Origin of the sequence: Undibacterium sp. RTI2.2 (assembly GCF_035018705.1) — a bacterium.
Taxonomy (GTDB): Bacteria; Pseudomonadota; Gammaproteobacteria; order Burkholderiales; family Burkholderiaceae_D; genus Undibacterium.
On the sequence record NZ_JASJXN010000032.1, the window covers coordinates 1 to 52,323 of the forward strand.

Annotated in this window: 48 protein-coding genes, 1 other RNA gene and 2 pseudogenes; 27 read left to right on the plus strand and 24 right to left on the minus strand. The window is 47.4% G+C overall.

Annotated elements, in window-relative coordinates; genetic code table 11:
* Nucleotides 1–186, plus strand: a 186-nt coding sequence (locus tag QN395_RS15725; protein WP_323492745.1) for an ExbD/TolR family protein, incomplete at its 5' end; no start/stop codon positions are given.
* A 159-nt stretch (nucleotides 187–345) separates the two neighbouring features.
* Complete coding sequence (locus QN395_RS15730) at nucleotides 346–1,599, plus strand: hypothetical protein (RefSeq protein WP_322118048.1); 1,254 nt, start codon at nucleotides 346–348, stop codon at nucleotides 1,597–1,599.
* A 151-nt stretch (nucleotides 1,600–1,750) separates the two neighbouring features.
* Here the strand turns inward: QN395_RS15730 and QN395_RS15735 are convergent, their stop codons facing one another.
* The 3 genes from QN395_RS15735 to QN395_RS15745 form a co-directional block, all read right to left on the minus strand.
* A complete protein-coding gene (locus QN395_RS15735; RefSeq protein WP_322118049.1) occupies nucleotides 1,751–3,331 on the minus strand; it encodes a transglycosylase SLT domain-containing protein in 1,581 nt (526 codons plus the stop codon).
* Between the two features lie 246 nt (nucleotides 3,332–3,577).
* Complete coding sequence (locus QN395_RS15740) at nucleotides 3,578–5,371, minus strand: ABC transporter transmembrane domain-containing protein (protein WP_322118050.1); 1,794 nt, start codon at nucleotides 5,369–5,371, stop codon at nucleotides 3,578–3,580.
* A gap of 194 nt (nucleotides 5,372–5,565) precedes the next feature.
* On the minus strand, nucleotides 5,566–5,832 hold the full coding sequence (locus tag QN395_RS15745) for a type B 50S ribosomal protein L31 (RefSeq protein ID WP_262835590.1): 267 nt from the start codon (nucleotides 5,830–5,832) through the stop codon (nucleotides 5,566–5,568).
* A 211-nt stretch (nucleotides 5,833–6,043) separates the two neighbouring features.
* Here QN395_RS15745 and QN395_RS15750 point away from each other — a divergent pair, with 211 nt between their 5' ends.
* On the plus strand, nucleotides 6,044–6,652 hold the full coding sequence (locus tag QN395_RS15750) for a trimeric intracellular cation channel family protein (protein WP_322121521.1): 609 nt from the start codon (nucleotides 6,044–6,046) through the stop codon (nucleotides 6,650–6,652).
* 45 nt (nucleotides 6,653–6,697) lie between these two features.
* On the opposite strand, the gene QN395_RS15755 is transcribed toward QN395_RS15750, so the two are convergent.
* Nucleotides 6,698–7,327: a TetR family transcriptional regulator gene (locus QN395_RS15755; RefSeq protein WP_322118051.1), complete on the minus strand. Its 630-nt coding sequence runs from the start codon at nucleotides 7,325–7,327 to the stop codon at nucleotides 6,698–6,700.
* A gap of 149 nt (nucleotides 7,328–7,476) precedes the next feature.
* On the opposite strand from QN395_RS15755, the gene QN395_RS15760 reads away from it, so the two are divergent.
* From QN395_RS15760 to QN395_RS15770, 3 genes are read left to right on the plus strand one after another with little or no spacing between them, the layout of a single operon-like run.
* The gene (locus QN395_RS15760) at nucleotides 7,477–8,829 is read left to right on the plus strand and encodes an efflux RND transporter periplasmic adaptor subunit (RefSeq protein ID WP_322118052.1); all 1,353 of its coding nucleotides are present in this window, start codon (nucleotides 7,477–7,479) and stop codon (nucleotides 8,827–8,829) included.
* A 33-nt stretch (nucleotides 8,830–8,862) separates the two neighbouring features.
* Entirely contained in the window at nucleotides 8,863–12,018 is a 3,156-nt protein-coding gene (locus QN395_RS15765; RefSeq protein WP_322118053.1) for a multidrug efflux RND transporter permease subunit, read from the plus strand.
* A 12-nt stretch (nucleotides 12,019–12,030) separates the two neighbouring features.
* The gene (locus QN395_RS15770) at nucleotides 12,031–13,536 is read left to right on the plus strand and encodes an efflux transporter outer membrane subunit (protein WP_322118054.1); all 1,506 of its coding nucleotides are present in this window, start codon (nucleotides 12,031–12,033) and stop codon (nucleotides 13,534–13,536) included.
* Between the two features lie 383 nt (nucleotides 13,537–13,919).
* On the opposite strand, the pseudogene QN395_RS15775 reads toward QN395_RS15770, so the two are convergent.
* From QN395_RS15775 to QN395_RS15785, 3 genes and pseudogenes are all read right to left on the minus strand, one after another.
* Nucleotides 13,920–14,274 (minus strand): annotated as a pseudogene (locus QN395_RS15775) (IS6 family transposase); the annotation flags it as partial.
* 144 nt (nucleotides 14,275–14,418) lie between these two features.
* Entirely contained in the window at nucleotides 14,419–14,649 is a 231-nt protein-coding gene (locus QN395_RS21640) for a hypothetical protein (protein ID WP_416352060.1), read from the minus strand.
* A 265-nt stretch (nucleotides 14,650–14,914) separates the two neighbouring features.
* Nucleotides 14,915–16,072, minus strand: coding sequence for a serine hydrolase domain-containing protein (locus QN395_RS15785; protein ID WP_322118055.1), 1,158 nt, complete (start codon nucleotides 16,070–16,072; stop codon nucleotides 14,915–14,917).
* Nucleotides 16,073–16,330: 258 nt separating this feature from the next.
* On the opposite strand from QN395_RS15785, the pseudogene QN395_RS21645 reads away from it, so the two are divergent.
* The 3 genes and pseudogenes from QN395_RS21645 to QN395_RS15795 all read left to right on the plus strand — a co-directional run.
* Nucleotides 16,331–16,465, plus strand: a pseudogene (locus QN395_RS21645) (TolC family protein); the annotation flags it as partial.
* Between the two features lie 86 nt (nucleotides 16,466–16,551).
* Entirely contained in the window at nucleotides 16,552–16,725 is a 174-nt protein-coding gene (locus tag QN395_RS21650) for a hypothetical protein (protein ID WP_416200092.1), read from the plus strand.
* Nucleotides 16,726–16,728: 3 nt separating this feature from the next.
* Nucleotides 16,729–16,902 carry a hypothetical protein gene (locus QN395_RS15795; protein ID WP_322118057.1) on the plus strand — a complete coding sequence of 58 codons (174 nt, stop codon included), beginning with the start codon at nucleotides 16,729–16,731 and terminating at the stop codon, nucleotides 16,900–16,902.
* Nucleotides 16,903–17,351: 449 nt separating this feature from the next.
* Here the strand turns inward: QN395_RS15795 and rho are convergent, their stop codons facing one another.
* Nucleotides 17,352–18,614, minus strand: coding sequence for a transcription termination factor Rho (gene rho, locus QN395_RS15800; protein ID WP_322118058.1), 1,263 nt, complete (start codon nucleotides 18,612–18,614; stop codon nucleotides 17,352–17,354).
* A gap of 280 nt (nucleotides 18,615–18,894) precedes the next feature.
* The gene (gene trxA, locus QN395_RS15805; protein WP_322118059.1) at nucleotides 18,895–19,221 is read right to left on the minus strand and encodes a thioredoxin TrxA; all 327 of its coding nucleotides are present in this window, start codon (nucleotides 19,219–19,221) and stop codon (nucleotides 18,895–18,897) included.
* Between the two features lie 327 nt (nucleotides 19,222–19,548).
* Between trxA and QN395_RS15810 the strand changes: the two genes are divergently transcribed.
* The 6 genes from QN395_RS15810 (at nucleotide 19,549) to QN395_RS15835 (ending at nucleotide 27,475) form a co-directional block, all read left to right on the plus strand.
* Nucleotides 19,549–22,305: a PD-(D/E)XK nuclease family protein gene (locus QN395_RS15810; RefSeq protein ID WP_322118060.1), complete on the plus strand. Its 2,757-nt coding sequence runs from the start codon at nucleotides 19,549–19,551 to the stop codon at nucleotides 22,303–22,305.
* Nucleotides 22,302–25,730: a UvrD-helicase domain-containing protein gene (locus tag QN395_RS15815; protein ID WP_323492851.1), complete on the plus strand. Its 3,429-nt coding sequence runs from the start codon at nucleotides 22,302–22,304 to the stop codon at nucleotides 25,728–25,730. Before QN395_RS15810 ends, QN395_RS15815 begins: the two co-directional genes overlap by 4 nt.
* A gap of 89 nt (nucleotides 25,731–25,819) precedes the next feature.
* Nucleotides 25,820–26,038 (plus strand): DUF904 domain-containing protein, encoded by a 219-nt coding sequence (locus QN395_RS15820; protein ID WP_322118062.1) that lies wholly within the window; start codon nucleotides 25,820–25,822, stop codon nucleotides 26,036–26,038.
* 8 nt (nucleotides 26,039–26,046) lie between these two features.
* Nucleotides 26,047–26,358: a cell division protein ZapA gene (locus QN395_RS15825; RefSeq protein WP_322121523.1), complete on the plus strand. Its 312-nt coding sequence runs from the start codon at nucleotides 26,047–26,049 to the stop codon at nucleotides 26,356–26,358.
* 76 nt (nucleotides 26,359–26,434) lie between these two features.
* Nucleotides 26,435–26,613, plus strand: a non-coding RNA gene (gene ssrS, locus QN395_RS15830) — 6S RNA.
* Between the two features lie 409 nt (nucleotides 26,614–27,022).
* The gene (locus QN395_RS15835) at nucleotides 27,023–27,475 is read left to right on the plus strand and encodes an EVE domain-containing protein (RefSeq protein ID WP_322118063.1); all 453 of its coding nucleotides are present in this window, start codon (nucleotides 27,023–27,025) and stop codon (nucleotides 27,473–27,475) included.
* A gap of 66 nt (nucleotides 27,476–27,541) precedes the next feature.
* Here QN395_RS15835 and lgt read toward each other — a convergent pair whose 3' ends face one another.
* The 3 genes from lgt to QN395_RS15850 all read right to left on the minus strand — a co-directional run bounded on the left by lgt (nucleotide 27,542) and on the right by QN395_RS15850 (nucleotide 30,004).
* Nucleotides 27,542–28,339, minus strand: coding sequence for a prolipoprotein diacylglyceryl transferase (gene lgt, locus QN395_RS15840; protein ID WP_322118064.1), 798 nt, complete (start codon nucleotides 28,337–28,339; stop codon nucleotides 27,542–27,544).
* Between the two features lie 196 nt (nucleotides 28,340–28,535).
* Entirely contained in the window at nucleotides 28,536–29,420 is an 885-nt protein-coding gene (locus tag QN395_RS15845) for a LysR family transcriptional regulator (RefSeq protein WP_322121524.1), read from the minus strand.
* Between the two features lie 359 nt (nucleotides 29,421–29,779).
* Nucleotides 29,780–30,004 carry a TIGR04438 family Trp-rich protein gene (locus QN395_RS15850; RefSeq protein WP_322118065.1) on the minus strand — a complete coding sequence of 75 codons (225 nt, stop codon included), beginning with the start codon at nucleotides 30,002–30,004 and terminating at the stop codon, nucleotides 29,780–29,782.
* 185 nt (nucleotides 30,005–30,189) lie between these two features.
* Here QN395_RS15850 and QN395_RS15855 point away from each other — a divergent pair, with 185 nt between their 5' ends.
* On the plus strand, nucleotides 30,190–30,462 hold the full coding sequence (locus QN395_RS15855) for a c-type cytochrome (RefSeq protein WP_416200144.1): 273 nt from the start codon (nucleotides 30,190–30,192) through the stop codon (nucleotides 30,460–30,462).
* Between the two features lie 217 nt (nucleotides 30,463–30,679).
* Here QN395_RS15855 and QN395_RS15860 read toward each other — a convergent pair whose 3' ends face one another.
* On the minus strand, nucleotides 30,680–31,825 hold the full coding sequence (locus tag QN395_RS15860; protein WP_322118066.1) for a branched-chain amino acid ABC transporter substrate-binding protein: 1,146 nt from the start codon (nucleotides 31,823–31,825) through the stop codon (nucleotides 30,680–30,682).
* Nucleotides 31,826–31,972: 147 nt separating this feature from the next.
* Between QN395_RS15860 and QN395_RS15865 the strand changes: the two genes are divergently transcribed.
* Together QN395_RS15865 and QN395_RS15870 are read left to right on the plus strand one after the other, a co-directional pair.
* Entirely contained in the window at nucleotides 31,973–32,482 is a 510-nt protein-coding gene (locus tag QN395_RS15865; protein ID WP_322118067.1) for an Lrp/AsnC family transcriptional regulator, read from the plus strand.
* Between the two features lie 116 nt (nucleotides 32,483–32,598).
* Nucleotides 32,599–33,216, plus strand: coding sequence for a transporter (locus tag QN395_RS15870; RefSeq protein ID WP_323492716.1), 618 nt, complete (start codon nucleotides 32,599–32,601; stop codon nucleotides 33,214–33,216).
* Between the two features lie 204 nt (nucleotides 33,217–33,420).
* Here the strand turns inward: QN395_RS15870 and QN395_RS15875 are convergent, their stop codons facing one another.
* Together QN395_RS15875 and QN395_RS15880 are read right to left on the minus strand one after the other, a co-directional pair.
* Nucleotides 33,421–33,897, minus strand: a complete 477-nt coding sequence (locus QN395_RS15875; protein WP_322118068.1) for a peptidylprolyl isomerase — start codon at nucleotides 33,895–33,897, stop codon at nucleotides 33,421–33,423.
* A 128-nt stretch (nucleotides 33,898–34,025) separates the two neighbouring features.
* Nucleotides 34,026–35,033, minus strand: a complete 1,008-nt coding sequence (locus QN395_RS15880) for an alpha/beta hydrolase family esterase (protein WP_322118069.1) — start codon at nucleotides 35,031–35,033, stop codon at nucleotides 34,026–34,028.
* Nucleotides 35,034–35,323: 290 nt separating this feature from the next.
* Here QN395_RS15880 and QN395_RS15885 point away from each other — a divergent pair, with 290 nt between their 5' ends.
* The 3 genes from QN395_RS15885 to QN395_RS15895 all read left to right on the plus strand — a co-directional run bounded on the left by QN395_RS15885 (nucleotide 35,324) and on the right by QN395_RS15895 (nucleotide 37,038).
* Complete coding sequence (locus QN395_RS15885; protein ID WP_322118070.1) at nucleotides 35,324–35,914, plus strand: helix-turn-helix domain-containing protein; 591 nt, start codon at nucleotides 35,324–35,326, stop codon at nucleotides 35,912–35,914.
* Between the two features lie 95 nt (nucleotides 35,915–36,009).
* The gene (locus QN395_RS15890; protein WP_322118071.1) at nucleotides 36,010–36,567 is read left to right on the plus strand and encodes a GNAT family N-acetyltransferase; all 558 of its coding nucleotides are present in this window, start codon (nucleotides 36,010–36,012) and stop codon (nucleotides 36,565–36,567) included.
* 21 nt (nucleotides 36,568–36,588) lie between these two features.
* Nucleotides 36,589–37,038, plus strand: coding sequence for a GNAT family N-acetyltransferase (locus QN395_RS15895; RefSeq protein ID WP_322121527.1), 450 nt, complete (start codon nucleotides 36,589–36,591; stop codon nucleotides 37,036–37,038).
* 117 nt (nucleotides 37,039–37,155) lie between these two features.
* On the opposite strand, the gene QN395_RS15900 is transcribed toward QN395_RS15895, so the two are convergent.
* The 4 genes from QN395_RS15900 to cysS form a co-directional block, all read right to left on the minus strand.
* Nucleotides 37,156–38,340, minus strand: coding sequence for a patatin-like phospholipase family protein (locus QN395_RS15900; RefSeq protein ID WP_323492717.1), 1,185 nt, complete (start codon nucleotides 38,338–38,340; stop codon nucleotides 37,156–37,158).
* Between the two features lie 221 nt (nucleotides 38,341–38,561).
* The gene (gene htpG / locus QN395_RS15905; RefSeq protein ID WP_322118073.1) at nucleotides 38,562–40,481 is read right to left on the minus strand and encodes a molecular chaperone HtpG; all 1,920 of its coding nucleotides are present in this window, start codon (nucleotides 40,479–40,481) and stop codon (nucleotides 38,562–38,564) included.
* A gap of 372 nt (nucleotides 40,482–40,853) precedes the next feature.
* A complete protein-coding gene (locus QN395_RS15910) occupies nucleotides 40,854–41,342 on the minus strand; it encodes a hypothetical protein (RefSeq protein ID WP_322118074.1) in 489 nt (162 codons plus the stop codon).
* 100 nt (nucleotides 41,343–41,442) lie between these two features.
* Nucleotides 41,443–42,825: a cysteine--tRNA ligase gene (gene cysS, locus QN395_RS15915; protein ID WP_322118075.1), complete on the minus strand. Its 1,383-nt coding sequence runs from the start codon at nucleotides 42,823–42,825 to the stop codon at nucleotides 41,443–41,445.
* Between the two features lie 117 nt (nucleotides 42,826–42,942).
* Between cysS and QN395_RS15920 the strand changes: the two genes are divergently transcribed.
* Nucleotides 42,943–43,074, plus strand: coding sequence for a hypothetical protein (locus QN395_RS15920; protein WP_322118076.1), 132 nt, complete (start codon nucleotides 42,943–42,945; stop codon nucleotides 43,072–43,074).
* A 127-nt stretch (nucleotides 43,075–43,201) separates the two neighbouring features.
* Here QN395_RS15920 and QN395_RS15925 read toward each other — a convergent pair whose 3' ends face one another.
* Complete coding sequence (locus QN395_RS15925) at nucleotides 43,202–43,813, minus strand: TetR/AcrR family transcriptional regulator (protein WP_322118077.1); 612 nt, start codon at nucleotides 43,811–43,813, stop codon at nucleotides 43,202–43,204.
* A 277-nt stretch (nucleotides 43,814–44,090) separates the two neighbouring features.
* Here QN395_RS15925 and QN395_RS15930 point away from each other — a divergent pair, with 277 nt between their 5' ends.
* A complete protein-coding gene (locus QN395_RS15930; protein ID WP_322121528.1) occupies nucleotides 44,091–45,095 on the plus strand; it encodes an MBL fold metallo-hydrolase in 1,005 nt (334 codons plus the stop codon).
* A gap of 6 nt (nucleotides 45,096–45,101) precedes the next feature.
* Here the strand turns inward: QN395_RS15930 and QN395_RS15935 are convergent, their stop codons facing one another.
* Nucleotides 45,102–46,610 carry a PLP-dependent aminotransferase family protein gene (locus QN395_RS15935; protein WP_416200093.1) on the minus strand — a complete coding sequence of 503 codons (1,509 nt, stop codon included), beginning with the start codon at nucleotides 46,608–46,610 and terminating at the stop codon, nucleotides 45,102–45,104.
* Nucleotides 46,611–46,748: 138 nt separating this feature from the next.
* Here QN395_RS15935 and QN395_RS15940 point away from each other — a divergent pair, with 138 nt between their 5' ends.
* From QN395_RS15940 to QN395_RS15955, 4 genes are all read left to right on the plus strand, one after another.
* Nucleotides 46,749–47,123, plus strand: coding sequence for a DUF2917 domain-containing protein (locus tag QN395_RS15940; protein ID WP_322118079.1), 375 nt, complete (start codon nucleotides 46,749–46,751; stop codon nucleotides 47,121–47,123).
* A gap of 193 nt (nucleotides 47,124–47,316) precedes the next feature.
* Entirely contained in the window at nucleotides 47,317–47,928 is a 612-nt protein-coding gene (locus QN395_RS15945) for a LysE family translocator (RefSeq protein WP_322118080.1), read from the plus strand.
* A gap of 397 nt (nucleotides 47,929–48,325) precedes the next feature.
* Nucleotides 48,326–48,784, plus strand: coding sequence for a RidA family protein (locus tag QN395_RS15950; RefSeq protein WP_322118081.1), 459 nt, complete (start codon nucleotides 48,326–48,328; stop codon nucleotides 48,782–48,784).
* 112 nt (nucleotides 48,785–48,896) lie between these two features.
* Complete coding sequence (locus QN395_RS15955) at nucleotides 48,897–50,090, plus strand: PLP-dependent aminotransferase family protein (RefSeq protein WP_322118082.1); 1,194 nt, start codon at nucleotides 48,897–48,899, stop codon at nucleotides 50,088–50,090.
* A gap of 105 nt (nucleotides 50,091–50,195) precedes the next feature.
* Here the strand turns inward: QN395_RS15955 and ureG are convergent, their stop codons facing one another.
* From ureG to ureE, 3 genes are all read right to left on the minus strand, one after another.
* On the minus strand, nucleotides 50,196–50,816 hold the full coding sequence (ureG, locus tag QN395_RS15960; protein ID WP_322121529.1) for an urease accessory protein UreG: 621 nt from the start codon (nucleotides 50,814–50,816) through the stop codon (nucleotides 50,196–50,198).
* Nucleotides 50,817–50,919: 103 nt separating this feature from the next.
* Nucleotides 50,920–51,612, minus strand: a complete 693-nt coding sequence (locus QN395_RS15965; protein ID WP_322121530.1) for an urease accessory protein UreF — start codon at nucleotides 51,610–51,612, stop codon at nucleotides 50,920–50,922.
* A gap of 15 nt (nucleotides 51,613–51,627) precedes the next feature.
* Nucleotides 51,628–52,140, minus strand: coding sequence for an urease accessory protein UreE (gene ureE / locus QN395_RS15970; RefSeq protein ID WP_322121531.1), 513 nt, complete (start codon nucleotides 52,138–52,140; stop codon nucleotides 51,628–51,630).
* Nucleotides 52,141–52,323: the final 183 nt, after the last annotated feature.

Below are 52,323 nucleotides of genomic sequence, written 5' to 3' on the forward strand. Positions count from 1 at the left end.
ATTCAGAACAATGCCGAGTTGGAATCCAAACTGACGGCAGTGGCGGCCACGCCGAATCAACCGGAAGTGCACTTACGTCCGAACAAGCTGGTACCGTACAAAGCGGTGGCACATGTGATGGCCGAGGCGCAACGATTGGGTGTCAATAAGATCGGTATGGTTGGTAATGAGCAGTTCTTGAAGTGAGTTAGATCAGTGAAATTCAGTATTTACTCCGCTTCTCACTGCGTGAACCAGAAAATCTAAGGTATTATTCAAAATTGGCAGGGTTACTCCTGCCTTTTTTCATTTTGGTAAAGCTGCAATTTTAAAATTCATTAAATTTATTGATTGAGAGATCAAAACATGAAGCAACTTCGATTGTCACGCCTCGCTGTTTTACTTGCTGCGATTGGTTTTTGTGCTGTTCCAGAGCTGACTAATATTGCCGGTAACGTAGCCTATGCTCAAGAGGCCATGCGCCCTGAAATCGGCAAAGCAGTACAAGCTGCTGGTGATTTGTTTAAGGCCAAGAAATACAAAGAAGCACTCGCTAAACTTCACGATACGGATAGCGTAAGCGGTAAAACGATGAATGAAAGTTTTACGATTGAGCGTATGCGTGCTGCGATTGCAAGTGCTGCCGGTGATAATGACACCGTGATTCGCTCTTACGAAACAATTATCGCTGCGAATAAATTACCTGCTGGCGAACAAATTAAATACATACAAGGTCTCGCATCTGCTTATTACAAAGCAGGGAATTATGCTAAGACCGTGCAATGGGTTACTCGTTATTTTTCCGATGGTGGTAACGATCCGGCAATGCGTCCATTCCTGATCCAGTCTCTATACATGAGCGGTGATTATGCCCGCACTATGAAAGAGGTTAAGGCTGATCTTGCATCCGAAGAAAAATCAGGTCGTACTCCAAGTGAAACTAGTCTGCAACTTTATGCTAATGCTGCTTTGAAGCAGAACGACAAAGCCACTTATGTTGCTGCGATTGAAAAGTTATTGGTTTTCTACCCGAAGAAAGATTACTGGCTTGATTTGCTCGGCCGTATTCAAAGTAAGCCTGGTTATTCTGAGCGCTTATCCTTGGATTTAGATCGCTTGAAACTAGCTTTGGGACAAATTACTCGTACCAGTGATTTTATGGAAATGTCTCAATTATCTTTGCAAGCAGGTTATCCGGCAGAAGCGATCAAGATTATTGATCAGGGCTACAAGGCAGGCGCGCTTGGCACAGGTACTGATGCCGCACGTCATCAACGTCTGCGTGATCTGGCCAACAAAAATCTAGCAGAAAGCAAAGCAAATGCCGCAGCGAATGAAGCTGAAGCCAATCAAAGTAAGGATGGTAATGCATCGGTTACGCTTGGTTATGCATACGTCACTGCAGGCCAGTTTGATAAAGGCTTAAGCTTGATCGATCAGGGTATGACTAAAGGTAGTTTGAAGCGTCCTGATGACGCCAAACTCTTGCAAGGTATATCTCTACTGCAAGCTGGTAAAAAAGCGAATGCGATCAAGGTTTTGAAGACAGTGCAAGGTACTGACGGCACTGCTGATCTGGCGCGTTACTGGATTATCTACGCCAATCAATCTGGTAAGTAATTGATTGAACCGACCTGGTAAAATATTAAGGAATTTTCATCTAGTGATTTAGATTCCTTGGTATAAAAAAAGCCCCGAGTTAAACCGGGGTTTTTTTATTTTGAACGATGTATTTTGACTGAGGTATTTTGAGCAATATCGCCAGTGAAAATTAGCTATGCTTTTTACCTGACTTTGCATGCGCAAGTATCGTTTTGGCAGCGCGTGGAGCGACTGTCCTTGCGGTTCTGCTGTTGGTTTTAGTGTTGCGATTATTATGTGCTGATGCTACGTGGTTTGATTTTGTTCTCGCTTGCAGAACTGGCACTTGTATTTGTAGTGTCTGACCGGCACTGACGCTATCCCGCTTCAAATTGTTCCAGCTCTTGATGTCTGCCACACTAACTTTATAGCGCTTAGCAATTGAGTTCAGATTATCTGTTTTACCGACTTTAAAATGCATCTGCCTGGTCGACGGAGTCTTTTCAATGATCAACTGCGCCTTTTCAGCAATCTCCATAGAGATATCCTGATCCGGTGTTTTGCTTGATCTCGGAATGAGCAAAGTTGATCCTGCTTTGACTAACATTTTTGGTGGAATGAAATTAACTTCACGCAGTGTTTCAGCTTTCATCCCCAAACGATTAGCCAAAGATTCTACTCGTTCAGTTTTTCCTACAGTATGAGTAGCCCAGGTAGATAGCGGACCATTCCACTTACTTAAATTTTCTCTGAACAACATCGCATTGTCAGTCGGGAGCAGAATTTTAGTTTTGCTATCGCCAGTAATGACAGGGCGATTGAATTGCGGATTTAACGCTGTAAAATCAACTACAGACATCTCTGCTAATTGCGCGGCTACCCGTACATCAATATCACGAGTTTTTTCTACTGTAACGAAGTAGGGTTGATTTTCTAACTTGGGTAGTTCTATGCCAAATTGTTCTGGATGCCCGATGATATTTTTAACTGCCTGCAATTTTGGCAGATAGTTTTTTGTCTCATTCGGCATCAACGCAGACAAACTTTCAAAGTCAATTGGCAAGCCCATTGCCTGCTGTTTTTTGATCGCCCGTTGAACCGAACCTTCGCCCCAGTTATACGCGGCCAAGGCTAATTGCCAGTCACCAAACATACCGTATAAGCGTTCCAGATACGTTAGGGCAGCGTCAGTAGAATCCAGTACGCCGCGTCGGTCATCCTTAAACATGCTCTGTTTTAGATTGAAATCACGGCCAGTTGCCGCCATAAATTGCCACATACCAGATGCTTTGGCAGTAGAAATTGCCTGAGGATTAAAGGCGGATTCAATAAATGGAAGTAATGCTAGTTCAGTTGGCATACCGCGCTTTTCCAGCTCCTCTACAACGTGATACAAGTAGCGTGAACCGCGCTGCACGGTTCGCTGTATGTATTCAGTACGAGTGCTGTACCAATTAAGCTGATTACTAACTAATTGATTATCCAGATCCGGGATTGCATAACCATTGCGAATCCGATTCCATAAATTGGCTTCTGGCGCTGTCAGTTCAACAGGATTCTCTGCTGCAATTTTATCGGCACTATCTTCTATCGCAACATTAATTGTCGGTGCCACTTCATTGGTACGCAAGACGCCAATCGGCTGAGTGCTTGACTCAGGTACGCTAGTTAATGCGAGTAAATCATTTTCTGTGGCGGAGCTTGGGGACGTAAAGCAAAGCAAGATTGCTGAAGCGAGAATAGGAGAGATGCTGTGTCGGAAACGTTTCATAGGCGGTGTATTGTCTAATCGATCATGATCGACGATGTTGATGGGATCGGGAGAGTGTACGCAAGTGCCAATTCCGACGTCAAGAAAAATGTCACTCTTGTTACAAGATAATTCTGCGATAAAAGGCTTACTTTGTAGTCAGTTGCAGTTACTTAACGCAACTGATTTATGCAGTGACTAACGATAGCTTCTTGAGCCTTAACCAAGCTCATAAAAGCTATTTGAACTTAATAATAAAGCCAATATTTAAGTCGATGTATTGAATTGTAAAGACGCCAGATTGGCGTAAATGCCGCCTTGCGCTACCAAGCTATTATGGGTGCCAGTTTCAACAATATGTCCGTGCTCCATGACGATAATCCGATCAGCTCTTTGTACGGTTGCTAAGCGATGCGCGATGATCAGGGTCGTGCGACCTTGCATCGCTGCTTCCAATGCACCTTGAACCAGGCGCTCTGATTCTGCATCAAGCGCGCTAGTGGCCTCATCCAACAAGAGCAACGGTGGATTTTTAAGTAGCGCCCGTGCAATCGCGATGCGTTGACGTTGACCACCAGACAGGCGCACACCACGCTCACCAAGGAAGGAGTTATAGCCTTCTGGCAGACGTTCAATAAACTCATGCGCCGCCGCCATTTTAGCCGCAGCGATCACTTCTGCATCGCTGGCATCCGCTTTGCCATAGCGTATATTTTCTAATGCATTGGCAGAAAAAATCACCGTATCTTGTGGCACGATACCGATTGCATTGCGTAAATCATGTAAATCTAACTGCCGTATATCCACGCCATCTAATGTGATCTTGCCTTGTTGCGGGTCATAAAAACGCAGCAACAACTGAAATAAAGTAGTTTTGCCTGCGCCAGACGAGCCGACCACGGCGACTGTTTCACCCGGTTTGATATCTAAGGACATATGTCCTATCGACGCCATATTGGGCCGTGACGGATAATGAAACACGATGTCAGTCAACGATAAAGCAGCCCCATTGGCAGCGCGCGGAGGCAGCTTTAATGGATTCGGTGCAGATTGGATTGGTGATTGTGCTGCCATAAGCTCTAGCAAGCGTTCGGTAGCACCGGCGGCGCGTTGTGCTTCGCCCATTACTTCAGACAAAGCGCCGACTGCGCCAGCAACGATGGATGCATACAAGATAAATTGCCCTAGCATGCCACCACTCATTTCACCCCGCATTACGGAGTGCGCTCCCAGCCACAGGACAAATACGATGGCACCGAAGATCAATAAAATTGCGACCATCGTCAGTAACGAACGGGCACGTATTCGACGCATTGCTGTACTAAAAGCATCTTCTACCGAGCTGGAGAAACGCCGCGCCTCAATGGGTTCGTGTGTGAATGCTTGTACAGTCGGCATCGCATTTAAAATTTCACCCGCGACAGCAGAGGCATCCGCAATCCGATCTTGAGAATCGCGGGATAATTTGCGTACTCGCCGGCCAAACAGCACGATCGGGAGCACCGTCGCTGCCAGTGTGACGATGATAATGGATGACAGTTTTGGGCTAGTAATAAACAACATTACCAGACCACCCATAAACAATAATGCATTGCGCAATGCCATAGAAATACTGGTGCCAACAACTGCCTGAATCAATGTCGTGTCGGTCGTCAGGCGGGATAAAACTTCACCTGTCTGCGTTGTCTCAAAAAACTCGGGACTTTGCGTAACTACATGCGAATACACCGCATTGCGGATGTCAGCGGTAACCCGCTCCCCCAACCAGGACACCATATAAAATCGTGCTGCGGTAGCTACACCCAAGACGCAGGCGACCCCAAACAGCGCCAGAAAAGTCGCGTCCACATGTTGGATGCCACGCGTGCCAGTACCGCCAAATCCCAGATCGATCATTTGCCGGAAGGCATAAGGTATCGCCAACGTTGCACAAGCGGCAATGATTAAAGCAATACCCGCCAAAAAAAATTGACGACGATAAGGAGTTAAAAATGGCACTAAGCCTTTGAGTGTCGCAAGACTACTTTTGGATGCGGCGTCGGTATTGGAGGGGATGGTCATAAGAGTTTTATAGTAGCGAAGTGGTGGATTTCGTTAGCTTTCAAGCTTTACACGGGAATGCACCAAGATCAATACTTGTTATATGGAGCTGATAGACATAGATACAAGATTACTACGCTACACCAAATTATCATTAGACATGAAAAAAGGCAGCTTGAGCTGCCTTTTTTATCGATACAACGGATGCAAAAAAATTAGTTTGCAACCGAAGTTTTGGAGCCAACAGTACCGAATTTTTTACGGAATTTGTCAACTCGACCAGCTGTATCAACAATTTTGTGTTTGCCAGTGTAAAAAGGGTGGGATTCTGCAGAAACCTCGATCTTCACCAGTGGATATTCTTTGCCTTCGAATTCCATTTTGTCACGAGTCTGGATAGTAGAACGTGTGACGAATTTGAAATCGTTAGATACATCGTGAAACAAAACTTCACGATAATTTGGATGGATGCCGTCTTTCATGCTTGCCTCAAAAAGTTTTGGTAGCCAATCCCCACTTCGTCGGTCGCCTTGCTTCTTGACCCGATTGTTGATCACTTGCCTGATTTAAAAATACTGATGGCCTAATGCCAGCCCAAGATTATACAATAAAATCATATGTTTGCATCATTCTGTGCAGAGCTTGTATGCATAGATAACAGGAGATATTTTGGCAACATCCATCCATTTGGGCATGAGTACACTACTACATGCGGTAGAGGTCGCTGGCATTGTCGCTTTTGCCGCTTCTGGCTTTGTTGAAGCGAGAAAAAAGAAAATGGATCCGGTAGGAGTTTTCACGGTCGCGTTTATTACCGCTTTCGGCGGAGGAACCTTGCGTGATTTACTACTTGACCGACGTCCCTTGTTTTGGGTCGATCATCAGGAATACGTATTGTTGATTTTTGTGATGAGCTTGATCGCTTTGCCGTTCGGCAGGCATTTGCGACATGCCGTGACGGATAAAGTTATTTTGTATGCCGATGCATTTGGGCTTGGCTTGTTCAGCTTAGGTGGTGCGTCATTGGCGCTAGAAGCAAACATGCCCTTATTTATTTGCACCATGATGGGTGTAATTACCGGCATTTTTGGCGGTGTTCTGAGGGACATCATTTGTAATGAAATACCGATGGTATTCCGGCGCGGACAATTGTATGCCACCTGCGCATTTGCTGGCTGCTGGGTTTATCTACTTCTGACCAATTGGCAGGTCATAGAGACAGTGGCGGTGCTGTCAGGCATTCTGGTCACCTCAATGCTGCGCCTGCTGGCAGTTCGCTACGACTGGAAGTTGCCGAGCTAATTCAGTTTTTTGTGCAAACGGGCACTTAATAAATAATCGTTTAGCTCAGTTTTTTAGCGGTGGTTTAGCTAAGATGCCAGCCAGCATGACGTCAATCATATATTCTGCATGTTTTGCAAGATCATAGGCTTTGGTATCTACTAGCCATTCGTAAATTAATCCGATTGAATAAGAGTGAATCATTTGTACTGCGATCCAGGTGTCGGTTTCTGCCGGTAATTTTTTTTGTGCAATGGCGACTTTAAAAATATCTTCCATTTTGGAAATACATTCGTTACGCGGTTCCTTCTCATGCGCGTAAGAACTCATTTCTGTTCCTTTCTCGCAGCGATGAAATATGATGTTGAACACATTGGTCTGCCTTGGTGAGCTGGCAACCTCTTTTAGCATGTGAACATATAGCTGGCGCAGTGCAGCAAAAGGGTCTTCCGGCGGGGTGCTCGTGATTTCGTTGAGTAATGTTTCTATTGGCAAAAATGCACGATCACACATTGCTTCAAATAAAGCATTTTTATCTTTAAAATGCCAATAAATCGCACCGCGTGTCATACCTGCTTCTTTGGCAACCTCATTGAGCGTCGTATTCGTAACACCTTTTACGCAAAAAACTTGCTCAGCTGCATCGAGCAAAGCATTGCAGGTTTCTTGTGCTTCTTCTTTGGTTTTCCTAGCCATGATGCGTCTCCAGTAGTATTTCCAGGCCTTTAATTCAGCCTTTCCGATAATTTTTTATTACTCGCAGAAAATAATATTTAAAAATATATACAAACATTCGTGAATGTATATAATAGCACACCGCCTTTTCCGTTAATAGAGAAAAATTCATGAGCCCTCCAAATTTACACCTCCCCAAATTCAGTAACGAATTATTAGCAACGCCACCAGCCTGGTCTGGTCGTCTTACACCCTTGTTGCGCATTGCCGCAATTAGCGCACCTTTGTTGGTGTTGGCTGCTTGTGGCAAGACCGGTGGTGGTGGCGCCGGTGGTCCAGGTGGTTCCGGTGGTATGCCACCACCCGAGGTCAGTGTGGTTACAGTACAGCCGACAAATCTGCCGATGGATTTTGAATATGTCGGACAAACAGCAGGCTCGCGCGAAACTGAAGTACGTGCACGAATTTCTGGCATTTTAGAAAACCGTTTATACGAAGAAGGCTCACGCGTCAAAGCGGGCACGGTTCTGTTTCAAATTGATCCGGGTACTTATAAAACGCAACTCGCTTCTGCAGAAGCAGCGGCAGGCGTCAATGAAGCTAAATTGAATCAAGCCAAACGTGAATTTGCGCGCTTAACACCCTTGGCTGCTGAAAAAGCGATTAGTCAAAAAGAATTTGATGATGCGAAATCTTCATTAGAGACTGCCGAAGCCAGCTACAAGCAATCCATGGCGCAGGTGAACGAAGCCAAACTCAATCTGGGCTATACCCGGGTTGTTGCGCCAATTGATGGTGCTACCGGTATCGCCAGCAAATCCAACGGTAGTTTAGTTACGGCCTCCGACAGTTTGCTGACCACGATTGTCCAGACCAATCCGGTCTACGTTAATTTCAGCATCACTGAGGCCGACTACTTAAAACTGAGTCAGGAAGTCAGTGGCGGCAAAATTGCATTGCCTGGCAAACGCGCTACTAACGGTAGTCTGGCGTTTGACGTCAAGGTCAAATTGGCAGACGGATCGATTTTTCCGACGGTAGGCAAGATGAATTTCGCCAGCGAAAAAGTCAATCCAGCGACTGGTGGTTTTGATGCTCGTGCACAAATCCCTAATCCTGACGGTACTTTGCGTCCAGGCCAGTTTGTTCGCGTGATTTTGAACGGCGCCACTCGTACTGCGGCACTCTCAGTACCACAACGTGCGGTGATCGATAGCCCTATGGGCAAAATCGTTTTCACAGTAACGCCAGACAATAAGTTAGCACCACGTCCGGTTGAGCTAGATGGTTGGTCCAACGGTCAGTGGATAGTGACAAAAGGACTGAAGGGTGGCGATCGCGTGTTGGTCGATGGTTTTATCAAAGCCCATGAGCCTGGTATGACCGTTACACCGGTGCCGCTGGCTGCAAAACCCTCTGGAAGCGCAGGATCATCAGCGCCGACGTTAGCACCAACGTCAGCACCAGCCCAAGTTAATACCAAGCCCGCTGCAGAAACTGCCAGTGCTAAAGCTGCTCAATAAGTAGCACCACAAATTTAGGCGCAAGGATTACTCATGTTTTCAAAATTTTTTATTAACCGGCCAATTTTCGCGACGGTATTGTCGTTGATTATTGTGCTGGCTGGCCTGGCCGCGTTGCGGGTCTTGCCAATTTCTCGTTACCCGGAAATTTCTCCGCCGGTAGTCAACGTTACTGCCAATTATCCAGGTGCCTCTGCTGAAGTAGTAGAGCGCACCGTCGCTGCACCGATCGAAGAGCAAATCAACGGCGTAGAGCACATGTTGTACATGAGCTCTACCTCTTCCGCCGACGGTCGTGTTTCTATCGATGTGACTTTTGAAGTCGGTACGGATCTGGATATTGCCGCAGTTAACGTCAACAACCGGGTACGTCAAGCGGACGCTAAGTTGCCGCAAGAAGTACGTCGTCAAGGTGTCACCGTGTCTAAGAGCTCGTCTAACTTCTTAGTGGTTGCAGCTTTGTATTCACCAGACAACCGCTATGACTCTTTGTACTTGTCCAACTACGCAACACAAAACGTTTTAGATGCGTTGAAACGTGTTCCAGGTACCACTAATATTCAAATTTTTGGTGCCAAAGATTATGCGATGCGGATCTGGATGCGTCCTGATCGTATGGCGCAATTAGGCGTTACCGTCAGCGATATTTCTAATGCCGTTGGTGAGCAAAATGCCCAATATGCTGCGGGTAAAGTCGGCGCACCGCCAAACAATACTGAAGAACTGACCATGACAGTAACCGCTAAAGGGCGATTACTGGAGCCGGCTGAGTTTGCCAATATCATCGTTAAAACCGATAAAAGTGGTGCCTCTGTCCGCATCAAAGACGTAGCACGGGTTGAATTAGGCTCCAAAGATTACAACTTAAATGGTCGTGTGAATGGTCATCCATCAGCCAACATTGGTGTCTTTTTGCAGACTGGTGCAAACGCATTGGATACACGCAAAGCTATCGAAGCAACCCTGCAAGATTTGAAGTCTAAATTCCCAGAAGGTATGGAATATGCAACGCCGTATGACACCACACCGTTTGTGACCGAATCCATCGCTGAAGTGTTAAAAACTTTGGGCGAAGCCATGGTACTGGTCTTCATCGTGGTGTATTTGTTCTTGCAAAGCTGGCGTGCAACGATCATTCCAACTCTGGCAGTACCAGTGTCATTAATCGGTACGATGGCAGGTTTGCACTTGCTGGGTTACAGCATCAATACCCTGACTTTGTTCGGTATGGTGCTGGCGATCGGTATCGTTGTCGACGATGCGATTGTGGTGCTGGAGAATGTCGAACGTTTAATGAACGAAGAAGGCATGACACCAAAAGATGCAGCGATTGAAGCGATGCATGAAGTCACTGGTCCAGTTATTGCGATTGTTCTGGTATTGGTTGCAGCGTTTGGTCCGATTGCTTTCCTCGGTGGTTTAGCAGGCGAGTTGTATCGTCAGTTCTCCGTCACGATTTCCATCGCTGTGGTGTTGTCCGGTATTGTTGCCTTGACCTTGACGCCAGCACTCTGCGCGATCTTGTTGAAGCCAGGTGCGGAACAACATAATCGCTTTTTCACCTGGTTTAACGGCGCGTTTTTACGTCTGACTAAGCGCTATACCAACGGTGTTACTTTCTTCTTGCGTCGCTCGGTCTTAGGTGTGATGGTCTTCGGTGGCATGCTGGTTGTGACGGGCGTATTGTGGAAAACCGTACCCGGCGGATTGGTACCGGATGAAGATCAAGGTTACTTTATCGGTGCTGCCATCATGCCTGAAGGTACGTCTTTAGCTCGTACGGATGCCATGGTCAAGCAAGTAGAAGAAATCATGAAAACCAATAAGAACATCGATACCACCTTCGCTTTGGTTGGTCTGGATTTCTTAGGTGGTGGCGGTTTGAAATCTTCTGCGGCAACCATGTTCTTCCCGTTAAAACCTTGGGATGAACGTACTCAGTCGGCACAGCAAATGGTCGGTGAAAGTTTTATGAAAACAGGCCGTATCAAAGAAGGTTTACCACTGTTCTTCAGCCCGCCAGCGATTCAAGGTCTGGGACAAACTGGTGGTTTTGAGTTCTATATGCAAAACAAAGGTGAGGGCGGTGTAGAGCGTCTGGCCAAGCTGTTACCAGCGTTGCTGGCAGAAGCCAATAAGCAGCCTGAACTGGCTGGCGTACAAACTCTGTGGCAAGCTAATTCACCGCAGCTATATGTGGATGTGGATAACGATAAAGCACGCTCGATGGGAGTTGCTCTCTCAGATGTTTACAATACTTTAGCCGCGACCATGGGTAGTTACTATGTCAATGACTTCAACAAAAATGGTCGTACCTACACCGTTCAGTTGCAGGCAGAAGGCCAGTTCCGCGCCAAGCCAGATGATATCGGCAGTATGTATGTGCGCTCTGCTACCGGACAAATGATTCCTGTCCGCGCTTTTACGACCATACGTTTTACGACAGGACCCGATTCGGTACAGCGCTTTAACGCTTTACCATCGATCAAAATCTTGGGTGGTGCTAAGCCAGGCTATAGCTCAGGACAAGCGATTGCTGCGATGGAGCGTGCTGCTAAAACGGTGTTGCCAGTGGATGTTTCCTACGATTGGGGCGGCGCCTCCTTCCAAGAGAAGCGTACTAGCAATGCTGCTGGCATCGCGATTGGTGCCGGTGTCTTGATGATCTTCTTGATTCTGGCCGCGCAATACGAAAAATGGTCACTGCCTTTCTCCGTTTTATTGGCGATGCCGTTTGGTATCTTCGGTGCACTGTTAGCGGTTTATTTGCGTAATTTTAACAACGACGTGTACTTCCAGATTGGTCTGGTGACCTTGCTTGGCTTATCTGCGAAAAATGCGATTTTGATTGTTGAATTTGCAGTGATGAAAGTGCATGAGGGCTATGCCCCGGTTGCTGCGGTATTGGAATCGGCACGCTTACGTTTCCGTCCTATTTTGATGACATCGTTAGCGTTTATCTTGGGCGTGGTACCACTGGCGTTTTCCCACGGTGCTGGTGCGGCGGCGCGTATGTCGCTCGGCACGGGTGTATTGGGCGGCATGCTGGCAGCGACTTTCCTGGCGATCTTCTTTGTACCTTTATTCTTTAAACTGATTAACGATAAGCGGTTTAAAACGACAGAGGAAGATTTCGAGCATCCGGTTCATATTTTGCACAATGCGCCACCTGCTGAACTGAAGAATTAAGAGGAACATGTGATGACATCAACTGTATTTAGATCCACACTCCGATCATCAAGATCAACACCAGCGCCTGCTTTATTGTCTAGCTTACGGCTTTCCGTGATTGCAGCGAGTCTGCTGCTAGCAGGCTGCAGCGCGATCGGACCTGATTATCAGCGGCCAGCATTTGATACGCCAGCAAAGCTCACGAGCGGTGTTACAAGCACTGGAAAAACTAGTGCAACGACCGATTGGCTGAGCTGGTGGAAGTCTTTCCAAGACCCTGTTTTAAACAGTATGCTGGATGAGGCAACTGCCAATAACCAGGATATTTTGCTGGCAGCAGGGCGGGTGGAAGAAGCACGTGCGACCGCAGCCTCAGCCAACTCCAATCGTTATCCTACGGTGGACGCGAATTTATCCGGCACAAAAAGTCGTACCAGTGTCAACTCCGGCAAATTGGTGCCCGGTGCCAATCCGATTGGTACCGATTATCAGATCGGTTTAAGCGCGTCTTATGAGGTGGATTTCTGGGGTAAGCTCAGTCGCGCCGATGAGGCTGCACGTGCCCGTTTGTTATCGCAAGAAGCCAATCGCGGCATGGTGATTAACACCTTGTATTCCAACCTGGCGCAAAATTACTTTGCCTTGCGGGCTTACGATGCACAAGTAGAACTGGCCGAATCGACACTCAAAACTCGTCAGGAAAATCTACGTTTGCAACAAAAACGTTTTTCTTCCGGCTCGATCGGTGAGCTAGATTTACATCAGGCAGAATCTGATACCGCCGCGACAGAGATTAGCTTGCTGCAAGCGAAGCAATCGCTGGCAGTCACAGAGTCTGCCATTGCCGTCTTGTTAGGACGTTCGCCCTCTGCAATTGCCAATCCGGTGATTGCACGAGGCAGTAGCATTGATAGCCTGTATCAGCAAGCGACAGTGCCAGCCGACTTACCATCGGATCTGCTTAACCGCAGGCCAGACATCATCGCTGCTGAACAAACACTGGTTGCTGCCAACGCTGATATCGGTCAAGCCAAGGCGCAGTATTTCCCAAGCCTGAAGCTGACCACTGGCTATGGCGACGAGTCGCGTGGCTTTAAGGATTTATTTAATCCAGCTTCTTTGCTGTGGAATATTGGAGCGAATATTGCACAACCAATCTTCCGCGCCGGCGCGATTGGCGCGCTGGTGTTCGGTGCCGAAGCGCGCAAAACGCAAGTCTTGGCGCAATATGTACAAAGTGTGCAAGGGGCGTTCCGCGATGTGCATGATGCGTTGGTCAACACGGCTGCCAATGAGCAAATTTACGCAGCTGGCAATCGTCGCGTCACCGCTTTAAAAGATTCATTGCGTCTGGCCGACTTGCGCTACAAAAACGGTTACAGCAGCTATCTTGATGTGCTCAGTGCTCAACGCGATTTGTTGCAAGCGCAATCGACTTTGATCGACACCCAGCGGGCTCATCTGGCTGCTGTTGTCAGTATCTATAAAGCTGTCGGTGGTGGTTGGGATAAGTCAGAGAAAATCGCAGCTAAGTAAATACGTAATTGGTAAAAAATGGGGGGTATATGGTAAAAATACCCTTCATGTCCATATATTTATTGGACATTAAAATATACAGTAGTGAGTATATTTTATGTTATCAAGCTTTCCCTTGGAGATGTGAGGTGTTGTTTGGAGCCCATTCAGACGACGCTCCATCTCTTTTTTTGTTTTTACGCTGGGATAGATTTTTCCGGTATTGCCAACTTGCTGAACGGAGACGGGGAGTTGTACAATTTCAGGCGAACTTGCATTTGCCTGGGTAACACGGTGTCACGGATTAGTTTTTTTTGCTACGTTGGTGACCTCATTCCATACAGAAAATGCCTGCCTACGCATGTGTCGGTACTGCTCCGCTGTCATACGGTTTCGCTGACACCGGAAGACATTGTTGATCGGGCCATGAGCCGATAAAAAGCGCTGAGCATGGCCCGATGATGTGAAGCGCCGCATCTGTCGTTCTCGTTGCCGCGTAGGTTGGTGCGAGAGTTCTGCACGGTTATTGAGGCCTTTGTGCTGGCGATGCTCGACACCCGGCATGATGTGCGTCTTCGCCGCGACATAACTCTTGAGCTTGTCGGTGATTAGCACTCGTGGTGGGTAACGTAAGCCCTTGAGAAGCTTGCAGAAAAAACGTTTTGCCGCTTGTCGGTTGCGCCGACTCTGCAACAAAATATCGAGCACATGTCCGGTCTGATCGACCGCACGCCACAGGTAATGGTGCTTGCCCTTAATCCCAGATTTTCCATTAGACCGCTACCACTTCGCAGAAACGCAGACGGCGTGCGGTCTTCAGAGGTATAGCACGACCGCGATTTGAGTGCGAGCGCTACAGCGACAATTACACCTTTGGCGAACTGCTTGGCGTTGTTGCTCCTCCTAGCAAGATGCAGCTTGCGTCGTCGTCGCGTCTAGCCAGTCAGTCCGACAAAGGCACACTTGTCTCTGTTCCAATGGAAAATCTGGGTTAATTGTTAGCACCACCTCGTCGAGATGCCATTTGTCTCCACGTTGCGGTTGACGCCGGCGAAGCTCATTGGCATAGCATTGGCCGAACATCGTCCATTGGCGGATCGTCTCATACGTGACGATGATGCCACGGCTGGCCATTAGTTCTTCTATGTCGCGAAAACTCAGCGCGAACCGGAAGTAGAGCCACACGACATGGCTGATGATTTCTGCTGGGTAGCAGAAGCCGCAATAGAGCAAAGATTTTTTCATCTCGCCACCTTACAATATCGCCCCGCCGCCCGTAAGTTGACAGTATCTACAAAATATATGAAGAATGAACGCTCGTAAAATAGACGAACCGCCTGCGAGATTGCAAGAAGTTTCGTTCTTGATTTGTCGTTCAAATGGTGCGTTGTAACGCACCCTACTCAAGCCCCACCACATTCTCCAGTACCGCCGCAATTCGCCCTGCCAGCGGCAACACACCGGGTTCATAATTTGACAGCACGACCACGGTATAACCAGCATCGAGATACATATCAAGATTACTGGAAATGCCGGGGAACTGCCCGCTGTGGCCCACGATTTTACCCAGCTTGCCCGAGCGTAATTCGAAGCCATATCCATAGCTGCCCTTGTCTGCACGGCCTGCGGTCTGGTCTTGCCAGAATAACTGGCGCGTTGCTGGCTTGAGCAACTTGCCAGTCTGAAGTGCATCCGCAAAGCGCAGCAGGTCTGGTGCGTTTGAGTAGCCTATGCCATAAGGGCCGCCGCGTACTGGTATCAGGACGGTGTTTTCTTTCCTGCTGGCTGTCGCACCTCGCGTGCTGATGTAGCCGGTGGCGAGGTTTTCTGTTCCCTCATCCCTGATATAGTTATCGGTACTATTCATGCCTGTCGCCAGAAACACATGCTGGCGTACATAGTCAAAATAATCTTGTCCCGAGACTTTTTCTATGATGACACCGAGGAAAAACATACCCATATTGCTGTACAAATAATTGCTGCCGGGCGCAAACTCCAGTGCCGCATCGCGTATAAATGGCTTGTAGTCAGCCAAGTTTCGCATGGCGGCCATCTGCATATACGGACCGTTGGTAAACTTGTTGGTAAAAATATTTCCCAGCCCAGATGTGTGCGACAGCAACTGGCCGATGGTGATTTTTTTCGCCACCTCAGGTGACAACCAGCTGGCATCCACATATTTGCTGACCGGGTCTGCATAGGACAAACGCCCCGCATCCGCTAGCTGGCCTATGGCAACCGCCGTAAACATCTTGCCGACCGAGGCGACATTGAAGATGGTATCCATCGTATTCGCCACATGATAACGCTTGCTGGCTTCACCACATGCTGCTTCGCTGATGACATGATTGCCCCTGGCGACGACATACACACCTGAAAATTCATCCTTGCTACAGACTGTGCTGAATAAGGCTTGCAACTTGTCTTTCAGTGCAGCTTCCACAGCGGGCGACAGAGCCGTGTTTTTATCTGTAATTGCATACGCAGCGGTTTGTCCGGCAACCTGGGATGACAATATCAAACTCAGTATGGCTGGCAGTGCATGGTATGGACGCATTAGTTTTCTTTTCGGGTGCATGGATGAGAAGCGGTAAAAATTTTGTTGACAGCTTTTGTTGACTGTAATTCATGACGTTGTCGATTTTATATGAGTATGCGGTATTGTCAACTTACGGGCGGTGGAGAAATTTTGTAAAGTAGCGTGATGAAAAAATCTTTGCTCTATTGCGGCTTCCGCTATCCGGCAGAAATCATTAGTCATGTCGTGTGGCTCTACTTCCGGTTCGCGCTGAGTTTTCGCGACATAGAAGAACTAATGGCCAGCCGTGGCATCATCGCCGCTGAACAAACGCTGGCCGCTGCCAATGCTGACATCGGTCAGGCCAAGGCGCAGTATTTTCCAAGCCTGAAGCTGACTACCGGTTATGGCGATGAGTCGCGTAGTTTTAAGGACTTGTTTGATCCGGCGTCTTTATTGTGGATGTGGGCGCTGGCATTACACAACCAATCTTCCGCGCCCTCGCGATTGGCGCGCTGGTGTCCGGTGCCAAAGCGCGCAAAACGCAAGCCTTGGCACAATATGTACAAAGTGTGCAAGGCGCGTTCCGCGACGTGCATGATGCGCTGGTCAACACGGCTGCTAATGAGCAAATTTATGCGGCAGGTAGTCGTCGTGTCACAGCGTTAAAAAGACTCACTGCGTATAGCTGACTTGTGTTACAAAAACGGTACAGCAGCTATCTCTATGTACTCAGCGCGCAGCTTGATTTACAGCAAGCCCAATCGACTTTGACTGATACTCAGCGGGCACATCTGGCTGCTGTTGTCAGCATCTACAAAGCCGTCGGCGGTGGTTGGGATAAGTCAGAGAAACTCGCTGCTAAGTAACCGTTTAATTAAAATAAGGGGGGTATACGCCGAAAATACCCTTAATGTCCATAGGTTATTTGGACGTTAAAATATACTGTAGTGAGTATATTTAACCCAGAATTTCCATTGGTACAGCGACAAGTGTGCCTTTGGCGGATTGAATGGCTAGACGCGACGACGACGCAATCTGCCTCTTGCCAGGAGGAGCGACAACGTCAGGCAGTTCGCCAAAGGCACAATTGTCTCTGTAGCGCTCCCACTCGAATCGCGGTGGTGCTATCCCTCCGAAGACCGCATGTCGTCTGCTTTTTTTGCGAAGTGATAGCGGTCTAATGGAAAATCTGGGTTTACAGGTCGAATCAATCAGTTTCGCCTTTTAAAGGTGCGGTGCTAACCTGAATCACAAAATGAAAAAGCCATCCTTTAAGATGGCTTTTTTTAACTGAGATTCAAATTGAGACTAAGACTTAATTCCCACGACGCATCATTTCAAAAAACTCTGCATTGTTCTTAGTTGCCTTCATTTTGTCGAGGATGAATTCCATCGCTTCGATTTCGTCCATGCTATATAGCAACTTGCGCAAAATCCAGATTTTTTGCAATTGATCAGGTTTGATGAGTAACTCTTCACGGCGCGTGCCGGACTTGTTCAAATTGATCGCAGGGTAAGTACGTTTCTCAGCCAGACGGCGTTCGAGATGCACTTCCATGTTGCCGGTACCTTTAAATTCTTCATAGATCACATCATCCATGCGGCTACCAGTTTCGATCAGTGCAGTAGCGATAATGGTCAGTGAGCCACCTTCCTCTACGTTACGTGCAGCGCCGAAGAAGCGCTTCGGACGTTGCAGCGCATTTGCATCAACACCACCTGTCAATACCTTACCAGAGGCCGGAATGACAGTATTGTAAGCACGTGCCAGACGGGTGATCGAGTCGAGCAGAATGACCACGTCCTTTTTCATTTCGACTAGGCGCTTGGCTTTTTCCAGCACCATCTCAGCGACTTGTACGTGACGGGTAGCTGGTTCATCAAACGTCGATGCAACAACTTCACCGCGTACGGAGCGTTGCATCTCAGTCACTTCTTCCGGGCGTTCGTCAATCAGCAAGACGATCATCGTAACGTCTGGATGATTGGTGGTAATGGCATGCGCAATATGTTGCAGCATGACGGATTTACCGGATTTAGGTGACGCTACTAATAAGCCGCGCTGGCCTTTGCCGATAGGGGCGATCAGATCAATGATACGGCCAGTGGTGTTTTCTTCACCACGCATATCACGTTCTAATTGCAAGACTTTGTTTGGATGCAGCGGTGTTAAGTTTTCAAACAGAATACGGTGTTTGGAGGCTTCTGGCGCTTCGCCATTGACCTTGTCCACTTTGACCAGGGCGAAATAACGTTCGCCATCTTTTGGTGTGCGGACTTCACCCTCAATCGAATCGCCTGTGTGCAGGTTGAATCGTCGGATCTGTGAAGGAGAGATATAAATATCGTCGGTAGATGCCATGTAACTGGCATCGGGCGAGCGCAAGAAGCCAAAGCCGTCTGGCAATACTTCTAAGGCGCCATCGCCAAAAATTTGTTCGCCGGATTTGGCGCGTTTTTTCAGGATTGCGAACATAAGTTCTTGTTTGCGCATCCGTGCTGCGTTGTCAATGTCTAAACCGATGGCCATTTCTAGCAAGGCTGAGACGTGTAACGCCTTTAATTCTGATAAGTGCATGTTGAGTGTCCCGGGATGGGATAAGTAGGTGGGGGAGTGAACAGAGGTGAACTACAGGATGGTGTTTTTAGGATTTCTGCTATTTTTTGCCGCTTCTCATTATTTTTTTGAGAACGAACAAAAAATTGATTGTCGATTTGGTTTTTTAAATATCTTTTTAAAGCGCGTTTTTATAAAAACGTTTTTAAATCTAAATGAACGACGCCTTAACGCCGCTCATCTTTTTATAGCTGTGCATTTTACCTTACTTATCTAAGAATATTCTGTAACTTAAACTATCTTAAATATTGCTGTCGATAAATGCAGTCAATTGACCTTTTGCTAATGCGCCGACTTTTTGTGCTGCAGCAGCGCCATCTTTGAACAAAATCAAAGTAGGAATGCCACGAATACCAAATTTAGCTGGAACAGCTTGATTTGCATCGACATCCATTTTTGCAATGATGATCTTACCATCGTATTCTTTTGCTACTTCTTCCAGAATCGGGGCGATCATTTTGCATGGACCGCACCATTCAGCCCAAAAATCGACTAAAACTGGTTTGTCAGATTTCAACACGTCTGCTTCAAAAGAAGCATCGCTTACATATTTGATGTTTTCGCTCATGGAATCCTCATTCGAGGGAAAAATTAAAGGGGGTACAGCGCCACAGAAATAATAACTGAAATCGACTGGTAGGATCTTTGATCTACATCATCGATGATGACGCTTCCGGTAGAACAATTAATATCTGGAGGCGATCTGCACAAATTCAATGCTTTTGAACGGTGCAACACTGGATTCAGTGATGTCTAGTGGCAAACTACGCGTCAAATAATAACCTATTTTTTATAAAAGTGGGATCAAGCTCTGAAATTGCGTAGTCTGTCGCATAAAATGCGCTTATCTAAAGCTTGTCATTTACTAAAAAATCACGAAAATTCTTGAAACTCCATGCGATCTTCCACTGAGCTTATTGCGGCATCCGGCAACTTCTGGCAACAAGCTGCGCATCGCTTTGTACTTGATGTTGTGTCGCCAGCCTGGCCGCTGACATCGGCTAATGATTATTCTGCTGTGCGTGTTGTGGTGCCGACTTTTGAACATGCGCAATTATTTTTAAAAGCACTGGCACACGAGCTGCAGATTAATTTTATTCCACCTCGCATACAAACTATGTTTGCCTGGGTGGAGATGTTGCCGCCACAAACCCATAAAAGAGTCAGCGCACCGAGCGAGCGTCTGATGAGTTTGTATGCCGAGTTGAGGCAGCATGCCTGGCTAAAAAAATTATTTACTGCCAGACGCAATACGGACTTGCTGCCCCTGGCGCAGACTTTATTAAACTTATCGGATGAGCTGACGCAGGCCTTGTTAGCTTCCGTACTAGATGACAGAGAGCAAACGGCACAGCGCTGGCATACTGCCTTGGCACAGTTGCCGCAGCCAACGCAGAAAATCTTATCGGAAGAAGCGCAACTGGTCTGGACTATTTGGCAAAGTCAGTTGGATGAACATGACGCCATCGGACAAACGCATCAGCAATGGCTGCGTATTGCGCAGCAAGCGCAGGAACCTTTAGTCTGGATCAGCCCAACTGCACCGAACGCACTGGAGCAAGCGTTTTTAGATGTGTATTCTAAAAAGAAAAAACTCTTAATGATCTTGCTGGATTGGCGCGTCACATCCATTACGCAGCCATACGCATCTGCCTGGCCGAATTTATTTGAAGATGTTAACAGCGGCCCGCAGCAATTTACCCTGGATCAGGCCGACGTATCGCATATTCGCTTATGTGAGGCGAGTTCGCTTGAAGACGAGGCGCAGCAAGGCGCGCAGACTATTATTGATTGGTTACAGGCGGGTCGTCAGAGCATTGCAGTGATCGCACAAGACCGTGTGGTGGCGCGTCGTATTCGGGCCTTATTAGAAAGAGCACAGGTATTTGTTGCAGATGAAACTGGCTGGAAACTCTCGACGACCCGCGCTGCTGCCGCGATTGCCGCTTGGTTTGAGGTGGTTGCCACACGTGCCGATACGATGGCATTGCTGGATCTGTTGAAGTCGCCTTACTTACCTGGCGGCCTGTCTGGTGCATCTGCAAAAGACGCCGCTCGGACCGATGCGGTGATTGAAATGAATGCGAAGGCCGATGCGGTGATGCATATCGAACTGGCCTTGCGTCGCGCTAACGTTCTCGGTGGTTGGGAGGCGATTTTATCCACGCTGGATAGTAAGCCCGACGAGCGCAAATGGATCGCAGCGCTTGCGCGTCAGGCAGCAGGATTCAGCGGACGTAAAAGTATCTCTGATTGGAGTCGGGCAAGCATACAGATGCTTTACGAGTCAGGCATGCATCCGCAGTTGCAAGCCGACAGTGCAGGCTCACAAATTATTCAGTTATTGCAAGCGTTGACGGAGGATTGTCAGCAGATGGAGGCAACGTTCTCCTTTTCGGAGTGGCGTGCCTTTATTAATTTACAGCTGGAAAATGCACCTTATATCACCGCCAGAATAGATAAGCGCGTATTTATGTTGCCGTTGAATGGTGCTCGCTTGCGACGATTTGATGCGGTGTTGCTGGTTGGTGCAGATGCCGCACATTTGCCATCGCAAGCACAGGAAGTTTTGTTTTTTACCAATGCGGTCAGACGCGAATGTGGTTTGACGACCCGTGAGCAAAGGCAGCAACAACAGCTCAGAGACTTTACCGAGTTATTGCTATCCAATCCAGAAGTGGTTTTGTCATGGCAAGGTCAGCAGCAAGGGGAGCATAATCCTGTGAGTCCTTGGCTGGCGCAATTGAATCTGGCGCTGGAGCGCAATGGCAGCAAGGCGCTTCTCAAACATCATCCGATGTTGTCGACTGTGAATCTGCAATCAGAAACCCTACAACAACCACGCCCAGTCGCCGCTATATTAGCGCCAACTACCTTGTCCTCCAGCGGATATAGCAGCTTGCTCGCATGTCCTTATCAGTTTTTTGCCCGACGGATGTTGCGGCTGGATGCGCTGGATGAATTGTCAGACATGCCCGAAAAACGTGACTACGGCGATTGGTTGCACGCGATTCTTAAAACTTACCACGATCAATTATCGGGGCATCAGCCGGAAGACAGAATCCAATTGCTGAGAGATATTTCTACCCAACGTTTTGACGATATTTTAAAGCGCAGTCCTGCAGCCTTGGGATATAGCGTGCGCTGGAATAAAGTGATACCTGAATATGTCGCCTGGGCTAATCAGCGCGAGGCAGATGGCTGGCAATTTGAAATCGGTGAGGATTGGCGCGAGCGTACTTTGATCTGGTCCGACCAAGGTGAAAACGCGAACATCGTTTTGCGGGGAAGGATAGATAGGATTGATAAAAACCAAGACGGTGAACATGCGGTCTTGGATTACAAAACTAAAACACAAACCGCATTAATGAAACGTTTAAAAGAAGGCGAGGATCAGCAATTACCCTTTTATGGTTTGCTGGCAAATCAGACTGTTGCTGCTGCAAGCTATGTTGCTTTGGAATTAGACAAAGGCAAAATTGGTGCCGCCACCGCCGATAATTTTAGCGACTGGACGAATGTATTGGAAGTGGATATCAAAAGTAATATGCAGGCAATCAGAGATAACACACCACTGCCAGCACAAGGTACAGAATCGGTCTGCCAGTATTGCGAAATGCGTGGACTATGCCGCAAGGGAGCATGGTCATGATGTTATCGCCGATCTTGTCCCCGTTGTTATCCCCACTATTATCACCTTCGTCGTCCCATTCTTCACCAAACGACGATGTTCAAGCCTATGAAATTAACGGACATGGCAGCGACACTGTAAGCTTCACTGCCACCGCATGTAATCCACAATTGTCAGTAGTAGTTGAGGCTTGTGCTGGTAGTGGCAAGACATGGTTACTCGTAGCGCGTATGTTGCGCCTGTTGCTGGCTGGCGCTGAGCCGGGTGAGTTATTGGCGATTACCTTTACCCGCAAAGCTGCGCAAGAAATGCGTGAGCGCCTGATGGCACTGTTACGCGAGTTAGCCTTAGTTGATGAGACTGCGGCTATTCAATTGTTGACAGAACGTGGGATACAGCAAAACGATATTCCCTCAATGTTGCCTAAAGCGCGACGTCTTTACGATAAGATTTTATCCAGCCCGCAAGTGTTAGCGATGGACACTTTTCATAGCTGGTTTGGACGCCTGATCCAGTTAGCACCGCTGGCCTCAGGCGTGCCCCATGGCTTTAGTTTGCTAGAGGCAACTGCTGACTTGCAAAGAGAAGCTTATGCGCAGCTGATGCAATCCCTGACTGATGCCGAGAATCAGGATGTGCGTCATGCCTTATTACTCTTGTACGAAGAGTTAGGTGATTTCAACACCAAAAAAATGCTGGATGCATTTTTAGATAAACGTGCGGAATGGTGGGCATCCAATCAACATGGGCTTGAAGGCGATCCCTTGGATTGGCTGCGCGAGATTTGTGGCGCTGATGCAGAGGTCGATCCACGATTGGCCTTGTGGGATGATCAAGAACTATGTCAGCGTATTAATGCAATCGCATTATGTTTAGGGCAGGGTACCGCGACCAATCAAAAGCGTGCAACTGCGATAGAAACTGCTATGAGCACAGGTACGAACTTAGACAGCTTTGATGCCTTATGCCATGAGTTTTTTGGTACTGATGGCAAAAATAGATCCAATACAAAAACAAAAAATTTACTCATCGCAATCGAAAAATGGCTAGGTGCAGATAGTGTTGCCAGCTTTGATGATGAGTGTACTGTCATTGCAGAAACGCTTAAATTATTGCGTCGGCGTAGCGGTGAAAAAATGGTGCTCACCATTAATCAGGCCTTGTTTAAAGTCGGTGCAGCTTATCTGGAGTGCTATCAATCTTTGAAATCGGATCAGAGAGTATTTGACTTTGCCGATTTGGAATGGCAAGCCTACAGGCTTCTAAGTAACGAGGAATACGCAGCATATTTACATAGCCGGCTAGATGCGCGTTACAAGCATATTTTGCTGGACGAATTTCAGGATACCAATCCTTTACAGTGGGGCATCGTCCAAGCGTGGCTAGATGCCTATGGCAACGACGTGGCGCGGCCAACCGTCTTCATTGTTGGTGATCCTAAGCAGTCAATTTACCGTTTTCGCCGTGCAGAACCACGCGTGTTCTCTGCTGCAAGACAAATGTTGGCGCAGCATGGCGCACAACTGCTACGCACCAATCAGACTCGCAGAAATGCGCCCGAGATTGTGTCTGTCTTGAATGACAGCATGCGTCAAAATAAAATCTATCTGCCACAAACCAGCGCCTCTACAGCGATGGGTGAAGTATGGCGTTTACCCTTAATCAGTGCATCGATTAGTACGATGAATCAAGGTAAAGAAGATTCTGATATTAGCGGCGAGACTCAATCTTCAAACCGTACTTTACGTAATCCCTTCACCACGCCAATGATTGAAGAAGAGGATAGTCGTCGCATGGAGGAGGGACGTCAGGTCGCACAAGCTCTGCTATTGGCGCGGCAGCAACTGGGGAACTTACCTTGGTCAGAAGTCATGTTATTGGTCAGGCGCCGTACTCATCTGGCTGCGTATGAAAATGCTCTGCGTGAACTTGGTATTCCGTTTGTATCCAGCAGGCGAGGTGGTTTGCTGGAAGCCTTGGAAGTTGCAGATCTGATCGCTTTATTAGGATTTTTGATGACGCCGGGCGATAACCGTGCGTTGGCACATGTGCTGAAGTCGCCGATTTTTTCTGCGACTGACGACAACCTGATCACGTTAGCGCAGCGATCAGAAGCGTCGTGGTGGAAGCGTTTGCAAGCTAGTGCATTATCAGCATCAGCATCGGTGGTAGCGCAGGAAGTTTTTGTCCGGGCAGCACGGTTATTGCAAGACTGGATGCAAGCGGCACATGATTTGCCCGTACATGATTTGCTTGACCGGATTTTGCATCAGGGCGAATTGCTGTCGCGCTACGCACAGCTTGCTAGTCCGGCGGAGCGACATCAAGTCATAGGGAATATTCACGCCTTTTTAGAACTGGCGCTCAACATGGACGCGGGGCGCTATCCTAGCTTGCCTAAGTTTATTGCGGCCCTCAATGTGTTTAGAAATGGAGGGGAAGGCGATGCGCCTGATGAGTCGGCAGTAGATGATGCAGCCGACGCAGTAAGAATATTAACCATCCATAGTGCCAAAGGGCTAGAGGCATCAGTCGTTGTTGTACTCGATGCTAACCATAGCGAATCCGCCAAAGATCAGGTCGGCATCTTATGCCAATGGCCATTACAAGAAGGCGATGCCAGACATTTTTCTGTCTTCGGACGCAAGGATCAGCGTGGTGCAGCGCGGGATGCATTGTTCGCGCAAGAGGAGGCGCAAGCCGCACAAGAGAACTGGAACTTGCTTTACGTCGCCGCCACTCGCGCTAAAAATTTATTGATACTCAGTGGTATTGCTAGCGACAAAAAAACGAAGAGCGCCGTGATCGATGAAGGCGGGGATGTCATCATCGGCTTGATTCAAGATAGTTGGTATGATCGGCTGCAACAAGTAGGCCAAGTGAATGTGCCGGTCAACGCTGCATTAGTGCAGCAATCGCAAGGCGAATTTAGTTTGCAAGTATTTAATCCGCCCAATCTGACTTTGCCCCAAGCCGAGAGTGAACCAGTCCCAAGTGACGCGCAGCTGGAGGGCATTGCACTACATGCCTTATTAGAGCGATTGACCAATCAGGTACAAGCATGGCCTGTCGTTGTTCCCGAGGCGGAGGCGATTGCTGCCTGGCTGCCTTGTGCTAGTAGTATCGCGGCCACCATACGTCAGCAAGCTTTAGCAATATTGAGTCAGGCGACGCTGGAAAAATACTTTAATCCTGCCCATTTTGTGTATGCCCGCAATGAGATGGATGTTTTGTTCCAGCAACAACTTTTACGTCTGGACCGAATGGTCGTTTTTAAAGACGAAATATGGATTCTCGATTACAAGCGGGCTTTGTTAGAATCTGAGCGGCTAGACTACCAGACCCAATTACAAACCTACGCTGATGCGCTGCGCGAGTTGCATAAGGATAAAAAAATTAAAGCGGCCTTGATATTAAGTGACGGTGCTCTGGTAGAAATGCTATAAAGTGACGTTTCAATTTATAATTTAGTTGGTATTGTTTAGCCCGCGCTCTTTCCGCGTTTTTGCCATGTTTTTACCAACCTAGTGACGAGATGAATTCTGAATTTGAATTACTTGCTGAAAAAGTCGCACGGCTCGCAGAGCTGACCGATTTTTTACGCCTTGAGAACGCTGAGCTACGGCGCGATATCGTTGCTCTGACCGAAGAAAATGGTGAGATGCATCAACGTATGGATGAAGCACACGAACGCGTAACAGCTTTGCTCGCGCAATTACCAGTTGAGAACGATTCAGATAAGGATGCCGCATGAAAGACAATGTGATCCAGCTAGATGTCAGCATCATGGGACAAGCCTATAAGCTCAGCTGTAAAGAAGGTGAAGACAAAGCATTGCTAGCTGCAGTCGCTTACCTTAACGAAAAAATGTGCACCATCCGCGACGCCGCCAAGATTAAAGGTAACGACAGAATCGCAGTAATGGCAGCTTTGGGTGTTACGGCAGAATTGCTATCGACCAAATCGCCAGAGGGGCCTTTGTCTGGATTGTCGATTGCAGACGTCAAGCAAAAAATTAATCATATGCATGAGGTCTTGGACAAAGCACTAACACCCCAAGAAAATCTATTTTGAACCGTGCTTGTATTGGTTTAATCAATCAAAAAGAGTTAAAAAAAGCTGTACGACATCGCGGATAGGAGTAAACTTAAATTCCCTACCGTGTTCGCCAGTGCCATATATTCCTTGAACCATTTATGTGCACAGGCTGCGGGAATTGTTCGACAGGTGTGAGCGTCGCTAGTCCGATGAACCCGAAGTTGAACCGACTGTGGCCAACTTGAACCTCCTGGTTCAGGATGCCGGCATAGCGGCATTGGTGGGGACTTATTCCAGAGCACTTACAGCGTTTGCTGTGAGTGCTTTTTTATTGGGACTTACGCAAAACCGCCCCAAAGCGTTGCAGCGACTAGCCGTACTAATGTACTGTCATCGCTGTGCCTTGCCGGGACAATTTTGCGTAAGTCCTATTTGTTTGTAGGCTTGTTTTTTCGACGTTTGACTGAGCAAAGGTGATGCGAGCTTGTCTAACGGTGCAACGTCTTAGAAACTAATTTTCCTTTAGTATTGCTTGTCGTGTTGTGCCAATATCCACTTGGTCGGCTCTTAGATATCGTTAGGCCAAGATGCAACTAAGATGCTTTGGTATTTAATATACTCATATATGTATATTTTAATCGTCCAAGTAATCATTGGACGATAAGGCATTTTTTTAAAAATTTACGGGGAGTATATTGTTATGGCGTATTGGTTAATGAAGTCCGAGCCGGATGAAGTGAGCATTGATGACGCTTTATCTGCATCCTCGATAGCCTGGTTTGGCGTGCGAAATTACCAGGCACGTAACTTTATGCGTGATGCAATGAAGGTTGGTGATGGAGTACTGTTTTATCACTCCAGTTGCGCAGAGCCTGGTATTGCTGGGCTGGCTGAAGTTGCGAGCAGCGCGTATCCCGATCACACACAATTTGATCCGCAAAGTCATTATTTTGATCCCAAGGCGTCGCAAGAAAATCCGCGCTGGATGATGGTGGATATCCGGGCATTGCGCAAGACGCGTTTATTAAGCCTGGCAGAGCTACGCACTCATGGGGCCTTGGCAGATATGCTGGTACTACAGAAGGGGAGTCGTTTGTCGATCACGCCAGTGACTGCCGCAGAATGGGCAGTCATCATGAAGTTATTGGACTGAGCTTTTTAACGGCACTATCGTTTTCGATCAGAGATTAATCCTACGATAATGCCGTAATAATGTTACCTAGGCTTTAGCTGATTTTCTATATACAAACACCAGTATCACCAGTCCACCAATAATCATTGGTAGCGAAAGTATTTGTCCGGCAGAAATGGTCATGCCTGCTAGGTTCACTTGCCAATCCGGCGTACGGAAATACTCGGTAAAAAATCGTGCGCAGCCGTACAGCATTACAAACATTGCGCCGACAGCCAGAGGTGGCCGCGCTTTACGGGCATATATCCATAAAATAACAAACAGCAACAATCCATCCACTAAGGCCTGATAAATTGGCGACGGATGTACCAGGTGATCCACACCAGGCCATTGCATTGCCCAAGGTAAATCGGCTGAAGCAATCCGACCTGGTAGTTCGTGGTTGATAAAGTTGCCGATGCGCCCCGCAGCGTAGCCTAGCGGCACCAGCGGCGCGATGAAATCAAATACATTCACCAATGGTCGACCCACTTTGCGCGCCCAGAAGAACATCGCAATCAAAACGCCGATAAAGCCGCCGTGAAATGACATGCCGCCATGCCAGACCATCAGTATTTCTAAGGGATTGCTGATCAATTCACTTGGCCGGTAAAACAGAAATTCACCAATGCGCCCGCCCAGGACAACACCAAGCACGCCATAAAACAGCATGTCATCAATGTCTTCGTTTTTCCATCCCTGAGCTGCAATATGCGGTGAGCGAATGCGTACCCGGCCTAGCAAGACAAATTGTATAAACGCGACCAGATACATCAGTCCATACCAGTGTACAGAAACAGGTCCTAAATGGAATGCTACTGGATCTGGGTTGGGGTGAATCAGCATAGCTACTCTTTCGTTTGTAATAAGGTGAACCGAGATTTTTCATTAGACGCACCATAGGTGCTATTTGAGTGCTGGCGGCGCATTTACGGTCATTTTTTGATGCTCTTCGTTGCTCACGGCTAGCCATGAGCGCCTTAGTTACAACAAACTCACATCAAAACTGCCTCGAAAAGTGCATCTGCCATTAGCTCAAATCCTAACGGAAAATCTCGGTTAAAAAAGCCTGCAGCACGGGAGACGTATTATCTTTACGCCATGCCACGCCGATTTCTACCACATGGCTAGTTTGCGGCAGACTTAGGTAAGTCACACCGGGACGTTTTAAATTCGAGACAGATTGTGGCACAAGCGCGATGCCCATGCCAGCGGAGACTAAGCCGACGATGGTTTGCATTTGTATCGCTTCCTGACTAATTGCCGGGGTCAACCCGAGTTCTCGGAAGCAGCCAAGTATTAAGTCATGTAAAGCTGGCGCAATTTTGCGTGGAAAAATAATTAGAGGCAGATGCTGGTAATCCAATAGTGAGACGTCGTGTGTTTTTGTCGCAAAGCTTTCCGGTACTGCTAGTATCAACGGCTCGGACAAGACTTTTTGGTAGGCTAACAGATTACGCAAACGATCTGGTATCGGCGGGATGATCAGGCCAGCATCGATTTCACCTTTCTCCAGAGCGATTAATTGAACATCACTGGTTGCCTCTCGCAGTTCAATCTGCACAGCCGCATGACTTTGCCGGAATGTTCGCAGATAGGGTGGCAAGATGCTGTAGTCGGCGATAGACACAAATGCCAGCGACAAATGACCGCTAGCACCGGCGGCTGCGCGTTGTACTAGTGCGGGCAAGCCCTGTGCCTGCTGAAGTATGCGGCGTGCCTCTGGCAGCAGTGCTAGCCCGGCAGCGGTCAGCGCGATACTACGAGTGCTGCGGGTAAATAAAGCAGTGCCAAGAGTAGCTTCAAGCGCTTGTATAGTTTGTGACAGCGGTGGTTGCGTCATGTGTAATTTAGCCGCAGCTCGACCAAAATGCATTTCTTCTGCTACCGCGAGAAAATAACGTAGTTGTCGTAATTCCAGATTCATATGGACCGCATCTGATCGATGCATGAATCAGCTAATCTATAGATGGTTTCACGCAAATTGGTTAGGCTTGGTGGATAAAAATTAGTCAGGGATTTCAACAAGTTAAATGTTTTTTGCATTTGAGATTACGCTGAATCTGGTACAGACTGATGTACTGAACTTAACATACTCCCCCTTTTTTTAAGGAATAGTATCGATTGCCCAATAAATACCTTGACGATTAAAAGATATTACTAAAAGTATTTACGCAGTACAAGATTATTGGTGCGTCGACATCCCTGACCAATTCAAAAAAAACCTGGATAAAAGTTTATTTTATGCTTGAGAAAAGAAAGGTCTTAGTTAGGTGCGCAGACAGTTTATTTTTTCTTTTCAAACGTCCGCTTGACTCGTTCTTTTTTGATTTTTTCAAAATGCTGGTGATCTTTTCGCTTATCCAGTCCCAGGATACGTTCGAAATATTCAAACCATAAAAAAGCAAACACAGCTAGGCCGACTGGCCACCACCAAGAAATATTCGCTAAAAAGCCGACTTCTAAATATTTAAGTAAAAACAACAACGCAACTAGAATGATGAGAGGCATGATGGCTCCTTTTGCCAGATATTAGGAGTAATTTTACTTATGGTCAACCTTATGTTTAGCCGACACGTTCTATGCTGGACACAGCGTATCAAAATAAGCAAAACGCAGTAAAATGGAGCAACAAATTTTCTAACTTGGAGAAAGTAATGAACAAGTCTTTATTAGCGGTAAGTGCACTTTTTACGATGATGGTTTCTGGTGCGGCATTGGCCAATATGGAATTAGCAAAATCTAAAAACTGCATGGCTTGTCATGCTGTTGCTAATAAAGTTGTGGGTCCCGCTTACAAAGATGTCGCTAAAAAATATGCTGGCGACAAAACAGCAGAAGACACCTTGGTAAAAAAAGTGATTGCTGGTGGTAGTGGCGTCTGGGGAGCAGTTCCCATGCCAGCTAATCCACAGGTGTCTGAAGCTGAGGCACATACTTTAGTTAAGTGGGTTTTGTCGACCAAGTAATTTTGCCTGAGCCCTGAATATGACACAGGAGCGTTTTAAGATTAATATAATCCTAGTTTTACAAGTGGTTTAGATCATATTGCTTTATCAGTTTTTAATAATGTAACTGAGAAATAAAAAACGCTGCAAGCCTTTGAGGTTTGCAGCGTTTTTATTTGGTCGCATTTTTATGAAATAGACTGACGAATCAGCCTGTGCAAATCACGATAGCCTCGAATTATTTTACAACTTGCAGCAACTCACGCTTGCCGCCTTTGTATGTGTACAAAGTCAATGTACCGTCTTTGATATCGCCTTTAGCATCAAATTCGATGTCGCCAGTAATACCTTTGTGCTTGATTTTAGCCAGGAAAGGCAGGTACTTTGCTGGTTCTGCTGATTTAGCTTGTTGCATCGCATCAACCATCGTCATCACAGCATCGTATACATACGGTGCGTAGATTTGAACGTCCAGACCAAATTTCTTCTTGTAAGCTGCTTTCCAGTCATCCAACACTTTTTTCTGTGCATCTAAAACACCGCCGGCTTCTGCGCAGACAACTTGACCTTCGCCAATGCCGTCACCAGCCAGTTTCACTAAGTCAGTAGTACAGATACCATCGCCGCCCATGAACTTAGCAGTAATGCCAAGTGCTTTCATCTGACGCAACATCGGACCTGCAACTGCATCCATACCGCCGAAGAAAATCACATCTGGATTCTTCGCTTTGATTGTGGTCAGGATCGCGCTGAAATCAGTCGATTTGTCAGTCGTATGTTCAGTAACAACAACTTCAGCACCTTTGGCTTTAGCACCCTTCATGAACTCGGCCGCAACACCTTCGCCGTAGGCCGTTTTGTCATCGATGACAGCTACTTTTTTAGCTTTGTTAATTTGCACAGCGTAACGACCCAAAGTGCCACCCAATTGACCGTCATTAGCAACAACGCGGAACGCGCCTTTGTAGCCTTGTTGTGTGTATTTTGGATTTGTTGCAGATGGGGAGATTTGCGGGATGCCTGCGTCGTTGTAGATTTTAGAAGCTGGGATTGTCGTACCAGAGTTCAAGTGACCGATCACGCCATTTACTTTTGCATCGACCAATTTTTGTGCTACGGTTGTGCCTTGTTTTGGATCGGCAGCGTCATCTTCTGTCAGCAGTTCGAATTTAACTTTTTTGCCATCGATCATCGTGCCTTTAGCATTCAGTTCTTCGATCGCCATTTTGGCACCATTTTCATTGTCTTTACCCAAATGGGCAATCGCGCCGGAAATAGGGCCTACGTGACCGATTTTAATAACTTGTTCTTGAGCAGCCGCAGTACCAGCGAAGGCGAAAGCAATTGCGCCAGCCAGTGGAATCATTTTAATTTTGAACGACATGAACATACTCCTAAGGTTTAAAAAAAGTAGGACAACATTACTGCATCTCTGACTTATTCAGAAAACTGAATATGCAAAAGGTACAACAGAAAAATTAATAAGCAAAGCTATTTTCTTTTGTTTTTTCATAAATAAGACGATTTTTATATGCCTCAATATCGCTCACTCGACAAGGTTGATCGCAAGCTCTTGAACCTGTTACAGAAGGATAATCAGATACCTACCCGGGTTCTGGCAGACAAGCTCCATATCTCACAACCAACTTGCCTGCGGCGTATAAGAGAGTTGCGTGAGCTCGGCGTAATTAGTGCAGAAGTAGCTATGGTTGATCCATTTGCACTGGGATATGGCATGCTGGCTTTTTTAGAGGTATCGCTGATCAATCAGTCTGATGAGCATATGCAAGAATTTGAAGCGGGAATGAACAAAGAAGCTGAAGTGATGCAGTGTTATTTTGTGTCTGGCGAATACGATTACTTCCTGGTTATTCATGTTATTGACATGGATGCCTATTATCAGTTTGTACGTCGTGTTATTTCTGGTTCTGGCAATGTACGTCACTTCCACTCACGTTTTCCGATGAAGCGTGCCAAGTTTGCAACACGTATTACATTTGATGAGAAGATGCCTGAGTTGCCAGTTAAAGTAAGCAAATAATTCTTGTAACGAGTTGTTGCGTTTATGATTACGCCGATGATGAAGAGGTTACGCCGTACCGCCCCTCGGTATCGAGTCCAGCGCAATTACCATTTCCAGGACAATTAGAACTGGAATTGGGTCTGCTTAGCACCAAGCAAGATGGAACCAGACGAGATAGTTTGCCTTACCAATTAAAGCTGGCGTTTAATCCGCAATGGGGTGTGCTAGTCGGTGGCGAGGCCTTAGTCTCGTCTTTGGACGATCAGGGCAACCGTGAGCGCGGCTGGGGTGATACCACGCTAGTATTAAAGCGTGCCTTTTTGATGAATGACGACACTGCATTTGGACTGGAGTTTGGCGTCAAAGTCCTCACTGCTAAAAATACGATCGGTAATGGCAAAACAGATTACAGCGTGAATGGGATTTACAGTAAAGGCATCGGCAAACTGCATATAGACGCCAACCTAAATTTTACACGTTTGGGCTTGGTCGATCCCGGTACTGCCAGTACACAAACAGGTGTTTCAACATCGGCATCAATAGCCGTCACTGAAAATTGGGGTGTCACGGCAGAACTCAGTGGCACACGCAGACGCGGCACTGACGATACTGCCCAAGCTTTGGCTGCGTTAACCTACAGCCCGAGTAATAAACTGACGATTGATTTTGGTTTTGCTAAAGGTCTGAATAAGGCATCATCAGATTTATCTTTATTCACCGGATTGGTTATGCCGCTGGCAAAATTGTGGTGATATTTGAGTTGTTGAGACGTGTCAGTCAACGTGATGAAAATTGCGTCTAAATGAAGTCAATTCTTGTAGGGTGCTTGAGTGAGTTACGCGGACTAACCAATATCAGTTTAAGTTTTATCCATCGGTGCGCATGACGCACTTCACCGGAAATACAAACTAAAGCGGCAGCAGCGCGCTAAATTTAGTGATGCTGCCTCTCTAGTGTTAATGCTGATGCCCGTGATCGCCATGTACATGACCATGCATAATTTCTTCCGCGGTCGCTGCGCGTACTCCTAATACTTGCAAACCTACACTCAAGGATTTGCCCGCTAGCGGGTGATTGGCGTCGAGCATTACCTGATCGCCTTTGATTTTAAGTACGGTGTAAATGGTTTCCTCACCCGTGTCAGTATGTCCTTGCATAGACGCACCTACTTTGACACCAGGAGGGAAATCTTTCTTGGAAATTGTTCTCAGCAAACTTTCATCACGTAGACCAAAAGCATCTTCTGGCGCCAGATCCAGGGTGGCTTTAAAACCGACTTCCTGATCTTGCAAGGCAGCTTCTATTTTTGGCAGTAAATTGTCATAACCACCGTGCAAATAAGCGATCGGGGTTTTGCCGTTTTCAATGACTTTGCCGTTGATCTCGGCCACGGTAAAGCGCAGGGTGACGGCGGTGTCTTTATCAATTTTCATAAGATTTTTAGCGTAAGAATAGAAAGTGCAAGCATATTAACCGAAGTGACTACTTTGATGAAATCAGATCATGTGCAAATGGGTTTTTCCTCGTTAGCGTGAGATTTTTGTTTATCACTGAGCTCATTTTATTGCGTCAGCGATGATTGTCGTTCAAAAAAAGCCCAGATCATTGCGGTGCCATCCGGTGCCATAGGTGACGGCCCTAATAATCGCGGACGACGGAAGTAGGGTTGCGGCAGTCCATGCCCACCGCCTTGAATCGCAACCAGCTCTACTTCCACTTTAGTATCGTTACGCCATAAAAACTGTTCGACATTCACACCGTCTGCCGCTGTGCTCAGCTTCGTTACTGGTTTCCCGGTGAGGTGATTGAGGTCGGCAAAATATTGACCGGATTCTTGAGATGAGCGCACATTGCCACCCTTGTAAAACAAGCCCAGGAGGCTGGATTCTCCGCCATTGAACGGGACCAGCGGGTCCTTGGTGCCATTCATGATCATGACTGATATACCTGAATTACCGGACGCAAGTTGCTGGGCAGGCTGACATTTAAAATTCTCGGGTGACGGTACGTTTGCGGATACAGCTGCAATCGCGCGAAACCGGGACTGCGCCTCCAGCGCAAGGCGAATCGACATAAAACCACCAGACGAAACACCAGTTGCAAACACGCGATCTGGGTTGACATGAATCTCTGTGATCAGCTTGTCGGCCAGTGCGCTTAAAAAGCCAACGTCGTCTACCTCGCGCCCGTTTGCGCTGAAGTCACCAACTTTGCTACAGTCATTCCAGTCAAAACTGTAGGAGTTAGGGTAGACGACTGCGAAGCCATATTGGTCGGCGAGACGTTCATATCCATACCCGGTATCAATCCGAATTTGCGCGCCGTCTTCACCTGATCCGTGCATCACCATCACCAGCGGCGCTCCTTTTGCCAGCCCTTGCGGTACGTAGGTCAAGTATGTACGCTTGAGTCCACTCACTTCGATGGACTCCTTAGCCAGTGTGCCAGACAGCTTTGGAAGTTCTGGTTCAGGTGAGTAAATGAAGTAGCCAAATAGCAGACCAGCTATCGCTATCAATGCAATCAAACCCAAAAGACAAAACCCAAGAAAACGTAAGACACTTTTCATTAAAAAACCTCGGTAATAGAACGATTGCTGGATGACGTGGTGCTGATGTGAGCACGAACATTAACATGATCAATTGAGCTTGGATGTTACGGAACGTCCCGAGTTGCTGCTTTGATAGTCTTGTGTTGTTATTAATTCCTATGCTCAGATATCTTGTCGGGAATCTACGCATTTAACCCATTGCAGCGCAAAAATGCTTATCAAATAAATCGATTGACACAATATCCAATAAATTGGAAAATAAATCCATTATGAAAGAAATTAACCAAGATAATTAATCTACCCACACTATGCAAGACCAAAAAACTATTCAACCGCCGGACATTAATCAGCGCATTGCAAACCGACTGAGCAGCCTGCGGGCTGAGCGCGGTATGTCGCTCGATGCACTGGCGACCAAGTCGAACGTCAGTCGTTCTATGATCTCTTTGATTGAGCGCGGGGAGAGCAGTCCGACAGCGGTAGTCCTGGATAAATTGTCGTTTGGTCTGGGTGTCACGCTAGCCTCGTTTTTTGAAGAGCCGCAGCCTGATGCTAATCCACTAGTAAGGCGCGAGGAGCAATTACTGTGGATAGATCCACAGTCAGGTTATCGTCGCCGGAATATTTCACCGCCGCATTTCCGTTCGTCTATTCAGTTGGTTGAGGTGGAGTTTCCTGCCGGTGCGAGAGTGTCTTATGCAGCGGGTTTGCGTGAAGTCGGGATACATCAGCAGATCTGGGTACTGGATGGCTCGCTGGAAATTATTTGGGGTGATGTGCACCATCATCTGGAGAGCGGCGATTGTCTGGCGATGGATGAGAACAGTGCAATCGTTTATCAAAACACCAGTAACCGCCCGGTACGTTATGTCGTCGCGATTAATACCGCATCCATTTAAACATCGCCGCTTTCGGATGGAAATCTAATATTGATCTATCAGAATGTGCCTAACCATTTGACCAAATCATTTTTTGTTTATTTCGGGAGTCCAGGATGACCATAGACTATTCGACCTCGCCTCAATCGTCCTCTGAATATTCAATTCAGTTATTGCAGGCGCTCGATGATCATGAGGATATAGAAGCATTGTGCGATGTCTTGATCGATTGTGTCGAAGGCGGTGCCTCAGTTAGTTTTATGCAGCCCTTATCGCGCGCTAAGGCAGATGCATTCTGGCGGAACGTTGGTGCGAGTGTGACGCGTCAAGAGCGACTTTTGCTCGTGGCCAGAGAAGGCGCAGGTGCCATTATTGGAACAGTACAGGCAATATTGAGTCAGCCAGAAAACCAACCGCATCGCGGCGATATTTCTAAGTTACTGGTACATCGCCGGGCCCGTTCCCTTGGACTCGGTGCAGCTCTCATGAAGGCCGCAGAACAGGCAGCTCAGGCAGCAGGGAAAACGGTGTTGGTATTGGATACGGCAACAGGTGGTGGCGCAGAGTCTTTATATGAGCGGCTTGGCTGGCAGATGTGCGGGCGTATTCCAGACTATGCCTTATGGCCGCAAGGCGGGTTGTGCTCCACCACCATTTATTCCAAATCAATTTAAGCGATATTTCTTTTGTTTACCATGAACGTGGAGTCGCCTGATCAGGCTGACGTGCTCACTCTGATTGCTGAACTTGATGCATACCAGCACAGTCTTTATCCGGCAGAAAGCGTCTATTCGCTCGACTTGACTGCGGTCTCTGCGCTGCAACTTATCTGCATTGTTGCCCGCGATTTGGACCAACGCGCGGTCGCCTGCGGTGCGCTTGTTTTGGCGCCAGAATATGGGGAGATCAAGCGTATGTATGTGCATCCCACTCAGCGGGGACAAGGTTTGGCTAAACGATTGCTACATTCGCTTGAGGCAGCTGCCTATAAAGCAGGGTGTCGGCAAGTGATGCTGGAAACCGGCCCACGGCACACAGAAGCTTTGCGTCTTTATGCTCAGGCTGGGTTTGTAGTATGTGGTCGGTTTGGAAACTATCGCGACGACCCTCTAAGCGTGTTTATGTGCAAGGATCTCGTCGCCTGAGAATTAGACCAACAATGCAAAAACATTACGATCAAAGATAAGATCACATTCAGCTAACCTTACCTCTGCTCTTAGATATTCGTTGTTGGCGACCCTGTCGATATCAGTAGTGGGCACTCATTCTTGCGGTAACTCGTGAATAATCAGCCCGGTATGTTGTGCCGGCGGCTGTAGCCAGGATTTGTGACGCAGAGCTCTCTCTGCATCATGCAGTCCTGCCTGCCAGCGGTTTTGTATTGTCTCTGTACTGAAGTCGATATCTTTAAAATACTGATCGTGTTCTTGCGCCTTCATCACCAGATGTACGACATTGATTGTGTGATCGCAGCCCAGTTTCATCAAGGCTTGTATTTCCGGTTTTTTGCGTTCCGCTGCAGAGAGTTTTTCAGATAAACCGCGTATTGCTTTTTGCAGATTCTGCAGTTGGCGACGGGTTGCTAGTTGTTCTTTTGAGCGACTGGCGTATTGAATATTTTTGTACCGTGCCAATGCTTCTGCCATCGTCTTCGGCGCTGCTTCACTTGGGTCCCACAGGTCAACCATAAAGCAAAGCGCATCGCGTTGTAGTGCTCCATCCAGCAAAACCTCTAATGGTGTATTGGAGTAGATGCCGCCGTCCCAATACATTTTTCCGTCGATTTCTACCGGCGGAAAACCCGGTGGCAACGCGCCGCTCGCCATGATGTGTTCTGGTCCTATTTTTTGTTTCTTGCTATCGAAGGTCGTCATCTGGCCGCCGGTAATTTCTACCGCGCAAATACTGATACGTATTGGGCTTTTATTCAGATAGTGAAAATCGATATTTTTCTCTAGCGTCTTTTTGAGAGGCGACGTGTCATAAAAACTGTTTTGGCCTATGTCTACGGCGGCATTCATATCCCAACCAGCACCAACCCGTGGCTTAAAAAATCCAGGAACACCATTGGTCAAAGTGTTCATCGTCTCATTAGAACTGGTCCAGCTGCTCCAGGTATTAGCGATACCCCATTGTTGCAAGAAAGGGGTGAATACCGACCAGGGTTGGTTAGACGCCAATGGCGGTGCCAGGCTTTCCCAAAAGGCCCGTAATTGTTGAACCCGCTTCTCTGGAGGATTGCCGGCAATCAGCGCGCAATTGATCGCGCCGATAGAAGTGCCAATCAGCCAGTCGAGCTGAATATCGTTTTGATGAAGCTGCTCAAAAACACCCGCTTGGTAGGCACCCAAAGCACCTCCACCTTGGAGAATCAGAACGTTTTCTTGTGTAGTCATGGCAATTGGGAGTTTTTGTTGCGATGCAGTGATATTACCTGTAATGCTCATTTTTTGCGGCGCTTGTAGCGAGAAATTACAAATTAAAACGAGGGGTGCTTGGTCTTTCAAGCTTTACAGTTTCTTTACATTTCACGCATGCTCAGCACAAAACAACAAGCCCACCAAATTGGCGGGCTTGTTATGGGCTACTTTTTTAGAAGTAGTTGACTGAAACTAATCAAATAGTCATCTGACGTAAAAACTTGAAGTAAAAACCTGAGGTAAAAAACCTAAGCTGCTACGTTCAACAGCATTTCATTGAGACGTTTTACAAAACTGCTTGGATCTGCCAGTGATCCACCTTCTGCCAGCATTGCCTGATCAAACAGGATATTGGCCCAGTCGTCAAACTTCTTCTCTTCGTACTTTAAACGTTGTACTAACGGATGATCTGGATTGACTTCAAGAATCGGTTTTGATTCCGGTGCTGCCTGGCCTGCTGCTTTCAGCATGCGCATCAAGTTGCCGGATAACTCGTTGTCGTCCGCTACCAGACAAGCAGGGGAGTCGGTCAGACGGAAAGTCACGCGTACATCTTTGGCTTTATCTGCCAGCGCGGTTTTCATCTTCTCAACCAGATCCTTGAACTGCGTTTCGGTCTCTTCGTGCTGTTTTTTCTCAGCTTCATCTTCGAGTGTGCCGAGGTTCAGGTCGCCTTTGGCAACGGAGACTAATTCTTTACCTTCAAAATCACTTAAGAAGGACAGCATCCATTCATCAACGCGGTCAGTCAGCAATAGAACTTCCACACCTTTTTTGCGGAAAATTTCTAAATGAGGACTATTTTTCGCAGCGCCGTAATTGTCGGCAGTAACGTAGTAAATCTTTTCCTGACCTTCTTTAACCCGGCTCAGATAATCAGCTAAAGATACCGTCTGTGCATCGCTGTCGTTGTGGGTAGAAGCAAAACGTAGCAGTTTAGCGATACGTTCTTTGTTGCCCGCATCTTCGCCTATACCTTCTTTGAGTACCTGACCAAACTCGGTCCAGAAGCTAGCGTATTTATCTTTCTTCGCTTGTGAATCACCATCACCTTCTGCATTTGCCAAATCTTCCAGCATGCCTAATACACGCTTGGTCGATCCTTCACGAATCGCTTTGATGTCACGGCTTTCCTGCAAAATTTCACGCGAGACATTCAGTGGCAAGTCATTGGAATCAATCACACCTTTAACAAAGCGCAGGTAGACCGGCATCAACTGTTCGGCATCGTCCATGATGAAGACGCGTTTGACATATAGCTTGATACCGCCGCGTTTGTTACGATCCCACATGTCGAACGGTGCACGGGCAGGGATGTACAGCAATTGCGTGTATTCGCTGCGACCTTCCACACGGTTATGCGTGTGGGTCAGCGGGGCGCTGTAATCGTGTGAAATATGTTTATAGAACTCATCATATTGCTCAGGCTTGATGTCGCTCTTGCTGCGTGCCCACAAAGCGCTGGCCTGATTGATTGTTTCGAGTTCGTCTTTAGTAACTTGTTCTTTTTTCTCTTCGTCCCACTCTTCTTTTTGCATCAAGATCGGCAAAGAGATATGGTCGGAGTAAGTACGGATTACCGACTTGAGTTTCCATGAAGAGAGGAAATCATCTTCACCTTCGCGCAGATGCAAAGTGATTGAAGTGCCACGATCGGCTTTCGTAATATCTTCTACACTAAAGTCGCCAGCGCCTTCAGATTCCCAGCGTACGCCAGCGTCGGCGGCAGTGCCAGCACGACGTGATTCAACGGTGATTTTGTCCGCAACGATAAAGCCAGAGTAGAAACCCACACCAAATTGGCCAATCATAGCAGCATCTTTTTGCTGGTCGCCAGACAGTTTGCCAAAGAATTCTTTCGTGCCTGACTTGGCAATGGTACCTAGATGCGCAATGGCTTCTTCGCGTGTCATACCGATGCCGTTGTCGGCGATGGTGATGGTGCGTGCAGCTTTATCGAAGCTGACTTTGATCTTGAGCTCAGGATCACTTTCATACAAGGCGGCATTGTTGATCGCCTCAAAACGCAGCTTGTCGGCAGCATCAGATGCGTTAGAGATCAATTCGCGCAAGAAAATTTCCTTGTTGGAATACAGCGAGTGGATCATCAATTGCAGCAGTTGTTTGACTTCGGCTTGGAAGCCCATTGTTTGTTTTTGGTCGGACATAATTCCCTCTTACTATTTTTTATGAGTTTAGGACTTTACAAAATTACCCTGGCGACCTCATACAGCATCGCCTGACGATCTGCTCATACCGATTTTGTCAGGGCGATTTTGTGCAAGTCCCGACTTGATGAAATCCATAAAGATTTTGCTTGGCAGTTATGCGGCTAAGTTGGGATATTTCAAGATGTTGATTGCAGCTAATTTATATACTGGGTAGTAGTACAAGGTAAATTAGCCTTATTGTCCAATTATTCTCTGGACAATTAAAAATACTCCCCATTTTTTTAATTATTGTTCTAATTAAGCGAATTAGAGAGTTTAGATGGAAAAGACAAAAATAGATGCTGAACGTGGGATGTCGTGGCGATTTGTTTAAAACCGGAGTTCCAGTTTTTCATATGGTTTAATCTGCGACCATATCGCGTTTAGCTCCACTGCTTGCTGGAATAAGGTGTGTGCCAAACTCTCCGCCGGTACTGCTGGCGCCTCAATATTGCGTGCCTCAGCCGCAGTTTGCAGCCCATAAGCAAACGCGTCGTGATCAAAATTGCCGCTCCAGAGTTGTGTCTGCAATGCCTCAACAATCGCCTCGGCTTGCACTGCGCCCCGTTCAACATCCCGGCGCTGAGTGTCGTGGGTCAGCTCCATGACAAACTGTGCATCGGCACCTTGCGCTACCAGACTTAAAAAACCGTCACTGAGTTTCAGCCCGGTTTCCACCACAAAATGCACCAGATCATGCGGCAGCACACCTTGGCGCGGCATCTCGATTTCACTAACAGAGCTATCTTGCCGGATGAACCTTAGCAAATCCGATTTTTCCGAGGGCGGGCGCTTGGTCGCAGTAAGAAGCATGGTCATATCTAAATTAATCCGTTCGTAGCGCTCTCACCAGAACGGTGATGGTGAAAACCCTAGCATCAGTCAATTGAATCAACTACTTAATTATACTGACGAGCGGTCAACTGCCGTTTCTAGGTTTTATCTTCATCCCATCTGCTTTATCTTCCACCTCATACCCCAATGTATGCAAGGCTGCGCGCAGCCGGTCCGCTTCTACCCAGTTCTTTGTAGTGCGGGCAATTTGACGTTGCTCTGCCAGCGCAGTTACCTCGGCGGGTATGGTGAGTATCGCTGGTTTCCACTCCGCCAATCCCAATCCGAGGACAAGATCAAATTGATCGAGAGTCGCTTTTTTATCTGCGTCGTTCAAATCCGATTTGAGAACTTCCCACACCACGACCAGTGCTTTGGGGAGATTCAGGTCTTGATTGATTTCAGTCTGGAAGCGGGTCACATAATTGCTATCAGCCGCGCCACCTTCAGGTAATGCAAAGTAAGTATCGCGCAATCTGCCCAACGCTGTTTGAGCTGCTTCCAATGCATCCCAGCTAAAATTCATCTGGCTGCGATAGTGTGCTGACAAGCATAAAAACCGGTATGCCAGCGGATCAATCTCCTGGTCAATCAGAGTTTGCAGACGCAAAAAATCGCCGCTGGATTTAGACATTTTTCCTGCATCGATTTGCAAAAAATAGCCATGCATCCAGTAGTTAGCAAGACGGGTGCCGTGGCAGGCTTGGTTCTGTGCAATCTCGTTGCTGTGATGAATCGCGATGTGATCTTCTCCGCCGCAATGGATGTCAAACCACGGTTCCAGATATTTGCTAGCCATCGCAGAGCACTCAATATGCCAGCCTGGAAAACCACGTCCCCAAGGGCTATCCCATTCCATCTGACGCTGTTCATTTGCCGGACTGAATTTCCATAGCGCGAAATCGGTGGGGTGTTTTTTTTCACCCAGATCAACACGGATGCCGGCTTCAATACCGTCTCGATTGAGTCGTGCCAGGTAGCCGTAATCATCTTGTTTGGATGTGTCGAAATATACGCCGTCGCTGGTGGTGTAGGTGTAGCCTTTTTGTTCTATGGTGGCAATAAAGTCGATTTGCTCGGCGATATGATCAGTTGCCTTGCACCAGATGGTAGGGGGCAGCATATTCAGGCTGAGCAAGTCGGCTTTGAACGCGCTAGTAAATTTTTCCGCAATGTTCCAGGCAGATTCTCCCACTTTGCGGCTGCCTTTTTCCATTTTGTCTTCGCCATCATCCGCATCGGATACTAGATGACCAACGTCAGTGATGTTGATGACATGACGGACCTGGTGACCGTTAAATTCTAAGGTGCGACGTAAAATATCTTCAAACAAATAAGTGCGTAAATTACCGATATGCGCATAGTCATACACGGTAGGTCCGCAGCAATACAGACCAACCCAATCCTGGCGCAGTGGAGTAAATTGGCGAAGCTGACGCTCCCAGTTGTCATAGAGATAGAGATGCATAGTGAGTATAAAAAATCGAAAATAAACAGCAGACGTACACCATGATTGCTACAGCTAAAAAACGGTGAATTTTTGGAGTGGTTGTGACTAGATCAGGATCAACAGCGACAACAAAGCTTGTCACTGCATATGTGTGTACATGACAAGCTGAGTGCGACAAGCAACCGGCGCGCTGTTGCGGATGCGCAGATGGAAGTAGAGGCGTTTGTCATCGTATTGAATGTGGCTTGCACGGGTAGCTTTGAGTGATCGATAAAAATGAAATGGCAAGCAGGATAAAACCAAGGCATGAATTTATCACACAATTTGATTGCGTTGATGTGAGTGGACGGCTCGTACTGACTGCTGAGCTAATAAACAACGCTGTTGCAAGATTTTAAGACTGACCCAAATAAGCCAAAAACATATCCACCGCAGCCTCTACGATTTGCACTTGAGCAGCCTTATCCAAAGGCGCTTGACCCATGGTGATTTGCGGCCAGAATGCGAAGGTTTTTAATTGACCTTGTAGCAGGTGGGCTGCAAATATAGGATCGGCCGGTTTGAGTTTGCCATCGGCTTGCGCTGCTCTGATCCAGCCTGTGACGCCTTCTTCTTTTTCCCCTAATTTTGCGACCATCTCTTGTGCGCGGTCTGGCGCGTGGATGGTGGCCGCAATAGCGACACGTGCCAACGCGATAAAGTGCTCATCATTGAGCATCTGCATTTTTTCTTGCATCAAGTCGATTAGCTGATCACGCAAGGAGATGTCGGTGCGATAAACCACCTCGCGCTGGCTGGCGCTGTTTTGCCATAGCTGTAATAAGATCGCAGCGAACAGATCATCTTTGCTGGGGAAATGGTTATAAACCGTGCGCTTAGAAACCTCGGCGCTGGCGGCGATTTTATCCATGCTGGTGGCTTCAAAACCGTGAGTTCGGAATTCGATAATAGCGGCTTGCAAGATCGCTTCGCGCTTGCGGTCGGTAAGGCGTTTTGGACTTGGCATGGCGGTAATGTAGCGTTGAGGTCAAATTGTGGCAAAAAGAGAATTAAATTATTTTACACTAGGTAGTTTACTTTTTAAGAATTTAAAACTACACTGTGTAGTGTAATTATTGGTATGCGTAGGGTTTTGCCGATAATTTCGGTTCGATGTAATGGTTTGTACTTTCGATTTTATTTTGCTTACAGGACATCTGATTATGGCAATTGGCACATTTCCGGCGAACGGCTCAAGTAAGGCAGGGTTAAACACTGTTGGCACTGAGAATACTCAAGATAAGATGCGCTATCTGCGGCATGAGGACGGCAAGTATCGAAATCCAGTACAGATACAAAGGACCAGCTTTTTCAAAACATTGCAAATCGCCTTGACCTTCCTTTTTAATAAACCAGCCAATACCATACCGGCAGGACAAATCCCTGTACAAACTCTGACGAGTGAACAGTTACTAGCCGCGCCGGATCAATCTTTATTCCGCCTTGGTCATTCCACTTTATTACTAAAACTGCGCGGTGAGTTTTGGCTGACTGATCCTGTATTTTCCGAGCGGGCATCACCGTTCCAGTGGATGGGTCCAAAACGTTTCCATCAGCCACCGATCAGTATTGCGGATCTGCCGCCGATCAAGGGCGTGATTTTGTCGCACGATCATTATGATCATCTGGACTATGCTGCAGTGTTACAACTGGCCGACAAAGTCGAACACTTCTTAACGCCGCTAGGTGTGGGTGATACCTTAATTAAATGGGGTATCGCCGCCAGTAAAGTACAGCAACTGGATTGGTGGCAAAGCACCACTGTTGACGGGATTGAATTGACGGCGACGCCAGCACAACATTTTTCCGGTCGCGGTCTCAACGATGGCAATCAAACTCTTTGGGCGTCTTGGGTAATCCGTGAAACCCATGGCGAGGCCGAGCAGAATCTCAAGCTGTTTTTTAGTGGTGACAGTGGTTATTTTGACGGCTTTAAACAGATCGGCGATAAGTTCGGTCCCTTCGATCTGACTATGATAGAAACCGGCGCCTACAATCACCAGTGGCCAGATGTCCACATGCAGCCTGAGCAGACTTTGCAGGCGCATCTGGACTTACGCGGTAAACATTTGCTGCCGGTTCATAATGGCACGTTTGATCTGTCGCTACATGTCTGGCATGAGCCGTTTGATCGTATTACAGCCTTGGCTGAGGCGCGGAATGTTCCTATCAGCACACCGCAAATGGGGGAGCCACTCAGCATGAGCAAGCCACATGCAGGTGAGGCCTGGTGGATATCAGCGAAATAGGGTCTATTACTTAATTTCTTTCTCTAAAAACGCCCACACATCAGGATCAGACATCGCAGCAATGTTGATGCGCATCTTGGTGGAGGGCAGTTGATTGGGGGAGAACAAGCTACCGGGTGCTAGCAGAAAACCTTGCTCCATTGCCTTCTCGGTCAGTACATTGGTATCGCAGCCGGTATCAGTCCACAAAAACATACCGGCAGGTGTGCGGTAATCAACTTTCATCCCGAGATTTTCTACCCGCTTAGTCACATCATCCCGAACAGAATCTAGTTTGACGCGGATGCGGTCGACATGTTTGCGGTAGTGACCTTCCGACAAAATTTTATACACGACACGCTCACCGATTTCTGTCGTAGTCAGCGTGGATAACATCTTACGGTCAGACAAGCGCACGGCTAATTCATGTGAGGTGGCGATAAATCCTACGCGCAGATTGGCAGCGAGAGTTTTAGAAAATCCACCCAGATAAATCACACGGTTTAATTGGTCTAAGGCGGCAATGCGGGTCGCCGCTTGTACCGCGGGACCGGGATGCATGTCGCAGTAAATATCATCTTCCACCACCATAAAATCATGTTCTTCTGCCGTCTTCAATACCTGAAATGCCTTGGCCGCCGACAGGGACGTGGAGGTCGGATTATGCATGACAGAATTAATGATATAGAGCTTGGGCTTATGCAGCGCCGCCAGCTCGGCTAGCTTGACCACATCGGGACCGTCATGCAAGCGTGGTATGCCAATCACTTTGGCACCCAAAATCGCAAATGAGGCAAACATCAAAAACCAGGCGGGATCATCGACAAAAATCGTGTCGCCGGGGCGGGTAAATTCGCGTGCCACCAAATCCAGCGCCTGCGTCACGCCGGTCGTCATGATGATTTGCTCTGGTGCTGCGGCGATTTCCAGTTCAGCTAATTTCAGTTGCAGTTGCTGGCGCAGCGGTAAAAATCCCTGTGGCGTACCGTAGTGTAAAAGCAGGTTTTGATTGAGACGGCTGATCGCACGCAAGCCGTTGGCGACCAGTTCACCATCCAGCCAGTCATGCGGTAGCAGACCGGCGCCCGGCATTTTTTGCGGCGGCAATTGGCGGAACATATTCCGCACCAGCCACACCACATCGAGTTGTTGCCCTGATGGCAAAGCCTCTGCGGCATTATGAGCGTTATTGCTGTTGATCATCGACGCACGCTCACGCACAAAAAAGCCCGAGCCGCGACGTGATTCCAGATAACCCTTGGCGACCAGTCGGTCGTAAGCCTCAACCACTGTAAAGCGAGATACGCGCTGTTCGTCCGCAAACTGCCGGATCGACGGCATCCGCGCACCGGTGCGTAGCAATTTGTCGTCGATACGGGTAGCAACGTTACGGACAATTTGCTCGACCAGAGAGCCGCCAGAATCGCGCGAAACTATGCTTCGATTTGTGCTTCCGATTGTGCTCACATTTGTGCCTCGGTTCTTGTCGCCACTCGTACTGCCATTTGTATCGCTATTCCTGCTACCGTTAATCATAGGATGCCTGCCAATCAGATAGGTGTATCGGGAAAAAGACCGTAACAGTGCGTGAATTATCGTTTTTATTGTACTGGTACTGTATTGGTTTTTGCGGCTAGGATAGCACAACTCCTACACCAATCCGCAAGGAATGCTATGAAAATTCTCACCGCCAATACATTACTGACGCTACCACCAAATGGCTTGTTATCTGTGTCTGCCGAATCGGCGCTGTGCTTGCAAATCGAATGCGGTTTGGTGTGGATTACGATCGAGAATGATGCCTATGATTACTGGTTATCGAAAGGGCAGAGTTTGATGATACCGCCGCTGAAACGAGTGGTAATTGAGGCAGATCGTCAAGCTAGTGAGATCCAAATTTGTCCTGTTATCGAAAATAGCTTGCCTGAGCAAACGCCCTTAACTCATCAGAGTTCAGGCTTGGTCTTGAGTAAACAGTTTGAGCCTGCAGTGTCCTTCCGGCGCACCGATGACGCAATCAGGGCGGAAACAATTTGCGACCCGCGGTGAGATTGGGGGAGTTGCGAGATGAAGCGGTATGCATAGCGCCCCCCGACGATGCTGAAAATATTTGCCTTATACCCATAAAGAAAAAAGTAAAAAATAGGGGAGTATATGAATAAATATACCTTATTGTCCAAATAATCATTGGACATTAAAAATTACACCCCTCTAGTATATTTTATTGAATAGGAAGTCCGTGATGCCGTTTGCTCAAATACAATTTGCTGAAGTGCTGGCTTTTACCACCTTTGCCTGGATCGCTTCTTTTACGCCTGGCCCTAATGTGGCAATCGCTGCAACCACTGGTGTTAATCATGGACTGCGTGCCGCCTTACCACAGGTGGCGGGTGTGCCAATCGGCTTTGTGGTGCTGATGTGGGTGGTCGGTTTGGGCGGCATCGCTATTTTGCAAGCCAGCCCCTATCTGGTCTGGGGTATGAAGCTGGCGGGTATTGCTTATCTTTTGTACCTGGCTTTTAAGCTGTGTTTCTCACGCCAGTTGTCGTCCAGCGATGCGATTAAACCTTTAAGTCTTCCGCAAGCTGCATTGTTTCAGATCGTCAACCCCAAAGCATGGATGATGCTGGTTGCCGCGACCTCAACTTATGCCATAGGGCATGCTGATTTTGTTGTCCGTATGGCTTGGATGAGTCTGGGATTTACCATTCCGAGTGCGCTGAGTATTCTCGCTTGGGCATGGATGGGGCAAAGTTTGCGCAACTGGTTGCTAGTCGGTAATCGTCTGAGAAATTTTAATCTCGTGATGGGATTGGCATTAGCGTTGACGGCGATGTGGATGCTGACTTTATAAGTGATGACGCAGTCGATGATGTCAGTGACGATATAAGCGACGATATAAGCGACGATATAAGCGACGAATTCTCGCCCAATACCAATTGGCTGGCAGCGATAGCGTTATTGGCAATCGGCAGACCGATGAAGAATCATCGGTAGTCGTGTTGAAAAGAGACAGGCCTCCAAATTAAATCAAGCGGATCGTCTGTAATTGGGGGTGTTAATCGGGTGATGAGGGGCTTACAATGGAGGTCTGTCAGTGAAAACAATTGTTCCGCTTCACTCTATAAAATCAGGCACTTGCCTTGGTTCTCATTAGCAATTTCATCAGGTAGTTTAGTTATTGCCGAGATTGCTTTTTGCATTACATTGCACCGAGTCAGGCATACGCCACAACTTTTTTGGAAATCACCATGTCGTTTTACGAAAAACTCCAAGCTTTGAATATTGAGTTACCAGCAGTCGCTGTGCCGGCCGCTGCGTATGTTATGTATGCACAAACTGGTAACACTGTGTTTTTATCCGGTCATATCGCAAAAAAAGACGGCAAGGTATGGGTCGGCCAATTGGGCAAAAATATTAGTACGGAAGAAGGCAAAGCTGCTGCGCGTGCGGTGGCGATTGATTTGATTGCTACCCTGCAAGCAGCTTGTGGTGGCGACCTGAATCGCGTTAAACGGATTGTAAAAGTCATGAGTCTGGTCAATTCCACAGGCGACTTTACAGAACAGCATTTAGTCACAAACGGCGCGTCAGAATTGTTTGGTGAGATTTTTGGTGAACAAGGCAAGCATGCCCGTTCCGCTTTCGGCGTAGCACAAATCCCGATGGGCGCTTGCGTTGAAATTGAATTGATTGCTGAGATTGCCTAGTTGGATCAACTCAAAATTACCTTAAGTGATTCAGATTAATTTAGAGTAATGCAGACAATTGACCGATTATAAAAACAGTACAACATAAAAATACAGAGTGAATGAGACCAGTATGAAACTTGAAAATCCTAGCCCCATGCAGTGGAAATTTTCTGAGCGTGCAGAGCAGTTGCAAGGCTCCGTGATCCGTGAAATTTTGAAAGTCACGATGCGTCCAGAAGTGATTTCTTTTGCCGGTGGTTTGCCGTCACCAGAGACGTTTCCAATCGACCGTATGCGGGCAGCGTTTGATCTGGTTTTATCCAAGCAAGGAAAGTCGGCATTGCAATACGGACCGACCGATGGCTATGCGCCTTTGCGTCAATTCATCGCGGATTCTTTGTCCAACGATGTGACTAAAATTTCGCCAGAACAGATTTTGATGGTCTCGGGTTCACAACAAGGTCTGGATTTGCTCGGTAAAGTGTTGATCGACAAGGGTAGCAAGATCTTGGTCGAGACACCGACTTACCTCGGTGCTTTGCAGGCGTTTTCTTTGTACCAGCCTGAGTATGTTTCTGTGGATGGTGATGTGCATGGTTTGTTGCCGTCGTCAGTTGCGGCAAAAGGACAGGGCGCGCGTTTATTGTATGCCTTGCCTAATTTCCAGAATCCGACCGGTTTGACGTTGTCAGTTGAACGTCGCTATAAGTTGGTCGACACCTGCGCACGTCTGGGTTTGCCTTTGATTGAAGATAATCCGTATGGCGATTTATGTTACAGCGGTGAGCCTTTACCAAAAATGCTGACGATGAATCCCGATGGCGTGATCTACATGGGTTCGTTCTCCAAAATCCTTACGCCTGGTATTCGTCTCGGTTATGTCGTCGGTCCGGCGCCGTTGATCCGTAAATTAGAGCAAGCAAAACAGGCCGCCGATTTACATACATCGACATTAACTCAGATGGTCGTGTATGAAGTAATCAAAGATGGTTTCCTGGGTGAGCATATTCCAACGATCCGTAGCTTTTACTCCGGTCAATGCGATGTGATGCTGGCCGCGATGACAAAGCATTTTCCAGTCAGCGTGACATGGACGCGTCCAGAGGGTGGTATGTTTATCTGGGTGACCTTGCCTGCGCACGTCAATAGCAAACAGTTATTGGATGAAGCGATTGCGCAGAATGTGGCATTCGTTCCTGGTGCGCCGTTTTATGCAGATAATCCGGCCACAAATACCTTGCGTTTGAGCTTTGTGACCGTATCGCCAGAGCGGATTAATGAAGGGATTGAGAAGTTGGGTAAATTGATTCAGTCTAAGTTGTAATCTGAATCCAAGGTAAAAAAATGAGCCACATCGGCTCATTTTTTTTTGCGACTGAATAAGTCACGGTTTTACTATTTGGTCATATTAATTACCTTGTCAAGGTATTCAATTTTTAAACAAACCCTCCCTGCAAATAAACTCCCTTATTTGCGTCACCCCATCACCCGTTTTTAAATTTGTAAAAATAAACGGACGATCACCACGCATACGTTTGGCGTCTTGCGCCATGATGTCTAAGTTGGCTCCGACATGCGGCGCCAAGTCTGTTTTATTAATGATCAACAGGTCAGAGCGGGTTATGCCAGGGCCTCCTTTTCGCGGGATTTTCTCCCCACCAGCGACGTCGATGACATAGATCGTTAAGTCAGACAATTCGGGGCTAAAAGTTGCGGCCAGATTATCACCGCCAGATTCCACCAGAATTAAATCTAGGTTAGGGAAATCAGCGCACATTCGTGAGATTGCTTCCAGATTGATGGACGCATCTTCGCGGATCGCTGTGTGTGGACAGCCGCCGGTTTCTACGCCCATCAAACGTTCTGCCGGTAAGGCATCTGCGCGTAACAGGATTTCCATATCTTCTTTGGTGTAGATGTCGTTAGTGATGACCGCCATCTCGTAGTCGTCACGCATGGCCTTACATAACATTTCACACAGTGCCGTTTTGCCCGAACCTACCGGGCCGCCGATGCCGACGCGCAATGGATTTGATGCTTGTGCACTTATTTTTGAATTGGTTTGCGTGTTGATTTGAGTACTGATTTGGGTATTGAAATCGGAATTCATATGGACTCTCAAAAATTTAAATTCGGTAAGTATGATGTTGGCGTTAGGAGCGATATAGACGGCTATATTGCACTTCATGTTGCATCGATAGCAGAGATAATCCTGGCGCCCAGCTGGATAATTCATCGTCGTTCAGAGTTTGCGCGGTTTTTGCCGCCGCCTCTAATGCCTCAGTCAAACTGAGTAACAGGGCTTGTCCCGCGACTTGTCCCAGTGGCACGGATTTGACGCACACTAGCACCTGATTTTCTGCCCATGAAAATAACATGCCGAGTAATGCTGCCTCGGCAGGTACTTTCAACGCAACCGCACTGCAAGCTAATGCAGTCGGAAAGGGTACTTCGGCCAGACTTTGCAAACACGCAAGCAATGCCGGATCAACTTGGCTATCGTCCAGTTTTAAATCTACCAATAGCTTGCCGAGTGAATAGCCCATTTGTACTGTCTCCGCCCGAAATTCTGCAGTATCTCGCGCGGCTAAAAACCGTTCTGTCCACAGACTGACCGCAGCCTGATCGCGTTTTTCAAAAGCGTGCAGCAGTCGCCACAAAATCGGCGCTTCAAAACAGGCTAGCACCTCGACTAATTGCTGCGATATCCATAGTCTGGCAGTGGCTGAATTTTTCACCAGACCTTGTTCAATCGCACTCTCTAAGCCTTGAGAATAGCTATATGCGCCAACCGGCAGAGAAGGGCTGGCCAGTTGCAGCAAGTGCAGCAATGCAGTGGTTTGTATCATTAGCTGGCAGTGTTAGTTTTTGTCAGAGGGACGATGTATTTTTTGACGTAGCGGGATAGGTGCAAGTGGATTGTTCGGATGACCGTCGTCGCCATGATGATGACCACCGCCATAGGCACCGGCTTCTGGCTCAAATGCAGCAAGTTCTTCCTCTACCTGAGCGCCCAAACCTTCTAACATCTCTTTAAGTACATTGTCGTGACGGATACGTAAAAAACCATCACCAACCTGAGCTTGTGTGTGCCGGTTACCTAAATGGAACGCACAGCGCAACAAAGCCTGGGCCGAATCGCAAACGACTTTATAAGTCGGTTCTGCCGCAGCGACGATTTTGACGACGAAGCCGTCTTCGCTAGTGATCAGATCGCCATCGCGCAAGACGCTACCACGCACCGTGAGTAAGGCAATATCCTCGCCTGAAGTGAGGGTAGCGCGAAAGCGACTTTTTTCGCGTATCTGAAAAGGTAAAACTAATTCGCCATCGATATGATCTGTGTGTTGAATTTTTGTGTGCAGGGTACGCATGAGTTTGCTATAACGAAAGCTGGGATGTTTTTCGGTGCGCATGTTTTTTGCATTGCGCTTCTATAGTGCTATTGTGTTCGTGTTTCATCAAAATATTTTATAAAAACAGAGGTTCTTGCAAAACGAAACACCGGAGAGTAATTTTATTGCGAGAAGCGCAAAATAGATGAGAAAGGAGCGGCC

Bases quoted from the DNA above. Each gene is read 5' to 3' on its own strand.
- QN395_RS15730 (WP_322118048.1), top strand. From the start codon at position 346: ATGAAGCAACTTCGATTGTCACGCCTCGCTGTTTTACTTGCTGCGATT.
- QN395_RS15735 (WP_322118049.1), bottom strand. From the start codon at position 3,331: ATGAAACGTTTCCGACACAGCATCTCTCCTATTCTCGCTTCAGCAATC.
- QN395_RS15740 (WP_322118050.1), bottom strand. From the start codon at position 5,371: ATGACCATCCCCTCCAATACCGACGCCGCATCCAAAAGTAGTCTTGCG.
- QN395_RS15745 (WP_262835590.1), bottom strand. From the start codon at position 5,832: ATGAAAGACGGCATCCATCCAAATTATCGTGAAGTTTTGTTTCACGAT.
- QN395_RS15750 (WP_322121521.1), top strand. From the start codon at position 6,044: ATGAGTACACTACTACATGCGGTAGAGGTCGCTGGCATTGTCGCTTTT.
- QN395_RS15755 (WP_322118051.1), bottom strand. From the start codon at position 7,327: ATGGCTAGGAAAACCAAAGAAGAAGCACAAGAAACCTGCAATGCTTTG.
- QN395_RS15760 (WP_322118052.1), top strand. From the start codon at position 7,477: ATGAGCCCTCCAAATTTACACCTCCCCAAATTCAGTAACGAATTATTA.
- QN395_RS15765 (WP_322118053.1), top strand. From the start codon at position 8,863: ATGTTTTCAAAATTTTTTATTAACCGGCCAATTTTCGCGACGGTATTG.
- QN395_RS15770 (WP_322118054.1), top strand. From the start codon at position 12,031: ATGACATCAACTGTATTTAGATCCACACTCCGATCATCAAGATCAACA.
- QN395_RS21640 (WP_416352060.1), bottom strand. From the start codon at position 14,649: ATGGCCAGCCGTGGCATCATCGTCACGTATGAGACGATCCGCCAATGG.
- QN395_RS15785 (WP_322118055.1), bottom strand. From the start codon at position 16,072: ATGCGTCCATACCATGCACTGCCAGCCATACTGAGTTTGATATTGTCA.
- rho (WP_322118058.1), bottom strand. From the start codon at position 18,614: ATGCACTTATCAGAATTAAAGGCGTTACACGTCTCAGCCTTGCTAGAA.
- trxA (WP_322118059.1), bottom strand. From the start codon at position 19,221: ATGAGCGAAAACATCAAATATGTAAGCGATGCTTCTTTTGAAGCAGAC.
- QN395_RS15810 (WP_322118060.1), top strand. From the start codon at position 19,549: ATGCGATCTTCCACTGAGCTTATTGCGGCATCCGGCAACTTCTGGCAA.
- QN395_RS15815 (WP_323492851.1), top strand. From the start codon at position 22,302: ATGATGTTATCGCCGATCTTGTCCCCGTTGTTATCCCCACTATTATCA.
- QN395_RS15820 (WP_322118062.1), top strand. From the start codon at position 25,820: ATGAATTCTGAATTTGAATTACTTGCTGAAAAAGTCGCACGGCTCGCA.
- QN395_RS15835 (WP_322118063.1), top strand. From the start codon at position 27,023: ATGGCGTATTGGTTAATGAAGTCCGAGCCGGATGAAGTGAGCATTGAT.
- lgt (WP_322118064.1), bottom strand. From the start codon at position 28,339: ATGCTGATTCACCCCAACCCAGATCCAGTAGCATTCCATTTAGGACCT.
- QN395_RS15845 (WP_322121524.1), bottom strand. From the start codon at position 29,420: ATGAATCTGGAATTACGACAACTACGTTATTTTCTCGCGGTAGCAGAA.
- QN395_RS15850 (WP_322118065.1), bottom strand. From the start codon at position 30,004: ATGCCTCTCATCATTCTAGTTGCGTTGTTGTTTTTACTTAAATATTTA.
- QN395_RS15855 (WP_416200144.1), top strand. From the start codon at position 30,190: ATGATGGTTTCTGGTGCGGCATTGGCCAATATGGAATTAGCAAAATCT.
- QN395_RS15860 (WP_322118066.1), bottom strand. From the start codon at position 31,825: ATGTCGTTCAAAATTAAAATGATTCCACTGGCTGGCGCAATTGCTTTC.
- QN395_RS15865 (WP_322118067.1), top strand. From the start codon at position 31,973: ATGCCTCAATATCGCTCACTCGACAAGGTTGATCGCAAGCTCTTGAAC.
- QN395_RS15875 (WP_322118068.1), bottom strand. From the start codon at position 33,897: ATGAAAATTGATAAAGACACCGCCGTCACCCTGCGCTTTACCGTGGCC.
- QN395_RS15880 (WP_322118069.1), bottom strand. From the start codon at position 35,033: ATGAAAAGTGTCTTACGTTTTCTTGGGTTTTGTCTTTTGGGTTTGATT.
- QN395_RS15885 (WP_322118070.1), top strand. From the start codon at position 35,324: ATGCAAGACCAAAAAACTATTCAACCGCCGGACATTAATCAGCGCATT.
- QN395_RS15890 (WP_322118071.1), top strand. From the start codon at position 36,010: ATGACCATAGACTATTCGACCTCGCCTCAATCGTCCTCTGAATATTCA.
- QN395_RS15895 (WP_322121527.1), top strand. From the start codon at position 36,589: ATGAACGTGGAGTCGCCTGATCAGGCTGACGTGCTCACTCTGATTGCT.
- QN395_RS15900 (WP_323492717.1), bottom strand. From the start codon at position 38,340: ATGAGCATTACAGGTAATATCACTGCATCGCAACAAAAACTCCCAATT.
- htpG (WP_322118073.1), bottom strand. From the start codon at position 40,481: ATGTCCGACCAAAAACAAACAATGGGCTTCCAAGCCGAAGTCAAACAA.
- QN395_RS15910 (WP_322118074.1), bottom strand. From the start codon at position 41,342: ATGACCATGCTTCTTACTGCGACCAAGCGCCCGCCCTCGGAAAAATCG.
- cysS (WP_322118075.1), bottom strand. From the start codon at position 42,825: ATGCATCTCTATCTCTATGACAACTGGGAGCGTCAGCTTCGCCAATTT.
- QN395_RS15925 (WP_322118077.1), bottom strand. From the start codon at position 43,813: ATGCCAAGTCCAAAACGCCTTACCGACCGCAAGCGCGAAGCGATCTTG.
- QN395_RS15930 (WP_322121528.1), top strand. From the start codon at position 44,091: ATGCGCTATCTGCGGCATGAGGACGGCAAGTATCGAAATCCAGTACAG.
- QN395_RS15935 (WP_416200093.1), bottom strand. From the start codon at position 46,610: ATGATTAACGGTAGCAGGAATAGCGATACAAATGGCAGTACGAGTGGC.
- QN395_RS15940 (WP_322118079.1), top strand. From the start codon at position 46,749: ATGAAAATTCTCACCGCCAATACATTACTGACGCTACCACCAAATGGC.
- QN395_RS15945 (WP_322118080.1), top strand. From the start codon at position 47,317: ATGCCGTTTGCTCAAATACAATTTGCTGAAGTGCTGGCTTTTACCACC.
- QN395_RS15950 (WP_322118081.1), top strand. From the start codon at position 48,326: ATGTCGTTTTACGAAAAACTCCAAGCTTTGAATATTGAGTTACCAGCA.
- QN395_RS15955 (WP_322118082.1), top strand. From the start codon at position 48,897: ATGAAACTTGAAAATCCTAGCCCCATGCAGTGGAAATTTTCTGAGCGT.
- ureE (WP_322121531.1), bottom strand. From the start codon at position 52,140: ATGCGTACCCTGCACACAAAAATTCAACACACAGATCATATCGATGGC.